This window comes from Desulforhopalus singaporensis, assembly GCF_900104445.1.
Taxonomy (GTDB): domain Bacteria; phylum Desulfobacterota; class Desulfobulbia; order Desulfobulbales; family Desulfocapsaceae; genus Desulforhopalus_A; species Desulforhopalus_A singaporensis.
In genome coordinates, this window is the sequence record NZ_FNJI01000013.1 from 57672 (window position 1) to 115054 (window position 57383).

The 57383-nt window shown below is 46.4% G+C and carries 50 protein-coding genes, 2 tRNA genes and 4 pseudogenes (1 of these 56 only partly in view); 38 read left to right on the top strand and 18 right to left on the bottom strand.

Annotated elements, in window-relative coordinates; all coding sequences use genetic code 11:
* The 6 genes from BLQ17_RS10585 to BLQ17_RS10610 all read left to right on the top strand — a co-directional run.
* Positions 1-595, top strand: partial view of an amino acid ABC transporter ATP-binding protein gene (locus BLQ17_RS10585; RefSeq protein WP_407919121.1) — the 3' portion only. 149 nt of this gene lie to the left of the window's left edge; the window shows 595 of its 744 coding nt (coding positions 150-744); the start codon falls outside the window, past its left edge; it ends in the stop codon at positions 593-595.
* A gap of 72 nt (positions 596-667) precedes the next feature.
* Positions 668-1729 carry a BMP family ABC transporter substrate-binding protein gene (locus BLQ17_RS10590; RefSeq protein WP_092222623.1) on the top strand — a complete coding sequence of 354 codons (1062 nt, stop codon included), beginning with the start codon at positions 668-670 and terminating at the stop codon, positions 1727-1729.
* A 60-nt stretch (positions 1730-1789) separates the two neighbouring features.
* Positions 1790-2857, top strand: coding sequence for an ABC transporter permease subunit (locus tag BLQ17_RS10595; protein WP_092222710.1), 1068 nt, complete (start codon positions 1790-1792; stop codon positions 2855-2857).
* Positions 2854-3774: an ABC transporter permease gene (locus BLQ17_RS10600; RefSeq protein WP_092222625.1), complete on the top strand. Its 921-nt coding sequence runs from the start codon at positions 2854-2856 to the stop codon at positions 3772-3774. The genes BLQ17_RS10595 and BLQ17_RS10600 overlap by 4 nt, the downstream gene beginning before the upstream one ends.
* A 55-nt stretch (positions 3775-3829) precedes the next feature.
* Positions 3830-4318, top strand: a complete 489-nt coding sequence (gene gpt, locus BLQ17_RS10605) for a xanthine phosphoribosyltransferase (protein WP_092222627.1) — start codon at positions 3830-3832, stop codon at positions 4316-4318.
* A gap of 14 nt (positions 4319-4332) precedes the next feature.
* A complete protein-coding gene (locus tag BLQ17_RS10610; protein ID WP_245695097.1) occupies positions 4333-5811 on the top strand; it encodes an ABC transporter ATP-binding protein in 1479 nt (492 codons plus the stop codon).
* Positions 5812-5844: 33 nt separating this feature from the next.
* Here the strand turns inward: BLQ17_RS10610 and BLQ17_RS10615 are convergent, their stop codons facing one another.
* From BLQ17_RS10615 to cimA, 4 genes are all read right to left on the bottom strand, one after another.
* Positions 5845-6075 (bottom strand): hypothetical protein, encoded by a 231-nt coding sequence (locus BLQ17_RS10615; protein WP_092222630.1) that lies wholly within the window; start codon positions 6073-6075, stop codon positions 5845-5847.
* A 237-nt stretch (positions 6076-6312) separates the two neighbouring features.
* Complete coding sequence (locus tag BLQ17_RS10620; RefSeq protein ID WP_092222632.1) at positions 6313-7290, bottom strand: malate dehydrogenase; 978 nt, start codon at positions 7288-7290, stop codon at positions 6313-6315.
* Between the two features lie 160 nt (positions 7291-7450).
* A complete protein-coding gene (locus BLQ17_RS10625; RefSeq protein WP_092222633.1) occupies positions 7451-11080 on the bottom strand; it encodes a hydantoinase B/oxoprolinase family protein in 3630 nt (1209 codons plus the stop codon).
* A 98-nt stretch (positions 11081-11178) separates the two neighbouring features.
* Positions 11179-12795, bottom strand: a complete 1617-nt coding sequence (gene cimA, locus BLQ17_RS10630) for a citramalate synthase (protein WP_092222635.1) — start codon at positions 12793-12795, stop codon at positions 11179-11181.
* A 623-nt stretch (positions 12796-13418) separates the two neighbouring features.
* Here cimA and BLQ17_RS10635 point away from each other — a divergent pair.
* The gene (locus tag BLQ17_RS10635) at positions 13419-14126 is read left to right on the top strand and encodes a FadR/GntR family transcriptional regulator (protein WP_245695098.1); all 708 of its coding nucleotides are present in this window, start codon (positions 13419-13421) and stop codon (positions 14124-14126) included.
* 94 nt (positions 14127-14220) lie between these two features.
* Here the strand turns inward: BLQ17_RS10635 and rocF are convergent, their stop codons facing one another.
* Entirely contained in the window at positions 14221-15114 is an 894-nt protein-coding gene (gene rocF / locus BLQ17_RS10640; protein ID WP_092222640.1) for an arginase, read from the bottom strand.
* 14 nt (positions 15115-15128) lie between these two features.
* Positions 15129-16217, bottom strand: a complete 1089-nt coding sequence (locus tag BLQ17_RS10645; RefSeq protein WP_092222712.1) for a putative NPN-dependent ornithine cyclodeaminase — start codon at positions 16215-16217, stop codon at positions 15129-15131.
* A 257-nt stretch (positions 16218-16474) separates the two neighbouring features.
* Here BLQ17_RS10645 and BLQ17_RS10650 point away from each other — a divergent pair, with 257 nt between their 5' ends.
* A complete protein-coding gene (locus tag BLQ17_RS10650) occupies positions 16475-18637 on the top strand; it encodes an alpha/beta fold hydrolase (RefSeq protein ID WP_092222642.1) in 2163 nt (720 codons plus the stop codon).
* A 151-nt stretch (positions 18638-18788) separates the two neighbouring features.
* A pseudogene (locus BLQ17_RS23690) lies at positions 18789-19172 on the top strand (alpha/beta hydrolase); the annotation flags it as partial.
* Positions 19173-19627: 455 nt separating this feature from the next.
* Here the strand turns inward: BLQ17_RS23690 and BLQ17_RS10660 are convergent.
* Entirely contained in the window at positions 19628-21424 is a 1797-nt protein-coding gene (locus tag BLQ17_RS10660; RefSeq protein WP_092222644.1) for an AMP-dependent synthetase/ligase, read from the bottom strand.
* Positions 21425-21695: 271 nt separating this feature from the next.
* On the opposite strand from BLQ17_RS10660, the gene BLQ17_RS10665 reads away from it, so the two are divergent.
* The 3 genes from BLQ17_RS10665 (at position 21696) to BLQ17_RS10675 (ending at position 23001) form a co-directional block, all read left to right on the top strand.
* Complete coding sequence (locus tag BLQ17_RS10665) at positions 21696-22538, top strand: hypothetical protein (RefSeq protein ID WP_092222646.1); 843 nt, start codon at positions 21696-21698, stop codon at positions 22536-22538.
* A 264-nt stretch (positions 22539-22802) separates the two neighbouring features.
* Positions 22803-22878 (top strand) — tRNA-Asn (locus BLQ17_RS10670).
* Between the two features lie 45 nt (positions 22879-22923).
* Positions 22924-23001 (top strand) — tRNA-Pro (locus BLQ17_RS10675).
* A gap of 89 nt (positions 23002-23090) precedes the next feature.
* Here the strand turns inward: BLQ17_RS10675 and BLQ17_RS10680 are convergent.
* The 5 genes from BLQ17_RS10680 to BLQ17_RS10700 all read right to left on the bottom strand — a co-directional run bounded on the left by BLQ17_RS10680 (position 23091) and on the right by BLQ17_RS10700 (position 27049).
* Complete coding sequence (locus BLQ17_RS10680; RefSeq protein ID WP_092222648.1) at positions 23091-24236, bottom strand: tyrosine-type recombinase/integrase; 1146 nt, start codon at positions 24234-24236, stop codon at positions 23091-23093.
* Positions 24236-24457 carry a helix-turn-helix domain-containing protein gene (locus tag BLQ17_RS10685; RefSeq protein ID WP_092222650.1) on the bottom strand — a complete coding sequence of 74 codons (222 nt, stop codon included), beginning with the start codon at positions 24455-24457 and terminating at the stop codon, positions 24236-24238. The genes BLQ17_RS10680 and BLQ17_RS10685 overlap by 1 nt, the downstream gene beginning before the upstream one ends.
* A 202-nt stretch (positions 24458-24659) precedes the next feature.
* Positions 24660-25118 carry a hypothetical protein gene (locus BLQ17_RS10690; protein WP_092222652.1) on the bottom strand — a complete coding sequence of 153 codons (459 nt, stop codon included), beginning with the start codon at positions 25116-25118 and terminating at the stop codon, positions 24660-24662.
* Positions 25119-25493: 375 nt separating this feature from the next.
* Positions 25494-26231, bottom strand: a complete 738-nt coding sequence (locus BLQ17_RS10695) for a hypothetical protein (protein WP_092222653.1) — start codon at positions 26229-26231, stop codon at positions 25494-25496.
* Positions 26228-27049 (bottom strand): metallophosphoesterase, encoded by an 822-nt coding sequence (locus BLQ17_RS10700; protein WP_176761177.1) that lies wholly within the window; start codon positions 27047-27049, stop codon positions 26228-26230. Before BLQ17_RS10700 ends, BLQ17_RS10695 begins: the two co-directional genes overlap by 4 nt.
* A 470-nt stretch (positions 27050-27519) precedes the next feature.
* On the opposite strand from BLQ17_RS10700, the gene BLQ17_RS10705 reads away from it, so the two are divergent.
* The 4 genes and pseudogenes from BLQ17_RS10705 (at position 27520) to BLQ17_RS10720 (ending at position 33236) form a co-directional block, all read left to right on the top strand.
* Positions 27520-29244 carry a hypothetical protein gene (locus tag BLQ17_RS10705; protein ID WP_092222657.1) on the top strand — a complete coding sequence of 575 codons (1725 nt, stop codon included), beginning with the start codon at positions 27520-27522 and terminating at the stop codon, positions 29242-29244.
* Positions 29245-29675: 431 nt separating this feature from the next.
* A pseudogene (locus BLQ17_RS10710) lies at positions 29676-30257 on the top strand (type I restriction-modification system subunit M N-terminal domain-containing protein); the annotation flags it as partial.
* A 419-nt stretch (positions 30258-30676) separates the two neighbouring features.
* Positions 30677-32386, top strand: a complete 1710-nt coding sequence (locus tag BLQ17_RS10715; RefSeq protein WP_092222659.1) for a retron Ec67 family RNA-directed DNA polymerase/endonuclease — start codon at positions 30677-30679, stop codon at positions 32384-32386.
* A gap of 28 nt (positions 32387-32414) precedes the next feature.
* A complete protein-coding gene (locus BLQ17_RS10720; RefSeq protein WP_176761178.1) occupies positions 32415-33236 on the top strand; it encodes a trypsin-like serine protease in 822 nt (273 codons plus the stop codon).
* A 212-nt stretch (positions 33237-33448) separates the two neighbouring features.
* Here the strand turns inward: BLQ17_RS10720 and BLQ17_RS10725 are convergent, their stop codons facing one another.
* From BLQ17_RS10725 to BLQ17_RS10735, 3 genes are read right to left on the bottom strand one after another with little or no spacing between them, the layout of a single operon-like run.
* Positions 33449-34297: an HNH endonuclease gene (locus tag BLQ17_RS10725; RefSeq protein ID WP_218121761.1), complete on the bottom strand. Its 849-nt coding sequence runs from the start codon at positions 34295-34297 to the stop codon at positions 33449-33451.
* 54 nt (positions 34298-34351) lie between these two features.
* Complete coding sequence (locus BLQ17_RS10730) at positions 34352-34603, bottom strand: hypothetical protein (RefSeq protein WP_092222662.1); 252 nt, start codon at positions 34601-34603, stop codon at positions 34352-34354.
* Positions 34600-35190 carry a hypothetical protein gene (locus BLQ17_RS10735; protein WP_092222664.1) on the bottom strand — a complete coding sequence of 197 codons (591 nt, stop codon included), beginning with the start codon at positions 35188-35190 and terminating at the stop codon, positions 34600-34602. Before BLQ17_RS10735 ends, BLQ17_RS10730 begins: the two co-directional genes overlap by 4 nt.
* Positions 35191-35446: 256 nt before the next feature.
* Here BLQ17_RS10735 and BLQ17_RS22865 point away from each other — a divergent pair, with 256 nt between their 5' ends.
* Entirely contained in the window at positions 35447-35977 is a 531-nt protein-coding gene (locus BLQ17_RS22865) for a hypothetical protein (RefSeq protein ID WP_218121762.1), read from the top strand.
* A 388-nt stretch (positions 35978-36365) separates the two neighbouring features.
* Here the strand turns inward: BLQ17_RS22865 and BLQ17_RS23515 are convergent, their stop codons facing one another.
* On the bottom strand, positions 36366-36686 hold the full coding sequence (locus BLQ17_RS23515; protein WP_342674182.1) for a transposase: 321 nt from the start codon (positions 36684-36686) through the stop codon (positions 36366-36368).
* Entirely contained in the window at positions 36602-36787 is a 186-nt protein-coding gene (locus BLQ17_RS23195; RefSeq protein WP_176761174.1) for a hypothetical protein, read from the bottom strand. Before BLQ17_RS23195 ends, BLQ17_RS23515 begins: the two co-directional genes overlap by 85 nt.
* On the opposite strand from BLQ17_RS23195, the pseudogene BLQ17_RS10750 reads away from it, so the two are divergent.
* The 13 genes and pseudogenes from BLQ17_RS10750 to BLQ17_RS10800 form a co-directional block, all read left to right on the top strand.
* A pseudogene (locus tag BLQ17_RS10750) lies at positions 36740-36925 on the top strand (transposase); the annotation flags it as partial. The gene BLQ17_RS23195 and the pseudogene BLQ17_RS10750 overlap by 48 nt on opposite strands.
* Positions 36926-37422: 497 nt before the next feature.
* On the top strand, positions 37423-38544 hold the full coding sequence (locus tag BLQ17_RS10755) for an NAD(P)/FAD-dependent oxidoreductase (protein WP_176761179.1): 1122 nt from the start codon (positions 37423-37425) through the stop codon (positions 38542-38544).
* Positions 38537-38848, top strand: coding sequence for a 2Fe-2S iron-sulfur cluster-binding protein (locus BLQ17_RS10760; protein WP_092222670.1), 312 nt, complete (start codon positions 38537-38539; stop codon positions 38846-38848). The genes BLQ17_RS10755 and BLQ17_RS10760 overlap by 8 nt, the downstream gene beginning before the upstream one ends.
* On the top strand, positions 38832-40259 hold the full coding sequence (locus BLQ17_RS10765) for an NAD(P)/FAD-dependent oxidoreductase (RefSeq protein WP_092222672.1): 1428 nt from the start codon (positions 38832-38834) through the stop codon (positions 40257-40259). Before BLQ17_RS10760 ends, BLQ17_RS10765 begins: the two co-directional genes overlap by 17 nt.
* A gap of 22 nt (positions 40260-40281) precedes the next feature.
* Positions 40282-40641 carry a RidA family protein gene (locus BLQ17_RS10770; protein WP_092222674.1) on the top strand — a complete coding sequence of 120 codons (360 nt, stop codon included), beginning with the start codon at positions 40282-40284 and terminating at the stop codon, positions 40639-40641.
* Positions 40642-40749: 108 nt separating this feature from the next.
* A complete protein-coding gene (locus tag BLQ17_RS10775; protein ID WP_092222676.1) occupies positions 40750-41250 on the top strand; it encodes a TRAP transporter small permease in 501 nt (166 codons plus the stop codon).
* A 2-nt stretch (positions 41251-41252) separates the two neighbouring features.
* Entirely contained in the window at positions 41253-42557 is a 1305-nt protein-coding gene (locus tag BLQ17_RS10780; RefSeq protein ID WP_218121763.1) for a TRAP transporter large permease, read from the top strand.
* A 103-nt stretch (positions 42558-42660) separates the two neighbouring features.
* Positions 42661-43659, top strand: a complete 999-nt coding sequence (gene dctP / locus BLQ17_RS10785; RefSeq protein WP_092222679.1) for a TRAP transporter substrate-binding protein DctP — start codon at positions 42661-42663, stop codon at positions 43657-43659.
* 572 nt (positions 43660-44231) lie between these two features.
* Positions 44232-44393 carry a hypothetical protein gene (locus BLQ17_RS23695; RefSeq protein WP_176761180.1) on the top strand — a complete coding sequence of 54 codons (162 nt, stop codon included), beginning with the start codon at positions 44232-44234 and terminating at the stop codon, positions 44391-44393.
* A 314-nt stretch (positions 44394-44707) separates the two neighbouring features.
* The gene (locus BLQ17_RS10790; RefSeq protein ID WP_407919122.1) at positions 44708-45058 is read left to right on the top strand and encodes a transposase; all 351 of its coding nucleotides are present in this window, start codon (positions 44708-44710) and stop codon (positions 45056-45058) included.
* 274 nt (positions 45059-45332) lie between these two features.
* On the top strand, positions 45333-46370 hold the full coding sequence (locus tag BLQ17_RS10795; protein ID WP_092222681.1) for an asparaginase: 1038 nt from the start codon (positions 45333-45335) through the stop codon (positions 46368-46370).
* Between the two features lie 45 nt (positions 46371-46415).
* Positions 46416-46562: a hypothetical protein gene (locus BLQ17_RS22590; protein WP_176761181.1), complete on the top strand. Its 147-nt coding sequence runs from the start codon at positions 46416-46418 to the stop codon at positions 46560-46562.
* A 42-nt stretch (positions 46563-46604) separates the two neighbouring features.
* A complete protein-coding gene (locus BLQ17_RS10800; RefSeq protein WP_092222682.1) occupies positions 46605-46961 on the top strand; it encodes a hypothetical protein in 357 nt (118 codons plus the stop codon).
* Between the two features lie 82 nt (positions 46962-47043).
* Here BLQ17_RS10800 and BLQ17_RS10805 read toward each other — a convergent pair.
* Positions 47044-48164, bottom strand: a pseudogene (locus tag BLQ17_RS10805) (IS3 family transposase).
* 217 nt (positions 48165-48381) lie between these two features.
* Here BLQ17_RS10805 and BLQ17_RS10810 point away from each other — a divergent pair.
* From BLQ17_RS10810 to BLQ17_RS10840, 8 genes are all read left to right on the top strand, one after another.
* Positions 48382-50325, top strand: coding sequence for a sigma-54-dependent Fis family transcriptional regulator (locus tag BLQ17_RS10810; protein ID WP_245695100.1), 1944 nt, complete (start codon positions 48382-48384; stop codon positions 50323-50325).
* A gap of 619 nt (positions 50326-50944) precedes the next feature.
* A complete protein-coding gene (locus tag BLQ17_RS10815) occupies positions 50945-51649 on the top strand; it encodes an ATP-binding cassette domain-containing protein (protein ID WP_245695108.1) in 705 nt (234 codons plus the stop codon).
* A gap of 4 nt (positions 51650-51653) precedes the next feature.
* A complete protein-coding gene (locus BLQ17_RS10820) occupies positions 51654-52610 on the top strand; it encodes an ABC transporter permease (protein ID WP_092222688.1) in 957 nt (318 codons plus the stop codon).
* Positions 52611-52653: 43 nt separating this feature from the next.
* Positions 52654-53406, top strand: coding sequence for an acyl-CoA dehydratase activase (locus tag BLQ17_RS10825; protein WP_092222690.1), 753 nt, complete (start codon positions 52654-52656; stop codon positions 53404-53406).
* 79 nt (positions 53407-53485) lie between these two features.
* Positions 53486-54625 (top strand): double-cubane-cluster-containing anaerobic reductase, encoded by a 1140-nt coding sequence (locus BLQ17_RS10830; RefSeq protein ID WP_092222692.1) that lies wholly within the window; start codon positions 53486-53488, stop codon positions 54623-54625.
* Between the two features lie 99 nt (positions 54626-54724).
* Positions 54725-55726, top strand: a complete 1002-nt coding sequence (locus tag BLQ17_RS10835; protein ID WP_092222694.1) for a sugar ABC transporter substrate-binding protein — start codon at positions 54725-54727, stop codon at positions 55724-55726.
* Positions 55727-55760: 34 nt separating this feature from the next.
* On the top strand, positions 55761-55937 hold the full coding sequence (locus BLQ17_RS22200; RefSeq protein WP_143005486.1) for a DNA-binding protein: 177 nt from the start codon (positions 55761-55763) through the stop codon (positions 55935-55937).
* A 99-nt stretch (positions 55938-56036) separates the two neighbouring features.
* Positions 56037-56831 carry an energy-coupling factor ABC transporter ATP-binding protein gene (locus BLQ17_RS10840; protein WP_176761182.1) on the top strand — a complete coding sequence of 265 codons (795 nt, stop codon included), beginning with the start codon at positions 56037-56039 and terminating at the stop codon, positions 56829-56831.
* The last annotated feature ends 552 nt before the right edge of the window (positions 56832-57383 follow it).

A 57383-nucleotide genomic window follows, 5' to 3' on the forward strand; every position in this document is an offset into this window, starting at 1 on the left:
CTTGCGCTGCATAAACGGCCTTGAGCAGTTCTCGGAGGGGCGCGTCATTATCGACGGGGTTGATCTCACAGATAAAAAAACCAATATAAACAAGGTTCGTGCCGAGGTGGGGATGGTGTTTCAGCAGTTCAACCTCTTTCCCCACAAGACGGTTCTCGAGAACCTCACCCTGGCCCAGTGCCGGGTGCGCAGGCGGTCGCAGAAGGTTGCCGAGGGAAAAGCCCATGGCCTGCTGCAAAAGGTAGGCATTCCGGATAAAGCAGGAGAGTATCCGTCGCGTCTTTCCGGGGGGCAGCAGCAGCGCGTAGCCATTGCCAGGGCTCTTGCCATGGATCCGAAGATTATGCTCTTTGACGAACCGACTTCAGCGCTTGACCCGGAGATGGTGGGCGAGGTCCTCGACGTCATGAAGCAGCTGGCGCGGGAAGGGATGACCATGGTTGTCGTGACCCATGAGATGGGTTTTGCCCGGGAGGTTGCCGACCGGGTTATTTTTATGGATGAGGGAAAAGTCGTCGAGGTGGGAACGCCCGAACACTTTTTCACCAATCCCAGGGAAGAAAGAGCAAAACTCTTCCTAAAACAGGTGTTGTAGTAAACTCGCAGTGGTGGGCGGATAGCCGGCCACTGCTTGACTTTTTTTTGTAATTGTCCAGGAGGATGGAGCATGAAGGTATTAAAGGCGCTTGTCGTTATGTTGGTGCTTGGCATGGCGATGGCAGCGTACGGTGCGGATAAACCGGTCAAGGTTGGTTTTGTGTATGTGTCGCCGATCGGTGATGCGGGATGGTCATACGCCCATGATTTGGGACGGCAGGCTGTGGCGGAGATGGACGGTGTCACCACATCATATGTGGAAGCCGTGGCCGAAGGTCCCGATTCCGAGCGAGTCATACTCAACATGGCCCGCAAGGGGTATGATCTGATTTTTGCAACCAGTTTCGGCTACATGGACCCGATGCTCAAGGTTGCAAAACAGTTTCCGAAAACCAGCTTCATGCACTGTTCCGGGTTCAAGAAGGCTGACAACATGGGCAACTATTTCGGCAGAATGTATCAGGCCAGGTATCTCTCGGGGATCGTTGCCGGAGCAATGACGAAAACCAATACCCTCGGCTATGTCGCGGCTTTTCCAATACCCGAGGTGATCCGTGGTATTAACGCTTTCACCCTGGGGGCGCAGTCGGTCAACCCCGACGTTACCGTGAGAGTGGTATGGACCAAGACCTGGTACGATCCGGCAACGGAGAAGGAGGCTGCCAAGTCGCTGCTTGATGTGGGCGCCGACGTTATCGCCCAGCACCAGGATTCGCCCGGCCCCCAGGAAGCCGCACAGGAAAAAGGTGTCTATTCGATCGGTTACAACTCCGATATGGCTTCTTTTGCCCCCAAGGCGCACCTGACCGCGCCGGTATGGAACTGGGCACCGTATTACGCCAAGGTCGTCGATTCGGTTCGCAAAGATAATTTCAAGGCTGAATCGGTATGGCCGGGACTCGCTGACGGAATTGTCGACCTGGCTCCCTTCGGGCCAATGGTTCCCGAAGAGCTTCAGGCAAAAGTCAACGGTGTCAAGGCCGACATAGCCGAAGGAAAGAAAAAAGTGTTTGCCGGTCCGATCAAGGATCAGAAGGGTACGCTCAAGTTAGCCGACAACACGGCTGCAACTGACAACGAGCTGCTCGGCATGACCTGGTTTGTAGAAGGTGTCGTCGGCACCACGGAGTAGTTCCGGGTAGCGGAAGATAGAAAATTTATCCCGGATTGACGGGTAACCGGATAAGATATGATGCTCCGGATGCGTATTGTGAAAAGGCAGGAACCCCTGGGTATGTGGGGTTCCTGCCTTGTTTTGATCTCGGCCCTGGTGTTGGCCGTGATGTTGAGCGGACTGCTGCTGTGGATTGGCGGGACATCTCCGGGAGGAGGCATTGCCGCCCTGTTCCAGGGTGCCTTCGGCAGCCGCTGGGCGCTTGAGGACAGCGTGGTTAAGGCTATCCCGATTTTTCTCTGCTCTCTCGGGGTGGCCGTGGCGTTTCGCCTGAAGGTCTGGAATATCGGGGCTGAGGGGCAGTTTGCGCTGGGGGCAGTCGGTGCTACCTGGGTTGCCCTCTCTTTCCCGGAATGGCCCAAACCGCTGCTTATACCGGCGATGATCGTCATGGCAATGGCCGGCGGCGGCCTGTGGGGATTTATTCCCGCCCTGCTGCGCCAGAAGCTGCGGACCAACGAGATCATCGTCACCCTGATGCTCAACTATATTGCAATTCTTGTCCTCGATTATCTCGTTTACGGAGCCTGGAAGGATCCGGCCAGTTTCGGTTTCCCCATGACCAGGGCTTTCTCCGATCAGGCGGTGGTGGGCAAGATCGGCTCCACCAACATAAACTGGGGACTGTTGCACTGCGTAGTGCTGGGCGCTGGTGTCTGGGCCTTTTTCCGCTTTACCCGGCTCGGTTTTGACCTCAAAGCAAGCGGCGACAACGTTAAGGCCGCAAAATATGCCGGCATGCCCTATGATTACCTGGTTATGCTGGTTATGATAATGAGCGGTGCGCTTGCCGGGTGGGCAGGGTTTCTGGAGGCGTCCGCCACTGTAAACAGGTTGCAGCCTTCGATCATGGTCGGTTACGGCTACACCGCCATTGTTGTGGCTTGGCTGGCCCGGCTCAATCCACTGTCGATCGGCATCGGCTCGATCCTGCTTGCCGGACTGCGCGTGGGGGTTGAAAATCTGCAACTTGACCTGCAGGTGCCGGCGGCATTCGGCGGCATTCTCGAGGGCTTGATTCTCCTGACCGTTCTCGCCGGCGGGTTGTTTACCCATTATCGAATCGAGCAGAGGAAGAACCCGTGAATTTTGAAATTACAGTTTTATTGCTTGCGGCAGCGGTACAGTCCGGAACGCCTATCCTGTATGCGACCCTGGGGGAGATTCTGACCGAAAAATCGGGGGTGCTCAATCTCGGGGTTGAGGGCGTCATGATTCTCGGAGCCCTTGTCGGCTTTTTGGCGTCGAAGGTTACCGGCAGCCCCTTGGCGGGACTTCTTGCCGCCGGCGCGGTCGGATGCGTGGCGGCGGCCGTTCATGGACTGGTGTGTCTTGTGTTCCAGGGCAATCAGGTGGTCTCGGGGTTGGCGCTGACAATTCTCGGTACGGGCGTTGCCAATTATATAGGCACCGGATATGTCGGACAGTTGGCTCCCGGGTTCGCCCCCTATCCGATGCCGGTGTTGTCGCAGCTCCCGGTTGTCGGCACCATATTTTTCAACCATGACCCCCTCGTTTACCTGAGTTATTTTATCCCGGTGGTGTTGTTTCTGTTTTTTTCCCGGACGCACCACGGCCTCAACATCAGGGCGGTGGGCGAGAACCCGGCCGCGGCGAGTGCCGCCGGCCTCAATGTTGCTGTATACAGATGGTTCGGGATTATCGGGGGAGGTTTTTTCATGGGACTTGGCGGAGCCTACCTCTCCCTTGCCTACACCCACCTCTGGACCACCAACCTTACCGCCGGCAGGGGATGGATTGCCGTAGCCCTTGTCATCTTCGCCTTCTGGAAACCGGGGCGTGCGGTCTTCGGAGCGTATCTTTTCGGTGGAATCATGGCTCTGCAGCTGCGCCTGCAGGCTTCGGGGACCCAGCTGCCGTCATCGATCCTGCTCATGCTGCCGTATGCGCTGACGATTGTTGTGCTTGTCTTGTCATCCTGGAAAAAAGGGACCAGCGACGAACCGGCGGCACTTGGGGTTAATGTTGAACCGGCGGATTAACCAGGGGGGATCGGCCATACCAATCATCAATTCACAAAAGCACAGGGAAACAACGATGTTAGCGAACTCCAAATACAGAAAAACGTATCCGATCAGCTGGGAACAGCTGCACCGCGATTCAAAGGCGCTGTCGTGGCGGCTGCTCGATATGGACTATTTCACAGGGATTATCGCCATTACCAGGGGAGGAATGGTTCCGGCGGCCATTATCGCCCGGGAACTCGATATTCACCTCATCGATACCATCTGTATTTCAAGCTACGACTGGAAGGATAAAAAAGGTGAGGCGGAAATCCTCAAAAGCGTCGACGGGGATGGTGAAGGTTATCTGCTGATCGACGACCTGGTCGATACCGGCCGGACCGCGCAGCTTGTTAAACAGATTGTCCCCAAGGCCCACTTTGCCACGGTCTATGCAAAGCCGGCAGGCAGGCCCCTGGTCGACACCTTTGTCACCGAGGTGAGCCAGGACACCTGGATCTTGTTTCCCTGGGATACCGAATCGCAGTTTGTAACGCCTCTTGCCGACCGGGGGAATATCTGAAAATGGGGTGTTCTTTGCCTCTCATACGTCTGGAGAATATCTCCAAGAGTTTTGGCAGGGTGCATGCCAACAGAGACGTCTCTTTAGAGATTGAAGAGGGGAAGATTCTGGCCCTTCTGGGGGAAAACGGTGCCGGGAAATCGACCCTTATGTCCATCCTTGCAGGGCAGCTCCAGCCCGACCGCGGCCACATATTCCACAAGGGGAAAAGGGTGGTTTTCAGCTCCACGGAAAAGGCGATCGAAGCCGGTATCGGCATGGTCTATCAGCATTTTAAGCTGGTGAACGCCCTGACTGTTGCGGAAAATGTTTACCTTGGCACCAGGGGCGGGTTCGGGCTCAACTGGAAAAAGATAAGAAAAAATGTCCGCGAGCTGGGGTTGCAGTACGGCATTGATATCGACCCGGGTGCCCGCATAGATGGGTTGTCGATGGGCGAGCGGCAGCAGGTCGAGATCCTTAAGCTGCTCCACAGGCAGTCGAATATCCTCATCTTTGATGAACCGACGGCGGTGCTCACCCCGCGGGAAGCCGACAACCTTTTTGCGGCGATGAAGCAGATGGTGGCCAGGGGCAAGGGAATCGTCTTTATCAGTCATAAGCTTGAAGAGGTCATGGCCATCGCCGATAATATAGCGATTCTCAGACGGGGACAGATCGTTGACCGGGTCCCGGCACAAGAAGTTACATCAACCGCGGAGCTTGCCGAAAGGATGGTGGGGCGCGAGGTTCTGCTCAAGGTTGACAAAAGTCCTGTCGAACCGAAACAGATTGTGCTCAAGGTGGATCGCCTGAGCGACGATCGGCTCAAAGACGTTGGTTTCGATTTGCGGCAGGGGGAGATTCTCGGGCTGGTCGGTGTAGCCGGAAACGGCCAGAAACAACTGGTGGAAACGATTTGCGGGCTTCGCCGGCCCAAGGGTGACAACATCAGGATCCTCGGCTTGGAGTGGGGCAGATTTTTTCGTAAACCCGACTGGGACAAAACACTTTCATACATCCCGGAGGACCGCCAGGGACTGGCGACCTGTCAAGGCCTTGACCTGCTGGACAATTTCCTGCTCACCACCAGGGGTGGGTTTACCAGGGGACCGTGGCTGCAGTACGACCAGGCGAGAGTCAAGGCGGAACATCTGCTGGAAAAATTCGATATCCGACCGCCGGACCTGACCGCCTGCGCCTGGCAGCTTTCCGGAGGCAATCTGCAGAAGCTGGTGCTCGCAAGGGAGTTCTATCGCAAACCGCGGCTCATCGTTGCCGAGCAGCCGACCCAGGGGCTTGACATCTCGGCGGCGGAAGACGTCTGGCGGTTGCTGCTCAAGGCGAGAGATGCGGCAGGAATACTTCTGGTCACCGGCGACCTGTCCGAGGCGCTTGCCCTCTCCGACAGGATAGGGGTAATGTTCGACGGCAGGCTGGTAGCTTGCTTTGCAGCGGATGACCAGAGCAAAGTCGCCGAAATACCGCAGCTGATGGCAGGACTGTCGGTCTGATCGGATTGGACGTCAAGGGGGCGCCTTTACCGGTCAGTGAATTTTTTCCGGCGGTGCGGCGGTCCGCTCTAGTATTTCCCCCTGGCCGTGGGACATGGCTATGAGATGGGTGACGAACTCATAGTCAAGATCAGCGCCGGTCGGGCCGCCGTAGGTTGCCAAAAACGTTTCGAGCAGGCTCCCTACCACTTCCCTGAAGGGACCCTCCACCATCAGGTTCTCGATGGTGTGTTCTCCCAGGTTGTGAACAGTAAAGCGTATCATCGTCTCAGCTCCCTGCAAGCCCCTGGCCCGCTTTGTGGTACAGGCGCAACAGTACGCTGCCGCCGAAGGGGTGGGACTGCATTGTTTGGCTTTATTGAATTATCATAGGCAGTGCGGCTAAAATTACAAGGACCGGTGGATCAATTTGGTTGGGCGGAGCGTGGTTGGTAAAAAAAAAATGCGTAATCCCCCACAGGGAGATTACGCATTTTTCCTGGCGTTGGCTGTGGCGGGGTTTTAGATGAGATCGATGACCGCCTCTTTTTCTCCCTTGAGTTCCTCTTCGGTGGCATTCATCATCTTCTGCTGAAATTCACCGATTTCAAGGCCGGTTACCTCCTTCCATTCACCGTTTTCACAGGTGATGGGCAGGGCGTAAATCAGATCTTCGTCGATACTGTAGCTGTTGCCCTTGGAGAAAACACCCATGCTCACCCATCGTCCGTCTGAGCCAAGCGCCCAGTCTCTCATGTGATCGATGGCCGCAGATGCGGCGGATGCTGCACTGGATGCTCCACGCGCCTTGATGATAGCCGCGCCCCGCTGCTGAACGGTGGGGATGAATTCATTGACGTACCAGTCGTTGTCAACCGCATCTTTTACCGGTGCACCGTCCACGGTTGCGTTGGCAATGTCGGGAAACTGGGTGGCCGAATGGTTGCCCCAGACGACCATCTTCTCAACCTTGGTCGAATGGCTGTCTGTTTTGGTGGCAATCTGGCTCATTGAGCGGTTGTGATCAAGACGCATCATCGCGGTGAAGTTGCGGGGATTCAGGTCCGGTGCGTTTTTCATGGCGATGAGGCAGTTGGTGTTTGCCGGGTTGCCAACCACAAGAACCTTGACGTCCTTGCTGGCGTTGTCATTCAAGGCCTTGCCCTGAACGGTGAAGATCGCTCCGTTTGCCTTGAGCAGGTCCGATCTTTCCATGCCGGGACCGCGGGGGCGTGAACCGACGAGCAATGCAAAGTCGGCATCCTTGAAGGCGACGTTCGGGTCGTCGCTGGTGATGATACCGTGAACCAGAGGAAAAGCGCAGTCGTTAAGTTCCATAACGACTCCTTGAAGTGCTTCCATCGCCGGTGGAATTTCAAGAAGCTGGAGGATAACCGGCTGGTCTTTCCCGAGCATATCTCCTGCTGCCACGCGAAAAATAAGGGAATAACTGATTTGGCCGGCTGCGCCGGTTATTGCAACACGTACTGGGGTTTTCATTTTGACCTCCGTTGGAAGTGTTTCAGATAAAATCGCAAAGACGTCATGGTGTTCTATTGACCAGAGCCAAGATAACATAATGTCTGGGAGGAATCCAGTGTATGGGACCCCAGCCAGTCCGATTTCTTATCAATAGTGTTGATGATAAGCCAAATTGTTTCTAACGTGTTGTGTTTTCGGGCTTTCCGTACCCTCCCCCGCCGGGTGTGGCGATGACGAAAATATCGCCTGCAGGGACAAAAACTTCATCGTTGCCCTTTACCGCGGTTGTGGAACCGTCTCTGTGCAGCACTATGTTTTCCCCTTTTTGTCCCGCCTCCCCTCCGGCCAGGCCATACGGCTCCGTTTCCCGGTGTGACGACAGGATAGTGGCGGTCATCGGCTCCAAAAACCGTATTTTCCTCACCACGCCGTCTCCGCCCCTGAACTTGCCGCCCCCGCCTGACCCGCGCCGGATGGCAAAGGATTCCACGCGAATGGGAAAACGCCACTCGACAACCTCAGGGTCGGTCATCCTGGTATTGGTCATATGGGAGTGAACGGCGCTGGTTCCGTGATGATCAGGGCCTGCGCCTGTTCCTCCGCAGATTGTTTCATAGTTCTGGTGAGTGGCGTTGCCGTAGACAAAATTGTTCATGGTCCCCTGGGAGGACGCCAGCACCCCGAGAGCGCCGTAGAGGGCGTCGGTGATAGCCTGTGATACTTCGGTATTGCCGGAAATAACCGCTGCCGGGAATTCCGGGCTGATCATCGATCGTTTTGGGATAATCAGTCTCAGCGGTACCATGCACCCCTGGTTGAGGGGAATGTTGTCGGCGACAAGGGTTCTGAAGACATACAGGACCGCCGCCTTGCATACCGCCGTGGGGGCGTTGTAGTTGCCGGGGTCCTGGGCGGAGGTGCCGCTGAAATCGATTGTCGCTTCACGCTTATTTTTATCAACGGCAATGGCCACGCGGATTTTTCTGCCACCGTCCATCGGGTAGGTGAAACTGCAGTCCTGCAGCACGTCCAGCACACGGCGCACCGATTCCTCGGCGTTGTCCTGGACGTGCTTCATATAGGCGTGAACCACTGCGATGCCGAAGTGATCGACCATCTTCAGCAGCTCCCGTGCGCCGGTTTTGTTGGCGGCAATCTGCGCGGTAAGGTCAGCTATGTTCTGTCTTATATTCCTGCACGGGTATTTTCCCGACTCAAGGAGTTCGATTGTTTGCTGTTCTCTCAGCACCCCCTCTTCAACCAGGAGGAAGTTGTCTATCAGCACGCCCTCTTCTTCAATGTGGCAACTGTCGGGCGGGGAAGAGCCGGGAGTCCTTCCTCCGATATCCGCGTGGTGTCCCCTTGACCCCACGTAGAACAGGATCTCTTTGCAATCTGCGGAAAATACTGGTGAGATAACGGTGACATCGGGCAGATGCGTGCCGCCGTTGTAGGGCGCGTTGAGCATGTAGACGTTGCCCGGACGCATACTGGTGCGGTTTTCCCTGATAACGGTTTTGATAGATTCTCCCATCGACCCGAGGTGGACAGGAATGTGGGGGGCGTTGGCCACGAGATTTCCTGCGGGATCGAAAAGAGCGCAGGAAAAATCGAGCCTTTCCTTAATGTTTACCGAATATGCGGTGTTAGCAAGAGTCGCCCCCATCTGTTCGGCGATGGACATGAACAGGTTGTTGAACACCTCGAGCATGACCGGGTCGGCCAGGGTGCCGATGGCGCGCTTCTTTGGTCGCTTTTCATATCTTTCGAGGATAAGGTGGCCGTGGCTGTTGACCATGGCCCGCCACCCTTTTTCGACAACTATGGTTCCGGTTGGCTCCGAGATTATCGCCGGACCGTTTATCAGACCGTTTTGCCCAAGGTTGCCGCGAAGATAGAGCGGGGCTTTTACAAAAGCGGAGTCGGAGAACATCGACACCGAGTCGATGGGGGCAGCATCGGCTGCAGCAGCCGGTAGAAAGAGCCGGTCGTCCGTCATGGTGTCGGTCCTGCCGGCCGCCTCCACCGACAGCGCCTCGACGACCATGTCGCGTTCCTTGGCGATAAAGCCGAATCGCTGCCCGTGGGCTCGTTCAAATTCCGCGATCATGGCCTCTTTATTGCCGCTGTCCACCAAGAGGGTCGAGTCGGTGCCTTCGTACCTGATGTGCACCCTGGTCGCTATGTCGATTTTGTCAGGAGCAATTCCCTGGGCCATAACCTGCTGTCTGACCTCTTCTTTCAGGGGAAGGGAGGCGGTCTCTATCTTGTCCGGGGCCTGGTCGTCAAGGACAAATTCGAGCTGGATGTCCCGAAGTGCTCCGATGTTGGCGAGCCCCATTCCGTAGGCGGACAGTACTCCGGCAAAAGGATGGATGAACACCCTTTTCATCCCCAGCGCGTCGGCCACCAGACAGGCGTGCTGGCCCCCGGCTCCGCCGAAACAGTTCAGGGTATACCCGGTAACGTCGTAACCGCGCTGTACCGAGATCTTCTTGATGGCGTTGGCCATATTTTCAACGGCGATTTTTAAAAAGCCTTCCGCGACCTGTTCCGGAAGAGGCGGCTCATCCTGGGCCGCCTGGCCGATGCGTTCGGCAAGATTTTTGAAACTATGCTGGACAACCTGGCGGTCAAGGGGCTGGTCGCCGCGGGGACCAAAGACCTTGGGGAAATATTCAGGCTGGATTTTTCCGAGCATCACGTTGCAGTCGGTGACTGTCAAAGGACCTCCCCGCCGGTAACACGCAGGCCCCGGGTTGGCTCCGGCGGATTCCGGGCCGACACGATACCTGGAGCCGTCGAAAGCCAGGATGGAGCCCCCCCCTGCGGCGACGGTATGGATATGCATCATGGGGGCCCTCATCCGCACCCCTGCGACCGTGGTCTCAAAACTTCTTTCATACTCCCCGGCGTAGTGGGCAACGTCGGTCGATGTTCCCCCCATATCGAAGCCGATGAGTCTTGTGTATCCGGCATCGGCGGCGGTTTTCGCCATTCCCACGACACCTCCGGCAGGACCCGAGAGAATCGCATCCTTGCCCTGGAAGAGGTTCGCGTCCGTCAGGCCGCCGTTGGACTGCATGAACATAAGTTGAGGGCCGGTCCGGTCCGACGAGCCGAGCTGTTTGGCAACGCGGTTGACGTATCTGCGCAGGATCGGGGAGAGATATGCATCGACAACAGTGGTGTCCCCACGGGAAACGAGTTTCATGAGGGGACTCACCCGGTGGCTGACGGAGATCTGGGTGAAGCCTGTTTCCTGTGCTATAGCCGCGGCCCTCTGTTCATGGCGGTTGTACCGGTATCCGTGCATGAAGGCGATGGCCACGGAACGGATACCCAGGTCGAAACTATGGCGCAACTCCCTGCGCACGGCTTCTTCGTCGAGTGTGGTTACCAGTTCGCCGTTTGCGCCGATGCGCTCCCTGACTTCGCTGACCCGTTCATAGAGCATCTCCGGCAGGACAATATGGCGGGCGAATAGATCGGGGCGGGTCTGGTAGCCGATTCGCAGACAATCGCCGAAACCTTCGGTTATAAGAAGGAGGGTGCGGTCTCCTTTTCGCTCGAGCAGGGCGTTGGTGGCGACCGTGGTGCCCATCTTGACCGAACCGATGATGTTTTTGGGTATCTCTTTTTCAGTGGAAAGACCCAGCAGCTCTTTTATACCTTGTACCGCGGCATCACTGTACTTCTCTGGGTTTTCCGAGAGCAGTTTGTGGGTTATGAGGCTGCCGTCCGGTTTTTGGGCAACTATATCGGTGAAGGTTCCGCCGCGATCTATCCAGATGTGCCATCTCGCCATCGCATATTCTCCGGGTGGTGCTGGGCTGTGGGGACTCTGGCATTCTCCTTAACCACGGTAGAGCCGGCGCATGGTCCGATCTGTTTCCCCGGTAATGGTTACAGCTCCTGCAGGTTATCCGCCTTGCGGATGTCCTCTTTCATCAGCTTGTAATTAATGGCGTCCACCAGGGCCTGCCAGCTTGCCTCGATAATATTCACCGATACGCCAACAGTTCCCCAGGAGCAGTACTGGTCCCAGCTTTCCACCAGCACCCGGACCCGGGCCTGGGTCCCATGTTCACCTGAGAGAACGCGGACCTTGTAGTCGCTGAGCACCATTTCCTCAAGGCAGGGATAATATTCGGTGAGTGCTTTGCGGATTGCCGCGTCAAGGGCGTTGACAGGACCATCCCCCATGGCTGCGGTGTGGACTTCGTTGCCGCCGATAAAAAGACGTATGGTCGCTTCAGTGAGGGGCGGCTTGTCCATCCGGTATTTATGGTTCATCACCCTGAAGCTTTCAAACTTGAAATAGTTGCGCTGCAGTCCCATGGCTTTTCGCATGAGCAGCTCAAAACTTGCCTCGGCACCCTCGTACTGGTAACCGCAATTTTCAAGTTCCTTGAGTTCGCTGATGATGGTGGCAAGAATCGGGTCGTCGGGATTGAGTTTTAGACCCCACTGCTTGGCCTTGTGCAAGATGTTGGAGCGGCCGCTCTGGTCGGAAATGAGAATTCTGCGGATGTTGCCGATCTTGTCCGGGGTGATGTGCTCGTAGGTTACGGGATTCTTCTTTACCGCGCTGACATGTATGCCCCCTTTGTGGGCAAAAGCGGATTCCCCGACATACGGCTGGTAACGGTTGTGGGGGAGATTGGCCAGCTCGTTGACCAGCCGGGAAGTCGAGTTGAGCTGTTCGATGTGCTTGCGGACCTCGCATTCCACCCCCAGCTTAAAAACCAGGGCGGGGATGATCGAGGTGAGGTTGGCGTTGCCGCACCGTTCGCCAAAGCCGTTTATGGTTCCCTGGATCTGTTTCACCTTGCCGACGGATACCGCAGTGATCGAGTTGGCCACCGCAGTTTCGGAGTCGTTATGGGAATGGATGCCAAGGGGAACGCTTTTGCCAAGGCCTGAAAGGAACTCGTTGACCTGGCTGATAATGGGGCCGATCTCGTGGGGCAGAGTGCCGCCGTTGGTGTCGCACAGGATCAGTGTTTCCGCTCCGCCGTCAACTGCTGCTTCCAGTGTTTTCAGGGCATATTCACGATTGTTCTTGAAGCCGTCGAAAAAATGTTCGGCGTCGTAGAACAGGTGCTCGACCCTGGGTTTTAAAAACGCCAGAGTGTCGCTGATAATCTGCAGATTGTCTTCAAGGGAGATAAAGAGCGCCTCGGTCACGTGAATATCCCAGCTTTTGCCAAAAATCGTGACGACCGGCGTCTTGGCGCTGAGCAGCGCAGCCAGGTTGGGGTCCTGGTCGGGGCTGTTCTTGATATGCCGGGTGGATCCGAAGGCTGCCAGTTTGGCGTGTTTGAGCTGTACGTTCTGCATCTTGTTGAAAAATTCAACGGAGATGGGGTTGGACCCGGGCCAGCCGCCTTCGATGAAATCGATGCCAAGGTTGTCGAGAGCGAGAGCGATGCGGACCTTGTCATCAACGGAGAGATTGAAATTTTCTGCCTGGGTTCCGTCACGAAGGGTGGTGTCGTAAAGTTCAACGTAATGCGCCATGATGTTCCTGTATAGCCCCGGTTAAAAGCGGATTTTGGTCTGAAAGTAATGGGTTATTGCTGGATCTCGGCAACAGAACAGGACGATGACCGGAGAAGCAGCCGTTTGGACTGAAATGCAACCCTCAATGATAAAGGACTTGGCGTTAAAAAGCAAAATTTAATGTAACTCTGGCGTAGGCAGGGGGTTTATCCTCATCCGCCTGTAACGATGTCAGGAAAACGGCCAAGCGACTGCGCTTTTTTCCTGTATTTCCGGCATTGGTAATACCATTTAAAAAGCAGCGCCGGACATTTTCCGGATCGGGAACGACTATTTCCCGTCCCGGGGGAGGTAATGACGGTGTAACTATGTTGTCTCAGCTTTATTTATCCTGGTCGGAAAAGTTAGGTGTCGCTATTCTGCCGCTTTTTTAGCGCTCTATAATAGGTGTAGGAAAAAACAGCGTCGCTGCGCTATACCTGGCTGACTATGTTTATGAAAAATTGTTATTACAGGATGTTGTGCCATTTGTTCGGGAAAATATATTGAACTGCTATGTTTTTTTTTGTACCATTTGTCCGGGCTCTCAACCGCGAAGGGGCAGAAAGCATAACGGGCAACTATTTCAGGGATGGATGAGTATGAACTTAAAACCGATAAAGCCGAAGCGGATTTCCGACCAGGTTTTTGAACAGATACGTGAGCTGATCTACCGGGGTGAGTTTAAGCCCGGTCAGCAGATTTTACCTGAAAGAGAGCTTGCCCAGTCCATGGCGGTGAGCAGGACCTCTGTAAGAAACGCTATCAACAAGCTGGTTATCATGGGGCTTTTGGAGCACAGGCAGGGGCAGGGGACTTTTGTCAGCTCCCCGGAAAATAGGGAGGGCAACCCCCTGGCCGCCGCGATGGCGACCGATGAGGCGACTTTTGATGATTTGCTTGAGGTGCGGTTGGGGTTGGAATGCAATGCAGCCTATCTGGCTGCGCAGAGAGCAACCGAATCCGACGTTGTCGCCATCAGAAAGAGCCTGGAGGAGATGGAAGAGGATCTGAGGTCTACCGACCAGATAGGGTCCGGTCCGGACACCGCTTTTCATATGGCTGTTACCTTCTCGACCAAGAATCCGGTACTGATTTACCTGATGCGAAATTTTTATGATTTTCTTTTCGTTGGCATCAAAAAGAACCTGGCCCGTATGTATCTGGATCGTAACGCTCTGGAAGAAGTCATCGAGCATCATCGCAAGATATTCAAGGCCATCGAGGAGCGTAAACCGAGAAAGGCTTACGAGGCGATGGAGACTCACATCAAGTTTGTACAGGACTATTTCCGGTCTAGAAACGGCTGAGCTGTCGTCACCTGTTTTTTTCTCTCCCTTGTCAGGCCTTGCCGGGGATGATGCGTGTGTGGAGAAATGAAGCTGTTTTTGGCGGCAGAAAAATTCATATTATTTTCTTGCCAAAAAGGGAGGAGACGAGGTTCACTGCCATCTGCGCCGTTCTGTTCTGGATATCGAGAATCGGGTTTATTTCCATAATATCGACGGAGTGCAGTTTTCCCGTATCGGCAAGCATTTCCATTACCAGCTGGCCTTCGCGGTAGGTGAGCCCTCCCTGGGAAGGGGTGCCTACGCCCGGTGCGTCGAGCGGGTCCATGACGTCGAGATCAAGGCTGACGTGCAGCTTGTCCAGGCTGCCCAGCTTGTCCAGTGTTCTCAGCACAACCTGGCGGATGCCGAATTCGTCCACATCCCTCATGGTGTATATTGTGACCCCGGAGTCTCTGATCAGCTTTTTTTCCTGGTCGTCGAGTTCGCGCTGTCCTATAAGGACCACGTTTTCAGGTTTTACCTTGGGTCCCTTACGGCCCACGTTTACCAGCTCTTCTGGTCCCAGGCCGAGCAGTACCGCCAGCGCCATGCCGTGAACATTCTGGCTGTCGGATGTCTCCGGGGTGTTGAAGTCGCCATGGGCGTCGATCCACAAGAGGCCCACTTCTGAGTTGTCGGTGACCCCGCCGACCGTTCCGACCGAGGAGGAGTGGTCTCCTCCGAGAAAGATCGGTATTTCTCCGGCCTCAATTGACTCTTTCCCCAGCTTGTAGGCGCTGCGGCAGCCTTCGCAGATAAGCGGCAACCTTTCTCGAAGGCTTGTTCCCGACAGTTCGTAGCGTCCCGGAATGGTAATGTTGCCGCTGTCGCGGCAGCTGTAGCCCAGGGCTGTAAGATTTGAAGCCAGGTCGGCATAACGCACGGCGCTGGGGCCCATGTCGACTCCACGGTGGCTCTGGCCAAGGTCCATCGGGACTCCGATGATGCGGACAGGTCTATTTTTCATTTGCGGTATCTGCTTTATTGTTTCAGGTGGTTCCAGAGATTGACTATGAAATCCTGAACGTTGGTGAGAATCGCCTGGGCCTGGGCGGAACCGCGATTTGCAAGTTTGTCCGCGCTGAACTCGGACATGTCGACAACGTAAAAATAGACCGGACGGACCGTGCCGTCGTCAAGTATCTTGTAGCCGGGGGTCATGTTGCCAAAAGCAATGGAGTGGAGCTGGGTGGCCATGGTTATTACCGTGGTCGCTTTTCTCGCGTGCTCGCGCATCATGTCTTGGGAGTGGTAGACGTTGCCCACCGTTTCCGGCAGCGGACCGTCGTCTCTTATCGATCCGGCCAGAACGTAGGGAATATTGTTTTTTTCGCAGGCGTACATGATCCCGTCACTGATATCGAGGGCTCTTATCGCCTTGCCGATGGAACCCGCCTTGCGAACCTCGTTGAGAATATCAAGGTGGTTGTAATGGCCCATCGGCTGCAGTGCCTGGGAATAGATATTCTGGCCTAGTCCGGTCTGGTAGACGGCGGCTTCGATATCGTGGGTGGCAAGTGCGTTGCCGGCCATCAGGGCGTGGCAGAAACCGTTTTCGATAAGCCCCTGCATGGCGGACCTGGAATCTTTATCAAAGGCCACCGCCGGGCCGAGCACCCAGACTATGTGGCCGTCGGCCCTGTCGTGTTTGAGGATTTCATAGAGGGAATCGTAAGAGTAGGAAAAAGGGGTCTCCCGCGTTCCCCGTGAGCGAAAGGCAAATTTGTCTTCGTTCTCCTCGCTCCGGGTGAACCCGCTGTTGTGAACGAGAATTCCCTCTTCGCCGTTTTCGGTGCGTCCGGTAACCACCATGTCCCCCTGCCTGAGGTTGCGCGCCTCGACAACGCTTATCTTTTGGTCCTTGACGACGAAGACCGCATCCATCCGGCTTTCCGGGGCCAGCACCCATTTGGCCTCGCCAATCTTAATATATTCAGGATGATTTGAGGTCGCATGGTAGCTTGCCGGGGCAATTCCGTCGGCAGGGGCTGGTGCAAGCAGCGCCGGGGGGCTTTTTCTCAGGTGCGAAAGAGTAAAATCGGGGGGAGTGTAAGTGACGGTAAGAGTCATATAATGCCTCAGTATGAAGGATTTTTTCATGTCGCCGCAATTGGTATAAGTATAGGCTTGTTCACCCAAAAATGCAACGTGCCAGGTCAGGGGCGGTTGTCCTTTGTTGTTGCGGGAAAAAACCGTACGCAAAAGGTATTGCAGGTTGTGGTGAAAGGGGAAATAGGTCACAATGGTTGAACCCGTCGATAATTAGTTTTACAATTCAATTTGTCGATATTTTTGGGAGTTTTCTTGAATCCGGCAGGAGACTGTAGATGAATCGATCCGCATACCTGACAACTAGTCTGGCGGTCAAGGTGCTTTCCAGCCTCTCGAAAGCCAATATCATTTTGCATGGCGAGAGCAATATACCCGATGGGCCAGTCATCTTTGTCATTAACCATTTCACCCGTATTGAGACGGTTCTGGTCCCCACTGTCATATTTAATCTGACCGACAAGCCGGTCTGGTCACTGGCATCGGCGGATCTGTTCAGAGGGGGGCTCGAGAAATTTTTTGACCTGGTGGGGGCCGTTGCCACCAATGCGCCGAACAGGGACGAACTGATTGTAGGCACTCTTCTGAGCGGTGAAGCGAACTGGATCATTTTTCCAGAAGGAAGCATGGTCAAGACCAAGCAGATTGTCCGCAGCGGTAAATATATGATCACCGACCCCACGGGGATGCACGCTCCCCACACCGGGGCGGCGGCCCTAGCCCTTCGGGCGGAACTCTACCGTACCTGTCTTACCCGCAAATTTGGCGAATCGTCGCACCGGGAACAGGTTATGCCGGCATGGCTGGAAAAAGAGGGCCTTGCCAACATCTCTTTTGAAGAGACCAGGCTGGTCCCGGTGAATATAACCTACTATCCTATCCGGACCGCTGAAAATATAGCTTCAAATCTTGCCGCGAAGGTGGTCAGGGATATCCCGGATAGCATGATTGAAGAGATTATGACGGAGGGGACGATGCTGCTCTCCGGAGTTGATCTCGATATCAGGTTCGGCAAACCGATCGGGGTTGGGGAGTATCTTGAAGAAGAATGGGTGGCGGAACATCTGTCCCAGGGCGGGCTCGAGGGATTCGGTGTCTCCGATGCTCTGAAGGCGAAGATGATGAACAAGGCTCAGATCGTAATGCAGCGCTATATGAAAGAGATCTATGCCATGACCACGGTTAATCATGACCATCTCTTCGCCTCGGTGCTGCGGATGTACCACTTTATGCAGATATCGGAGACCAGCTTCAGGCGCCGGGTATTCTATGCTGCGGCCAAGATCAGCCGGGGCGCCGATGGCCTTGGTCAACTGTGCCTGCACAAGTCTCTCCAGGAGAATCAGGCTCACCTGATGACCGATGACAGGTATAAAAAATATGAAAATTTCCTGGAACTGTGCCGTGAAAAAAAGGTGGTGGAGAAACATGGAGCGATCCTTGTCCGGGACAGGAGGAAGTTGTCCGCACCCCTTAGCGTACACAGAGGGCGTGTGGATAACCCCATTGAGGTAATGGCAAACGAAGTGGAGCCGCTTGGGCGCCTTCAATCCTTTCTGCGCTCGGTTGCCTGGATGCCGGAAATTGTGTTGAAATGTGCCCTTGCAAAAATGTTGTTCCGGCAGGACGGAAGACAATATAAAACAGATTGTCAGGAGTACGTAAGCGGTGGCGCCGAAAGCAGGCAGTGTTCGGGAAAGCCGTTTCTTTTACCAGGTTACCGCCTGCAGACGGGAGTGTTGCTGGTGCACAGTTATCTGTCGGTACCCGAGGAAGTAAGGGGGTTGGCCCGGTATCTGCAAAACAGGGGATGCTGGGTCTATGCCGTGAGACTTCCGGGCCATGGAACGACAGAAAATGACCTTGCCTCGCGCAAGTTCAGGGAATGGAGCGAGGCGATCGAAAACGGCTACCTGCTGCTCAGCACTATCTGCAGGAGGGTGGTTGTTGGCGGTGTTGCGGTAGGTGGCAGCCTGAGCCTGGACCTGGCTGCACGGGTGAGGGAAGTGGCGGGGGTTTTCGCCATATGCCCCCCCTATTCCCTCGGTGATTACTCAACCATGTTCATGCCGGGGCAGGAGTTGTGGAGCCGTGTTCTCAGCAGGTTGAAACGGGAGGAAAAAGAAGAGACGTTTATCGATTTCCCCCATGGCGATACCCGGGTGAACTACCCCCGTAATCCGGTGAAAGGCATAAGGGAGGTCGGCAAGTTTCTCGAGTCTATCGAAAAGAGTTATGCGCTCATCGATCAGCCTGCCTTGATCATCCAGGCCGACAACAATCCGGTTGTGGCGCCGAAGGGATCAAGGCGGCTCTGGGAACAGATCGGTTCCGAAGACAAGGAGTTTTGTCTTCTGAGCTCGGACAGGCATGTGCTGGTAAACGAGGCGAATAAAGAGAAAGTGTTCCGCAGGATAGCCGCCTTTATCAAGGAACTCTGACTGTTATTGCAAACAGCTCAGGTAAATTTACACTGTTTTGCCAATGAAAATAGAGGATATAAAGACACAGGGAGAGGTGTGGACAGAGTATTACGACGCCTTTGGTTATTTTTCACCAGACAATGTCAGGCCTCTGTGTGAGCCTCGCAGGATGGTGCATGGCAGAGGAAGCGATAAAGCCGTGATCCTTGTTCACGGACTCACCGATGCTCCTTACGCCATGATGGCTGTTGGAGATCATTTTCACCGCGCTCTCGGCTACGATGTCTATCTGCCCCTGCTTCACTGCCACGGTCTGCAAGATCCCGCAGGGATGGAAGAGGTCTTGCTTGCCGAGTGGAAGAACAATATCTCTTTTGCGCTTGAGACGGCTGGTCGTTCTGCCTGCAGGGTTGCGATTGGCGGATTGTCCACCGGCGGAGCGCTGGCGTTTCATTTCGCTGCCGTCGACCCCAGGGTGACGGGGGAGCTTTACCTGTTTTCCGGGGCGTTCGGTTTGTACGGCGGACCGGCAAATATGTTCAGCGACCTGGTGGAGCAGCTGGTCATGTTGCCGTCCGTCGATCGGTTGTCGAATTCCGCATCCCTGGTTGGCCAGAACCCTTACCGGTACAGCAGGATACCTATCGTTGCTGTGCGGCAACTGGTCAGGCTGATGAGGGAAAACGACGAACTGATCGCCGGATTCCTAAAACAGCGGGCTTTCGGCAAAAGGATTTTTTCCGCCTGGACGGCGGCGGATACCGTCTTGAACATCAAGAAAATCGAACAGCTGGCGAAAATTGTTCCCGACGATATGTACTGCTCGTTCGTGATAGATAAAAAAGAAAAAGTCAAACATGCGGGAGTGGTGTTGTCCCGGCCTGTTTATCCGTTGGGCGGCGGCGACGGGGATTCGCCCCTGGAACTTCCCAATCCCCGTTTTGGTGAAATGATGGCGGTGGTAAGCCGCTTTGAAAAAAATGAACCGTGCAATCAGGTGCAAACATCTCAGGTTTGATACATTGTCGCTATTTCCCGCTCCATCCGCTTTTCCACCACTTTTCTCTTAACTTTCAGTGTCGGGGTGAGCAGTCCGTCTTCCACCGTCCACGGTGAGAGACTGAGGTTTACGTCCTTGATAAACGCATATCCCGGGAAGTTGACCAGCAGTTTTTCAATGCGATTTAAAATGATTTTTTTGGTTTCTGGCGTCTTGAGGGACTCCTCCGCAGGGGAGAGTCCGGATTTGTTTGCCAGCTCCTCCCACAGGTGCCGGTTGAGAACGCAGAGCAGCGTAAGATAGGGTCGCCCTTCACCCACGACCATGGTCGTCTCAAACAGAGGATCGATGCTGATTGCCAGCTCCATATCGGTCGGGGCCACCTTCTCTCCGTTGCTGAGCACCAGTATTTCTTTCAGTCTTCCGGTAATGCGGATATGTCCGTTGGAGAGTTCGGCCTTGTCGCCGGTATACAGCCAGCCGTTTTCATCGATGGCAGCCGCTGTCGCCTGTTCATTGTTCCAGTATCCGAGCATGACACAGGTCCCTTTTACCAGAAGCTCGTTGTTTTCGCCGATTTTCACGCCTACCCCGGGAAGTGGACGTCCGACTCCGTCGGGGCGATTGTCGTCCTGCCTGTTGACACTGACGATGGGGCTGGTTTCGGTCAGGCCATACCCCTGGTAAAGAGGGAGTCCCAACCCTATGAAGAATCTGGAGATGTTTTCCGACAAAGGCGCGCCGCCGGTAATTACGACCCGGAGCCTGTTGCCCAGCCTTGCTCGTACCTTGCTGCCAACCAGCAGGTCGAGAAGCGGTTTTGCCAGAAGTATGGAAGACCAGCTGCCCCGCCCCTGACTGAGCAGGAATGATTTCCAGCCGCACTCCACGGCGGTGTGGAAAAGTTTCTGTTTTATGTCTGGCTCGCTGGCAATTTTAGTCTGGATTCCCGAATATATTTTTTCAAAAATACGAGGAACGGCAACGAGCACCGTGGGCTTTACAGTGGCCAGGTCTTCTGCCAGGTCTACAATGGAGCGGCAGTATGCCACGCTGCTGCCGGCCATCATCGGCAGATAGTATCCCGCGGTGCGTTCCAGCATGTGGGACAGAGGGAGAAAAGAGAGAAAACGATCCGACGGCAAAATATCCATGCACTGGAGTCCGTTGTAGCAATTTTCCAGGATATTGGTGTGGCTGAGCATGACTCCCTTGGGGGGGCCGGTTGTACCGGAGGTGTAGACGATGGTTGCAATTTTTTCGATTTCAGGGGTGAATTTTGGGAGGATCTGGCTGTCGGGAGGAAGCCATGTTGATGCGCAGGCAAGCTGCGGCTTGTTTTTCTGGTATCTGCAGTCATCCAGGGTGATTATTCGTTGAAGACTGGGAACTTGTTCAAGTTCCGACGCAAGATGGCTATAGTAGGAGTCGCCTGGGCACAGTAATATTTTTGTGGAGGTGTCGCGCAGTATATAGCCTATATTTTCCGGACGGTCATTTACATAGAGCGGGACGACCGATAAACCGAGCGATAGAGCCGCCTGTTCGTAGGCCACCCAGTGAGGAGAGTTCGCAAGCATCACACCAACCCGGTCTTTCGGCTGGAGATTCTCGTGTTGCAGCGCGAATCGCCACCTGGCAACCATATGCTGCATTTTGGCCCAGGTTATGTCGATCCATTGCTGAACATTTTTGTCGTAGTAGGTGTACGCTGTTTTTTCTGGCGATCGGGCAACTCGTTCAAGAAAGAGTCCGGGCAGGGTGCTGCAGGACTCCGGAGAAATGTAGTCGACAACTTCTTTCATAACCGCACCTCCTGTAACGGCCTGTAAAAACAGTATGGCCGGGTGCCACCAGGTTGGATCTGTTCAGTCAGGCTCTTGTTGATGCCGCATAAAAGTTTTCTACTTAATAATACGATGACTCTCCCATACTATGCAACCATATTGTTTCATGGTGAAATTTTATAGATATATTAGTTTGTTATTTGGTCAATGGTGCGGTAAGTTGGTATTGACCGGATGTTTACACGTTTACTATTATTTTGACAGCTGTTGTGATTGAAAGGGGGAGAAAATGTTGCGATTGATGATTGTTTCGCTGCTGGTTGCTGTTTTTGGTGTTGCCGAGGGTTTTGCCGGGGAATCGCTGCCGTGGGAGAAAAAGCTGCCATACAAGGAGCTGACTGTAGTGTATAAAATCAGTGGGCTTGAAAATGGCAAGGAAACTCTTTACCTTCGTGACTATGGAAGGCAACGTGCGACCTACCGGGAAACAGTGACCAAAATGATGGGAACGACGGTAAAAGACAGGACCATAGAGTTTGTAACACCGGACTATATTTATACGTATGACCTGCAGGCCCATGAAGGTGTTCAAGGTGTCAATCCTCAGAAATATATGGTTGAAGAATATGAAAAACTGTCACCTGCCGACAAGGATAAAGTGCTCAGCAATGCAGAAAAGGCAGGTGTCGCCGCCGGAACTATGGTTGGAGCCAAGGTTGAAGAGAATGCTCTGGTAATCCTCGGATATGATTGCGACAAGGTCACCGTTATGGGGGGCAGTGTCAGCTATATAATGCACGGAACTGATATCGTGTTGAAGTCGGAAGTCGCCATGATGGGAATGAAAATGGTATCAGAAGCCGTATCGCTGGAGGAAAAGGTCACCGATGCTAGTGTGTTCAATCATCCGCCGGGGATAACCGCCGTGGCTGACCCTGATGCGGAACAGGTGGGCCGGTCGATGGCCATTCAGTCCATTGAAGTGCTGAAGGATCCAGAAAAAATGACCATGTTCCAGGAAAAAACCGGCGAGGAAGGGGCTGTCAAAAAACAGATGCAGGACGCACAAAAGCAGATCATGGAGCAGGCGGGTGAGATGCTCAAGGGAATCCAGAACATGTTTGGAGAATGATAAAATTCAGCGTGGAGTCAAAAAAACGGCCACGGGAAACTTTGTGTTGAGCGGCCTGATGGTGAAAGTGTAAATATTCCGGATGCCTGTGTGGCAGCCTTGGGTCTCGGTGGAATAATCGGCAGGGTGAAAATAAAAAAGATCGGTTTTTTCAAATAAAATATATTGACACCTCTTTCTGTGCGGTATATATTGCCCGCCTACGCTGATTCGAGGCAGGTGCTGGTCGTCTACATCGAGTCTTGGTAGCTGAAATACTCATAATCCTCGGTAGCTCAGTCGGTAGAGCAGGTGGCTGTTAACCACCCTGTCGGCGGTTCGAGTCCGTCCCGGGGAGCCAGATAAAAAAGGCTCGGTTATATAATCGAGCCTTTTTCAGTAGAATCGGGGCGTAGCGCAGCCTGGTTAGCGCGCCTGCCTTGGGAGCAGGAGGTCGTAGGTTCGAATCCTACCGCCCCGACCATTTCGATAGTAAAATTAAGCACTTACAATTGTCTTCGTAAGTGCTTTTTTCGTTGTTTTGCTCAAATTCTCCTTTTGTCTACCCTATGTCTACCCCACAAGGTACTCAGTACATGTAGAAGCATGTGCTGCATAGTAATCGGATAACTGATTTTGTTTCCTCAACTTATGATCCATCGACAAGTGGGAGTAACGATCTGTCATAGCAATATCGCTATGTCCGATCATTTCTTTTACTTCTTTAATACCTACACCTGAGAGAATCAGGTTTGAACAAAAGGTATGTCTTAGGTCATGATAGTGGAAATTCTCTATGCCAGCAATTTTAAGAGCAGACCACCATGCCCTGTTGAAGCACTTGATAGGTGAACCATTAAGATGACTGAAAACAAAATCTGAATCACCAGCACTAATTCGTTTTCGTTTTCTCATTTGTTCCTGATGCTTCTTCCAGTGTAAAAGAGCGTCCTTTGTATTTGGCATTAAGAAATCAGTTCTTTCCATCATGTTTTTTGTTCGGAAAAGTCTAATTTTACCATCATTTTCAAAGTCGAAATCAACCTTTGACCACTTTAACGACAGTACTTCTTGCTTCGATGCACCGTGTTCAGCACCAAGCCAGATCAATGCTGGTAGATAATGCTTTGCTTTGGTCTTTTTGGCAGCATCGACTAATGCAAATAATTCATTGGGAAGAAGAAAACGATTGCGCTCATGTTCCTTTTCGCTGAGTTTATTTATACCTATTGCTGGATCATCCATAACAACGTTGAGTTCTATGCCTTTCTTAAAAACTTGCTTTATTGCAAAGAGTCTCTTGTTGGAAGATACATTGCTCAATTCAGAAGCAACTTTTGCCCTGTAGGATTTGATGTGTTCTTCCTTGATTTCGTTAAGAAGGATTTTTCCAAATTCTACTTTAACTGGACGCAATCCGTCCGTATATGTTGAAATAGTTTTTTCAGCAAGTTCACCTGTTTGGAACTTTTCTTTCCACTCTATTTCAAGGATATCAGCGACTTCTTTAAAAGTCATCATGTGAACTTTATTACGACTTTTATCCGGTAATTTCCCAGAATCAAGTAAAGCACGAAGATCGTTTGCTGCCTGTTGGGCATCCTTCTGTCGTTGAAAAGTTTTATAGTACTTCTTTTTACCGGTCGAAGGGTCTTTGAAATACACTTGATACCGCATTCCTTTCTCTCTGTTACGTTTCACAATATTAACTGTTGCCATTATGAAGTCCTCCGTGAAACGTATTCTGGAGATTCTTGATTGTCAAAGAACGTTAAGACGTCTTCTTTTTTGAATAGACGCCTAGAGCCAATCAGGTGACTCTTTAATTCACCAGACTTTGCATATCTGGTGACAGTACTTCTGTGAATCCTTAAAAAAGCAGCAACGTCTGCTATTGTAAGTATTTCATTTATTATAAGGTTTTGTTTTATTTTTTCCATTTTGCATCCTTTCTGCCACCGGGCATTGGGGCAGTCAGAAATGCGTTTAGGTTCCCAAGTTATTATTGAACATCACATTTAATCTATTCTATCTATAACGTTACTGATTACTTAATAACCACACGCATTAATTTGTTATATTGAGTAGCCGCACTTACTCTACATTTAAAAAGACAAGTGCAGTTATATCAACGATTCATTGCTATGCTGCCAAATCTAGGTCTTCATGTGTCAAATTAAGACTTAAGATCATACGAAAATTATGACCTAGAACATGTCGCTCATCTTTTGTCAGAATTTTACTTGCCAATTCAATCAACTCATATAACAAAATCATTTCATCGTTGATTTCAGAATGTAGTAATTTATCCCCACATTCATTCCAATCACATCTGTCAACAAAATGCATTGGGTTGATTAATGAACAAGCAGCGGTTACTGCAATTCTATCAATCAGATTATTAAATTCACTTCGACTCATTCCACCCTTTTCGACACGAATTTTGCCAGCGATTTTATAACAGACACTGAATAATGTCCTCTTGTATTCGGTACATTTAGAACATTCACATGTTGTAAAACCAGCCGACTTTAACTCTTCACAAAAGTTTGTGTACAAATCATTACTGATCCTTCTTGGATCAAATTTTAAATATTTCATGATATTTTCCTTTTTAAAGGTTTTAAATTTGATCCCTTGCAAGGGGTTAGTATTTACCGGTATGGGGATAACGATAGAATGTTTCAGGAGACAAGTCAACAGGGTAAATGTAATAATTTTCTTGTGATTACAGTAAATTATAATAAGAATCCTGATCTTTTTAGTATAATTTTAAGGTGCTGATATCCCTCATTTTTAATAATCAGAAATAGTATTATCCTTCTACTATCAACATTACATATAGTATATATCAATATTACTGCTGTTTCATTGTAGGTAGATTTAACGTTTAGAAGATTTATCCAACTGATTTTGCGAATAATAAAGATTCAGATTATTTTTAGTCCAACCAGCACAGACCATATCAATTTCTGATTAACCCTGATGCAACTGGTGATTGACGTAATACAACCGGTAAAGCATGGGTGTATCAACGTTGTTAATCACAACCACATCTTCCATATATTTCACTAACATATTGAAATTGTCGATTGTGAGTCCACTTAACCATTTTGCATACTCTGGCAGTGTAGGTTTGTCCTTTGGTTTTATGGTAAATTTATCCCGATTAGGGATCTTGTCATAAGTTAGATCATACAACCATAGTAGTCTTTGGTTGTACTCATGGGGTTCAAGTGGTGATCTCCCTTGTACTTTATCCTTCAGAATTGCTCCAACCTCATCAATGTAAAAACGTTGCAACTGATCAAAAGTATAGTGTGTGTATATTTCCTTCATCAATGATCTTGCCTTGAAATAATAAAGAATATTGTCGTGGGAAATGCAGGGAACGAAACCGAAAATCACTTGCCCCATGAAATTGCTGGTAGTGGTTGTGAAATATTTCAAGTATCCAATTCTATGACTTAGTGATGACTGAGGGTTTAGTTTTAATAGAAAGTATTCTACATTGTTGATTATTTGCTGATTGATTTCAGGATCATCGTAAAACAATGATAATTTGATATCTTTCAACTGTTTACCAATGCTCATAACTGAAACAAGGTATGCGTCAGAATCGGGTGTTGGACGGTGAAGTATGCTGAAATGCCCTTGTGATCCTATGTTTAGATCTAAACAAACTCCATATTGTATAGTTTTGGTTTTCGTCATGATGCCACCCCACCAAACTCTACAATTTCAATATCATCGGCAGTTTCAATTTTTGGTTTGGTCAAGTCCACGATAGCAATGTGCATTCCACAATAATCGTTGTAATAACGGTTTGTTTGCATCGTGATACAACGATTGGTGTACATTAGTAATGGTGCAGAGGGGTTGTGACCTTTGATCAACAGGGAGGATTTAAACGCTTTCATTGACTGGTCAAAATGATGCTTCAGTCTGACAGGTCTATATACCCTACTAACACCTTCATTATTTTCATAATAATCTGCCCAAATACTATCTATCCATTCACTATCATTAAGATCAAAGGTTGTGAAATCTGAACGTAGTGGCAATGTTCCATGACAACAGGCAATGCCACGACTTGTTGTTGCTACCACTGGTATTGAACTTAGAACATCACTGTAAAAATGATAATAATCAGAATTAAGTTTATTCCAGAATTCAGAATGAAATGGAACATACCGTTTGGGGGTTAAATCGTGATTGCCAGCAAGCAAAAAAATCTTATCTGGATACTGGTGTTTTAATAGTAGTAGTTGATCAATTACAGCAGAAGGATGGTTGTTCCAACTTGACGGTTCCCGGTCAACATAATCACCGAGAAATAATAATATAAATTCAGAAGATTCGAAAAAGTACTTGTTCAAGAGATAGTGCAGTGTACGTCCATCCCCATGCAGGTCACCAACCACAACTAGTTTACCAGTAGTATTGGTTATCTGAAGATGTCGTCCTTCATTTTGAAAGGTCTTTATCAGGTGTGCTTTTTGTTTGTATAAGTCCCTAGTGTCAATCTCCAATATGTTTACCTTTAATAGTTGAAGTTCCAATTTATTATTATAACAAAAGTTGATTGAAATATCAACGTTGTAGAGCATTTTATTGATAGAATAACTGACCAGTACACGTGTTCTAAAATAGATCTCAATTCTGATCTTTGTCAATGGGATTGTCTGTAAAGCAATAGTATTGATCAGTGATGGGTGATGCAGTACTGAAAAATCAGATCATTCACAAAAAATTAGAGGTTTTGTTGGAAAACCAAGGACAAGATGAACTTAAAAAAAGCCGGAAAAATCACCTTTTTCCAGTACCACAAATACATACCACAGTAAAAAATCAAAAGAAATAAAACTGTTTAAAATCATGTTATTACGCTCTATCACTCACGATAATCCCCTTTATTCAACCTGAGTACGTCATTTCTCTGGATATATGTAACTTTATAAACGTCAGCAAAGTCTGACATATCTTAAAGGAACATATAATCATGCGTAAATACACATTAAAAACTAACAACATAAGTCAAAAACAAATCAAAAAAGCAATTTCATTAAATGCACTCGTTGTGAAGTTTACCGACAAAACTGGCCGGGACTACTATAACCGTCAGATGGTGATAATCAGAAATAAGGTTATTAACGAAATTATGAGAGTGTACCGTGAAAATAATGACCAATTGGAGTCACTGCGTGAACAACGTAAGAATCAAGATGAAGATAACAACATAACCTACATTGTAAGATGCATTGAACTAGGTAAGATGATAGACAAAAAATTCATAAATCATAAACCAATCAGTGACCATGTAGACCATATTATTCCTGTACTATTGAAATCATACAAGTCAAATAGATTGCTGTGGGTTATTCGTGACAAAACATATTATTACAAGAAAAATATATCAAGATACTATCATTTTATATTCGATATTCGTGTCCTATGTGTCTGCTTAGATGCACTTCAACGATTAGGATATATTGATAAAATAAAACACAAAGCGGGGACTAAAAGACACAAAGGTTATTGCACTAGGTACATTCTTACCGGATTGAAAGGGGTTTTTGAAAATATTCAATCTAAATATTCTTTCAAGGACGAGAATCACAAGGAAATTGTAATACTTAAAGATGAAGTAGAAAGATGGTTTTGTGAAAAAGATAAGAATGGAAACGTCAACAGATATAAGAAAACCTATAAGAAGTTGATTGGTTACGAAGACAATGACTTTACCAACCGGTTAAGATCAGATCTTCAATGCTTAAACAACTTTTACTCAAAAAGAAGAATCGAAGTACATGCCAAAAATATCATGCTCCCTGTTTCTTTTATAATTAAGTTATTAGAAAGTATTATTAGTAGTAGAATTGAGATTAAGAAATTAGAATTAGAAGATAGAGAATGGGGAAGTGATGAGAATTATATTAATATAGTGAGAGAGGAAATTGATAATAAATTTATAATAAGTAGTAATAATTTATTGGATAATAAGTATATATCTATACTAAGTAAAGAAATAGCACATAATAAGAATTTAGATCTTTCTGAAGTTGGAGAAAAATATTTCTTCGTTAAAGAAATTTATTTTGAAATACTGAGCAAATCTCTTCGTGCCATTTTTAACCGAGGTTCATTTGAGAATGGTGGTAGAACATATGGAATGGAATGGATCTCATTACCGAAGGTGTTGCGTAAACACATCTACATTGATGGTAAACCTACTATTGGACTAGATTTTAAGGGATTACACATATTTCTGGCATACCATATGATGGGGAAAGAATGCCCACATTCAGATCCATACGAGATTGATGGGTACAGTCGTGATGAAGTGAAATTATCATCGTTGATTGCTATAAATGCACCGAATCCGAAGAGTGCTATTCATGGAACAATTAACAAAATCAAGAAGGTTCTTAATCTTGATATTGATGAAGATTATGCTGAACAATTGATAAACAAGATGAGGGAACATCATCGGTTAATAGAAGAATTTTGGTGTAATGACAGTGGTGTCTCATTTCAAAATGTAGATTCTAGCGTTATGCGCCATGCCTTGCTTGCTTTGATGGATCAAGGGATCTGTGGACTAGGGATTCACGATGAAATAATCGTAACACGTGATAATGCCTATAAGACGATGAAACAAATGATCACTTCATATCGTCTTGAAAGTCGAACAAATGGATTTGAACCAACTGTAACTGTAGGTTAATCCGACCATTATCTATAAGTGTTGTTCCATTGGAAACCACAACCAGTGGGACAACACCTGTATCTAATTAAAAACAAGAAGGATTTAATATTTACCAACAGTACCAGCATGATTCACATCTATATTTTTGACTCATTAGCTCCACTTTGCCTATCCAATCATAAATATCCCATAGTGCAAGGGCTGCTGTCTTATCTTCGTCAGTTATTTCAACTGTTGTACCACATTGTAAACACGCAGGGCAACAAGGTAACTCATTGTATTCCCATTGGTCTGATGACTGGTAATCCATCCGCAACTACCTCTTTTCTGCATTACATAGGTAATCCTTCTAACATTCTGCGGAATGTGGTATATGCTTACAATAGTATATCATAATCAAGTATTTACACATAGAATTAACCATATCAGTTACCGGAAATACCACACACATGTTCGAACAGACATTTAAAAATATTGATGATGTGCTTTGGAAGGAAGCAGGTTGTTCATCTGAATTGGATTATACAGAGCAAACATCTTGGATGCTATTTCTTAAATATATTGATGATTTAGAAAAAGAAAGGGCAATAGAAGCAGAACTACTTGGTAAAGATTATGAGTTCATAATAGAGAATAATTACCAGTGGTCACAATGGGCAGCACCTAAACGTGCAGACGGTAGTTTTGACCATGACACTGCTCTTACAGGTGATGACCTGATTGAATACGTTGATCGTGAACTTTTTCCTTACCTGAATGGGTTCAAGCAACGTGCATCCTCACCGGACACCATTGAATATAAGATTGGAGAGATCTTTGGTGAGATCAAGAACAAGTTCCAAAGTGGGTATTCCTTACGTGATGCACTTGAACTGGTTGACCAACTGCACTTCAACTCACAAAAAGAAAAGCATGAGTTGTCCCATTTATATGAAACAAAAATAAAAAATATGGGAAATGCTGGTCGCAATGGTGGTGAATATTACACGCCACGACCGCTTATTCGTGCCATGGTGAACGTTATCAAACCAACGTTTGACATAATAATACAAATTCAGAACTTTGTCAAAATCCGCTAAAGAGTAACTTGTACACTTGCCAGAGTAGGCCTAATGGCAGTTTATTTGACCCAAATTGGGTGGTGATTGTGATTCAGGGCCTGAGGTTCGGAATCTTACAATTGGATGGTTGCCAGCATAAGCACAAATATCACATTGCGGTAGTCAAACAAGCGAGTTGGGTATCAATTTTGCCACAACTGCTTAACGACTTGACGTTTGATAATAATTATAGTCAGTTGACGTGGTGACTTATAGGTAGATTTGTTATTGTGTTTCGCAATTATATGAAAACAAAGGTAGGTAGACTTGCCTCCCTGATCCTTCGCTTATCCTGTGAGATCCTGATCTCGCATAAGAGTTCCTATAAGTCACATTTTTTTTAACAAGTTATGAGCAATCTTGAAAGACTACAGTTAGCAACGACCCTGAGCGACCTTGCCGATATTCTTGGTTATAAACCAAGCGCACTTTCTTATATAGTCTATAAGATACCATCTACTTCAAAATACACTACATTCGATATCCCCAAAAAAAGTGGTGGTACACGTCTGATCAATGCTCCTGATGAAAGATTAAAAAGATTACAAAAGAGTCTTGCTAAACTGTTGATGAAGTGTGAGATAGAAATTAATGATAAGTTAAATCATAAAAATAATATATCACATGGATTTAAAAAGAAATTTTCTATCATCACAAATGCTATTCCTCACAAATCAAAAAGGCATGTATTTAATGTAGATCTAAAAGACTTCTTCCCTTCGATCAACTTCGGTCGTGTACGAGGTTTTTTTATAAAAAATAAGCATTTCCAACTGTGCGATAAGATAGCAACTATTATTGCGCAGATTGCTTGTCATGACAACAGTTTACCTCAAGGAAGTCCTTGTTCACCGGTAATATCAAATTTAGTTGGGCATTTATTAGATATTAGAATGGTCAATCTCGCAAAAAGAGCGAAGGTTACATACACTCGTTATGCTGACGACCTTACTTTTTCGACTAATAAGAAGGAGTTTCCATGCTTAATTGCTTACAAGAAGAGTGGATCTGATTCAGAATGGTTGCCAAGTAAAAAGTTGACCAAGGAAATTGATAAAGTCGGGTTTACTCTAAATAGTGATAAAATTTCGATGCAGTACAAGACATCAAGGCAGATAGCTACAGGCCTAGTCGTAAATAAGAAAGTTAATGTTAAAAGGGAATATTATAAGAAAACAAGAGCAATGTGTCATTCCTTGTTCAGAAATGATGAGTACTATTTTGAAACATTAGATCCTGCAACAAAGACGATTGTTAAATCACCCGGAAATTTTAAACAACTTGAAGGATATTTGAGTTTTACTTATCAAGTTAGATCGTCAAACAAATTGCGAAAAGACAAACAAAATCAAAAGAAAAATTTTATCGGAAACATTAAAAAATTTAACGGGACATCAAATACAGCAAAAATTTATAGAGATTTTCTATTTTACAAGCACTGCTTTGCATTAGAAAAACCATTAATCATTTGTGAGGGAAAAACAGACAGGATTTATCTACAATGCGCATTAAAAAAATTAGCATCTGCTTATCCTACCCTTATAGATACTACACCAGCAGTCTCTTATTTGATAACATTTCTTAATAAAACAAAAAATTTTCTCAATGTATGCAATCTGGCTGATGGGACTTCCGGCTTGGAAGGCATCATGGACAGGTATGAAAAACAAATGGGTTATTACCATGGTACTGGTCAAAAACACCCTGTAATTATACTTGTTGATGACGACAAAGGTGCTAAAGAAATAAAAAAGAAAATCATCAAAAAAAATGGTAAAGTTGAACCATATCAAAAGTATACTGATAATTTATATGTCGTTTTTATTCCAAGAGTTTCTTCAAAAAACACAGCAATTGAAGACCTGTTTGATCCAAGTGTTTTAGCAACTGTTATTGACGGGAAAACTTTTAATAAAGAAAACGACATTGACCGTGATAAAGAATATTCCAAGCAGGTCTTTGCCCATAAAGTCGTTAAGGCAAATCAAGATAGCATTAACTTTGATAATTTTAGAGGGGTTTTTGATTTATTCTTAGACGTTATTTCTGACTATGCATGAGAATTCTATTAATCCAATTTTATGCGAAATGAATTTAATAAAAACGGTAAATGAATTAGTTAGAGAGCGTATGGATGAGTGTGCTGATGTTGGTGCTGATAAATTCATTAATTCGGTCAGACCAATATATGGCAGTGATGAAAGAGAAAACCCTTATCATATTGGGTCTTGTGTTCTTATCCAAGTTAATGATCAAAAAATAATTGTTACAGCAGCGCATGTTGCTGATAATCTGAATATTTCAAAATTATATATAGGTGCAAAATCTAAGTTGGTGGAGTTAGGGAATGAATTCAAAAGCACAGTTAAACCCTATGGGAAAAGGGGTGATGACCATTATGATATTTCCTTTTTAAAGATTTCTGATTCCTTACAAAGGGATCTGGATGAACTTAGTTTTGTTAACGAACATGAAATGTGCCTAAGATTGGATTATACTAAAGGTAGGCAATTCCTTGCTCTTGGTTACCCACGGTCAAAAAATAAAAAATATTTTGCTCAAGATCGTTTAATTAAATCTCATTTATATAAATATTCTTCCGTTGTGAAGAATGACAATAAGTTGTGCAAACGTTTAGGGGTATCTGGAGACCAACATTTATTTCTTGACTTTAATTCAAAAAAATCAAGAGACTACAATGGAAATATTGTTAACTCATTGAATCCTCAAGGAATCAGTGGTGGAGCAATGTTAGATATGGGAAGATTGGCGAATCCAAATCAATACAAGACTGATGCCCAATGTATTGGTCGATTGGCAGGAATCTTTATTGAACATAAATCTGAATTTAAAGTAATGGTTGCTGTAAGAATTAACTGCATAATTGATATGATAAATAAATATATGTAAGTAAATCTATTCAACCTTCATCATTTGAATCATGTTCTAACGATAAAAATATTTATCTAATTGATGCAAGAAATTATAATAAACCATGTGCATTAAATACCTAGATGTATTCTGATGGAAAGAGTCTTCCTTTTTAAGACCGCACGTGAAATATTGATAATGTAATCATCATACATTTGTAAATATGTCGTTTCATTAAGGTGTTAAATTTGTCACAACAATTTGTTGATTATTGCAATGTATCGCTGTGCTAACTGACCTATCTCTTCATGGGCCATGTTCAGAATTTCCGTGATAGTATCTGAGTTCTCATTGTCTGAAAGTGGAGAATAGCTTTTTTGCTCCATGTATTCCTGTATTTTGGCAAGTTCTTCCGGTTGATTAACAAGAAAATTTCTATAGTTTGCATGGTGTTTCTTGTTATTACATTCTTTACAACTAGGAACCAAATTACCTAATCGGTGTTCACCAAGATCGAGTTTGTTGATAGGAATAGCGTGTTCCATTACCAAATTCTCATTCTCCATGCCACAATATGCACATTTGTTGTCAAAATAGTTCTTTGTTTCATTCCAATCTGATTCTGAGAAGGATTCGTTACCTAAATTGCTCAGAATATTCCTAATAAATAAATTCTGAGAATTTCCTATAGCATTTCCTCTGTATCGGGCATTCTTCAGTAAATTGTTGGTAGATTTAATATGTACTTTGTTTTGGTTGCTTCGTCTTATGACATGGTTGGAAGTTTTTTGTTTAGGACTAGGTGATGTAATGCTGCCATGTGATGAATCATACTTATAAAACCTAACATATGTGGCAATGGCGTTACGTATAGTCCCATTACCTCCAAAACCGAATTTTGCGAATCTTCCTGTTGTCGAATAATCATCTGAGATATCAGTCAGCAATCCTAGATCATCAACTTCATAAATATTGATTTCCCTGCTGGAACTATGTGAGTAATGGTTCGAGACCCCGTTTATGGCATTCATATATGAATATGCAGTTTTCTTGGTTTTACCTTCAACTTGCTGCATCCAATTATAGAATTTTTCTCTCATAATAAAGTCTCTTTGAAATTGATCTATGATTACTTTTTTGCGAATGCTAATACCTTAGTGCTGCTTATAGACGGTGATTATATTTTCATTGTTTAGAATGATGGTGCCACCCTTGGCCCGTTCTAATGTTTTTATTACTTTCTTCAATTCAGTTATTGCATCTGCGCACTCCTTGTTGCCGAAAAACAACTTCTCTACACCACCAGAAGCATATGAGACACGTCCATGTCTCATTACTACCTCAAGTGCTTCAAGGGGCAACGACCTTTGCTGTGACCTTTCTGTTGCATGTTTCGTCATTTTCATTTCTGTTCACCTTCTGCATTTTCTTTAATGCCCGTAAGTAAACCCTTTCTCCAGATTTCTATTACCTTTTGATACCTAATATCGGCAGCAGTTAAAAAATTTCCTTCAAATCTAGGATCGGGAATACCTGTGTCTTCAATCTCTACACCTTCGTGAGTAGGGGGGGTACCAATCCATTCGTCCCAATCATCACTTGAACCAAATCCTTTTAGAAACTTAAATCTTTCGTGTACTGTCCCCCAGTACTTCAACATCTCAGCATGATTTGATAAATTATCGGAAGTTATAACTTTCGATTTGACGAGTAGTTTGAGTATATCTTCAGGGAATTGCCTAGGGAGATTATTGACCATTATTTTAATTTTATCCTGTTCTTCGGGAGATAAATTATCGTAATACTCCCTCCCGTATCCAACTCCATCTTCCCAGATCAATGCACGCCTTTCAGCATTTTCAAGTTCGTTCTCTATGGCATCTTGGCATACTTTTGAAATGCTAAAATCTTTGTTGAAACCTTGTCTGTCCTTTAGGTTTTGAATTTTTTCTTGCCAACCATCAGGTATGCTTATGTTGATCCGTTCAACCATGGTTCTGGTTCTCCTGTTGAAAATGTTATCATGCGCCTTATTGCGATTCATCGTGACTCGGTGTTGATATGGTTCTAAAATATGCTGCAGTGTGTATAAAGTCAAGTAAAAAAATGTAGTGCGCATATAGTTGATGAAATGAAAAGTTTATTACAGTGCCTACAAGACCGGTCTAAATAATTTGACAACGTCTGATTTTTATGTAATCATACCTGTATTAATGCGATGGTTTTGATAATTCTATGAAGGAGGGGATATGGATTACAATGCAGGTAAATTTTCAGATTTAGCACAACTTCAGTTAGGGAAGGATCTATGGGAATTTCTTAATGAAAGCGAGAACGTAGTAAGAATGGAACTTGCTACTGAGTTTGGAAAAACCGCAGCAGAATCTGTTTCGAAACCTTTATTAGAGCGATTCGGCAATGACGTTAAGGTTGACAGGGTTAAACAGATGATTGGTCATATGATCAGGCAAATTATGGAAAACCGAGGGTATGAAATGAGAACTCAGAACGTCAAGGTAGACATAAAACGTTTATTCACAAAGGCATCTAAGTACAAAGACGGTTCGACCAAGACTACTAAGATTGGATACATAAATAAGAATAATCAGAAAAATCTAGGTACAACAGGTGTTGAAGGAACTGATCATGGGCAAAAAGCATATAAGATGAAATGCCTCAATCGAAAATGTGGTCATGAATATGGTGCGAATGGTACTGATATATGGTTGAGAAAATGTCCTAAATGTCAAGGTGGACAACCGGGTATACCGTTTGATTAAGACCAAGATCGGATGTGATCTTGTCTACCCTATGTCTACCCTTTTGTGCCGACACCGTGCGTAACCTATTGATTTTATGCACCCGATTCACACTATGCGCATTTGTAGTTGAAATCAAGAGTCCCCAGAATACTTTGTTAAATTAATTAGTTATGATGTTGAAAATATCAATAGATTCTTAACTTGGGAGCAGGAGGTCGTAGGTTCGAATCCTACCGCCCCGACCACAATATCAAGCACTTACAGCTTTTGCTGTAGGTGCTTTTTTTGTTTGGGTGCAAATTGGGTGCAGTGGGTGCTCAAAAATCCTTGTATAGGGGGGTCTCCACCAAAGAAAGGGGATGTGCTTTATAGGCCCCATGTAGCTTGATCAAATTTCTATCCTTTTTTATCCGCACAGCACTCTAACCCGTAATCGGTAATTTTCAAAGTTTCTGAACCCGTAAGCTCTTCGTTGGATAAGCTTCATCTTTCGATGGAAGCCTTCTAGAATTCCATTGCTTCTATAGAAACGAAACATTCGAACCACAGGGTTCAGCCAGTTCATCAGGGTCTTTCCAAGCGTTTGCATCGGTCGAAAAGGACTGGCCCGAAGCATCTCAATTCTTTCTAACAGATCATGAATCAGTTTTTTGCATGCCGGGGGATTCTTGCCTTTGTTTCTGAATAGATCAGCCAGGTCCTGAGAAAACAGCCATAAACTTTTGATGGCTGGTTGTTTTTCAAGGTAGTGCTCAAGTTTTTCTCTTTTAGCTGGGGTTGACCATCAATAGGTTCAAAGAACAAATCCTCAACTATTTTAAGCATCATATAACCAATGCGGCGGTAGAGGGGATCAACAACAAAATCAAGACGCTTAAACGGCAAGCTTACGGCTTTCGAGACATGGAATATTTCAAACTACGACTCTATCATTTGCATCGGACCAGGTACTCGTTTGCCGGATGAACCCCTTTTAATAGGTACCTCCTAATTGAGCTATTGTGCCAGAAAGCTCTACTTTTCATCTGTCTCTTTTTTATAGAAAGCTTACGGATGTGTAGCGTTTTGCTACATGTGCCATATTGGTACTCGCCTTGTTCGGCTCAATTTTAAAGGGTTTTTTACATGAACCTGATGAATGTGTCCTAAAATAGAACACATTCATCAGATTCTGTTGCCAGGAAAATGCTCTCCTTTTTCGCACAATAAAGCTCTGTTTAATTTTTATCTAATTCTTTAATAATGTTATTTGCTTAAATATCATTATGTTAACTGCAAAACAAATTATCCTTTCTCTAAAACATAAACTCTCACTCTTCAAAATCTTAATTTTTTTTACTGGCATGCTTTTCGCAATGTGAGTGCGCAGATCTAGTAAGAATTAGAAATCAACTCACAATTCATATGGGTCTTTATAATCAAGCAATCCGATCTAATCAGATACTATCCTGAGGAGGGTTTCAGTGGCGACAGCTGATGTAATTATTATCGGTGGTGGAATTAGTGGCGCAACAACAGCGTTAGGGCTAGTCGAAGAAGGCGCCGGTAAAGTACTTGTATTTGACGAACAGCTCACTTCACAGCGGCCATCCAGAGGCAATTTTGGCCTGACTTGGTTTCTATGTAAAGGTTCTAATAATCCTGTTTACGCAAAATGGGCTCGCATGGCAATTCAACAATGGCCTGATTTTGCAAGAAAACTAGAACAAGAAACCGGATACGATCTGGAGTTGGAATGGACCGGTGGAGCTATTCATGCGTTTGGAGAGGAGCAGTATGCTGCTCATGAAAAGTCAATAAAGACACTAAGAGAGGTCTGTGGAAAAAGTGGTCTTGATTATCCAGCGAGAATGCTTTCAAGGCAGGTGTTTGCCGAAATGGTCCCGGATATTGAAGTTGGTGAAGATGTTACAGGGGTCATGTACTCAGCAGAGCAGGGTCATGTCAACCCTCTAAAATTATTAGGCGCTGTCCGCTGTGCCTTCCAAAAAAAAGGCGGAAAATATTATGGTAACCATAGTGTCACATCTATCTTACCGCAAAAGGATGGCACCATATCGGTTAAGACCAGCAAAGGTCTCTATAATTGCGGCAAGTTGGTAATTGCTGCAGGTCATGGTTCACAACGACTCCTAACACCATTGGGACAAAAGCTTCATATATATGCCGAACGCGGTCAGCTCATGGTAAGTGAGCGGTATAAGCGAATATTGAAGATCCCGTTACTTTGTGCTCGTCAAACCACGGACGGAACATTTCTGATTGGATTTTCAACCGAAAATACAGCCCATGATAATAGTGTTACGCTGTCAACCATGAAAAATTTGGCATGCAATGCCGTTCGCATTTTCCCAATATTGAAAAAACTCAACTGGGTCCGTTCATGGGGTGCCCTCAGAATTATGACTCCAGATGGAGCTCCGATTTACAGCAGGATTCCAGAGCATGAGAATATCACAATAATGGCAATGCATAGTGCGGTATCGCTGGCTCCACTGAAAACAAGCGCTATAGCGCCGTGGGTACTTGGAATAAATGAAGCTTCTCAAATAGCACATTTTAGCAATGAGCGATTCAATGTTTAAGCAACAAGAAGATTTGACAAAAGAAAAACTAATAACTGTAGTCCTGGATGGTAAAGAGAAAGCCCTACCTAGTGGGGGAAGTGTCGCTTCAGGTCTACTGGCAATAGGTGAAATCATTTCACGCATTTCACCATCATCTCATAAACCATGCTCCCCACACTGCCTCATGGGAGTTTGCTGCGAATGTTTGATGGAGATAAATGGCGTTCAGCGACAGGCATGTCTCGTGGAAGTTCAAGAAGGTCTGATTATCAATCGACGGCTAAAGGAACAAGAAGGAGAAGGGAATGGGCCGCTATTATGATGTAATAGTCGTTGGTGCCGGACCTGCTGGTCTAACGGCAAGTAGACTTCTTGCAGAAATGGGAATTCGAGTACTGACTCTTGATGAACAACATAGAGTGGGTGGCCAGATTTACCGAAGAGTCCAAACTGCATCCAACTCAACTTTGAGTTCTATGGGAGATGAGTATCGTAGAGGGCTTGAACTTGCGGATCATTTTCACAAAAGTGGTGCTGAGTATGAAAATGGTGCTACCGTCTGGAACGTTGAGAGAGATGGGCGTGTCACTTATTCGCGCAATGGAATTTCACAGGAAATACAAGCTGGCTATATCATAATTGCGACTGGCGCCATGGAGCGCCCCTTCCCTTTGCCGGGTTGGAATTTACCAGGTGTAATGGGTGCAGGTGCCGCAAACAACCTTGCGAAAGAAGCGGGGTTATTGCCTTCAGGCAATGTTGTCCTTGCAGGAAGTGGCCCGATTTTGCTTCTTGAGGCAAGTGTATTGGCTAAAAAGGGTGTTCAGATTGCCGCCATTCTTGAAACTACCAGTAAAATTCCCTCTGGGAAAACACTGCAGCATGTGATTCCGGCCTTACGTCGTACCGACTTTCTCTTCAAGGGCTTGAAAATGCTTCGTGATATAAAAAATTCCGGAATTCCACACTATAAGGGAGTTAGCGAGCTTTCCGCTATTGGAAAAACCAAGGTAGAGGCAGTGGAAGCAGTTGTAAATGGTAAAAAACAAACTTTTCCTGCAGATTTATTCCTTCTCCATTTTGGGGTTATTCCGAACTCACATATTTTCAGACTTATCGGCTGTACTATGAGGTGGAACAGTGAACAGCGCTACTGGTTTCCATCCTGTGATCGCTGGGGAAGAACCAGTTTTGAGAAAATATTTGCAGCAGGTGATGGTGCGGGTGTAAGAGGTGCACTGGCGGCAGAATACCGTGGAAAGATCGCCGCTTTAGAAGTTGCAAGATGTCTCGGATTTATCCCTAAGTACGAGCGAGACACCTTGGCAGAACCTATTTTTGAGGCAATTAATTATGACTCACTGCCTAGACCCTTTATCGATGCAATGTATAGTCCAAAAATTGATGGCAAATTTTTCAAAGATGAAACCACCCTATGTCGCTGTGAGAATGTTAGCGTTGGTGATGTTCGCAAGGCCGTCAAAGAAGGAGTTTGTGAAGTCAACGAAGTAAAAATTGTCACTCGTTGTGGTATGGGACCTTGCCAAGGCCGTATGTGTGGGCCAGCCCTAGCTGAAATTGTAGCAGCAGAATTGGACAGCACTCCTGAGATGGTAGGGTTTTTAAGTATCAGGCCGCCTCTAAAAGCAATTCCATTTAGTGAAATTGCTAAAATGAATCTCAATACCTCATCTCAAGAAGAGGCCGACTTGTTTAAGAACATGAAAAAGTAATAATCGAAACTAGGAGCAACTTATGACTGAAATCAGTAGAAAAGAAACATCCAGTCGCATGAGTAAAATTGTTTGCCACAACAACATCGTATACTTATGTGGACAGGTTGGTGAAGCTAGTCAGGAAACTGTTGTTCTGCAGACAGAAAGTATGCTTGCTAAAGTTGAAGGCTTATTACAACTCGCAGGCAGTGATAAAAAACATATTCTTTCGGCTACGGTATATTTGCGCGATATGAAGGATTTCACTGCCATGAACAGCGTTTGGGACAAATGGGTTCCTGAAGGTTACGCACCTGCGAGAGCATGTGTCGAAGCACGAATTGCACACCCCGATCTCCTTGTCGAGATCTCTGTAATTGCAGCCAAACGACAAGAGTAATTGACGTCAATTCAATGGATGTTGGTGCATAAAAATTTATGAGTTACCGACATATAAAGCAACTAACTGGCATAACATTGAAACCATATCTGGAGAATGGAGTTTGCAATGGAGCGATTCTTTAAATATTCACTGACAATATTGATCAGTATGTTGGCAGCAGGAGAATTTTTTCAGGTCATCATGCGTTACATCTTGGAAATACCTGTCATGGGCCTAGAAGAGATTCTAGTATACCCGACGCTATGGCTCTATTTCCTCGGAAGTGTCAACGCTTCAAGGGAAGATACCCAAATAAAAGCCAATGTCCTTGATGTTTTTATTAATAGCGACAGGGCGAAGCTGATTGTTCGTGTTTTTGCCGATTTGATGGGTGTAATAGTCTCTTTTTGGTTTACCTACTGGTCTTGGGATTACTTTCGTTATGCTCTGAAGGTCTGGAAAGAAAGCCCAACTCTCTATATACCCACCTTTTACGCGGAATGTTCGTTTTTCATAGGTCTTCTATTGATGACTACGTTCGCGCTGATTTACTTAATAAGAAATATTGGAAAATTATTAGAATTCGAGAAAATCGAGAAATTTGAGCAAGTTGAGCAAGGAGCGTAACGATGGACATTGTAACCATTTCACTCATTTCTCTGGGAATACTTGTTGTATTACTCAGCTTCGGCGTACCACTACCATACTGTTTCGGTGGAGCTCTCATGTTTATGTGTAGTTTTGGTGGCGGCACAATGAAAGGGACAATGGCTTGGGGGTTCTCTCAGCTTGCCAATCCAGTGCTTCTCTGTATTCCTCTTTTTGTTTTTGCTGGAGCCATCATGAGCGAAAGTGGCATCGCTAATAGCCTGCTCCGGTTTGTTAATGTCTTTGTAGGCAGATTTCGTGGTGGCTTAGGTGTTGTAGCTACGCTTAGCTGTGCCATCATAGGAGCAATTTCAGGAAGTGGCCTGACTGGTGTCGCTGCCACAGGCCCCCTGCTCATACCTGAGATGGAAGGAAAAGGGTACCCTCGTGGTTATGCTACAGCTCTGGTGGCAAATTCATCTATACTTGGCCTTCTCATACCACCCAGTGTAACTATGATCCTCTATGGCTGGGTCACAGATACCTCTATTCTGGCCTGTTTTCTGGCAACTCTTGGTCCGGGTTTATTGATTACTGCACTCTTTTGTATCGTTAATCTGGTAATAGCTAGAAAGTTCCCATTGATTCTCGATCCACCAAAGACCGTCAAGGAAACGGCAAAAGAAGGAGTTAAGCATACCTCCCGTGCTCTACCAGCGATGATTATGCCTGTAATTATTCTTGGTGGAATTTATGGCGGTATTATGACTCCAACAGAGGCAGCTGCCGTAGCTGTTGTATATGGGATTCCTGTTGGTTTTCTAATTTATAAGGGATTGACAATGGATGCATTTCTCAATGCGGCCAAAAACTCTGCAACAGCAGTAGGCTCAATCATGGTGATGATCATCTTCAGTCTGATGCTCAGCCAGATATTTGTTATGGAAGATGTGCCCCAGGCTTTAGTGGAAGGAATTTTTGCTATAACTACCAATAAAGTATTGCTGCTTATAATTATTAACTTCCTTCTGTTTTTTGTCGGTATGATTGTTAATGATTCAACGTCAATTATTCTCATGGGTCCGCTCCTTCTCCCTTTGATGAATGCAATAGGAATCAGTCCCGTTCAATTTGCCGCCATTATGGGTGTCAATACAGCTATGGGGGGAGTAACCCCTCCCTATGCTTCTATTCTTTACTTTGGCATGCGAATAGGTAATGCAGAATTTCGTGACGTCATAAAACCAGCTATGATTCTTATAGGAGTTGGGTATATTCCTGTGGTTTTTCTAACGTCTTTTTGGCCGAATTTATCTCTCTATTTTCCAAGTCTTTTTGGTTATTAACATCGACTTGTCAAATAGGGCCATTGAGGAAATTGAATCTCTATAAAAGATGGAAATATCAGTTTCTAAACACTCAATCAATTAACACGAGGGGATGTAAAAAATGAAAACACGTCATATGATCAGGTTTGCTATTCTTTGTAGCTTTTTAGTATTGTTGACGGGAGTTGTGCAGGCAAAAACTTTGAAAGTTTCCCATGTACGTCCACAGGACACTGCTATCGATAAAGATCTTCGGTGGTTTGCTGAAAAGCTGGAAGAGATGAGTGGGGGTAATCTAAAAGCCAAAATTTATCCGTCCAGCTCTTTAGGTGACTTTACCGTTGTACAGGAACGAATCAGTTTAGGTGCAATCGATATGGCCTGTCAACCAGCAGCATCAGCAGCCGACAAACGTTTTCAGTTAGCCTATTTCCCCTACATGCTGAAAAATTGGGTACAAGCGAAGAAAAACTATGGAGTGGATGGGCCGTTGCGTAAGGTTGTGGCTGATCTTTATGCTGAACAGAATATCCAGCTACTTGCAGTTTATCCAGTTTATTTTGGAGGGATTGCCTTAAATCGAGAACCGGCTTCACCTGGTGACCCAAATGCAGCCAAAGGAATCAAGCTTCGAGTACCACCTTTGAAAACCTTTCAACTTTTAGCTGATAACACCGGCTACTTGGGAACCCCAATTCCTTTTTCTGATGCCTTCACCGCAGTTCAAACCGGAGTTGTTGACGGTGTAATTGGCTCTGGCGCCGAAGGTTATTATGCTTCTTTTAAAGATGTAACAAAATATTACATCCCTTCAAACACCCATTTTGAAGTATGGTTCCTCATTGTCAACAAGGAATACTTTGATGGTTTGGGAGATGATCTGAAAAAGCAATTCTCAGATACGGCCAGTCAGTTTGAAGATCATCGCTGGACAACCGCGGAAAAAGATCAGGCTGCCAACGAAAAACGACTGGCGGATTATGGAGCAAAAATCGTTCCAATCACCGATGAGCAGATTGCTACAATTGAAGAAAAAATTCATAAAACAGTATGGCCTGCAGTTCTTGAAGATGTTGGCAAGGAATGGGGACAGAGCATACTTGGCAGCATTGTAAAGTAAAATATAGATACCTATCCCCAGCAGATTAATTGCGGGGATAGGTTAAGATATAAAACCACATAAATTAAAATTAATCTCTTCGCATAGTTAATTGATTCTATGCAATTTTATATGCAAAGATCTTCTCGATTTTTGGATCCGTCGTAGTGGTCGTGGACTAGCCACGCGTTCTAGCTTACCAGTTTATTTTTATTGTTGTTTTCGCCTTAAATAGGTGAGGTTTTTGCAACCTTCTTGACTGTAAGAGCCCACTTAAATTACTAAATGAAATGTCTAGTAACATATATGTGGTAAAGGAATAAATTTTCTTTAAAATCGACTCAGTGGATAATCATCTCACTAAATTCTGTAAATATGAAAATGCTAGAAATGAATGTTAGTTGATGGAAATTTACATCAAAACTTTTTATCTGTTTTGCGGCTACAATTTTGGTCTCAATTGTAACCATTTCCACCTTTTTTTTAAAAGAGTCAGTTTAGGGTATGCATTTCGTTGGGAAAAGCACCCTGATAGGCAGTCATACAGCCGTCTAAAATGCATTTGAAATGTACCGCCGGAAAAAGAAGGAGAATTGGCTAGCGATCTCACCACTCTTGAAAGCATTATAAAACCCAAAAACGACCCTGTGTTACTTCTAGATGATGAGAAACGTTTAACCAAGGAACCCTTGTCGATCAAAAGGGCTTACGAACAAAGTCCGGCGGCTGTGCAGCAATGGCTGGATGAAACCTAACCTGATATTAAGAATCCGGCTCAGGCAGAAGGTGCTGAGATTTATTTGGGAGACAAAAGCGGAGTAAGGAATGACTGTCAACACAGTCGAGGCTATGCGCCGAAAGGAAAGACACCTGTTGTCGATATAAATTCCAAGCGCTTTTCCCTATTATCAATCCGGCGGGCTTTTTTATCAGCCACAACACACACTAACTGTCTGATTTTAAATGATTTTAAAGTTACAAATTTAACCTAAATGCCCACCGGATTAATAACATGATCTCAGCAATCAACAATCGTGGTCTTGTTCGTTTCATGATCTACAAGGAGACAATGACGATACGAGTCTTGTTGAACTTCATGAAACGATTGATCAAGGATGCAGATCGTAAGGTGTATTGGATTCTCGACAATCTTCGAGTATACCACGCTAATCTGGTTACAGCCTGGTTGGAAAAACAAAAGCATGAAATTGAGGTGTTTTATCTGCCAGCATACTCACCTGAACTCAATCCTGATGAGTATCTGAATTGCGATGTCAAGGCAGGAATAAAGAAATCCATTCCTGCGCGAGGCGAGAAACTCTTTGAAGGGAAAGTACTTGGCCATATGAAAATGCTGCAGCAGAAACCTACAATGGTTGCAAAATATTGTAAGCATCAGAAGATTGCTTATATCGCATAAACCTATTTGCCCACCGTGTTATTAATCCGGTGGGCAAATACGTCTAATCCGGATGCCGCTTTCGGGTTCGCATCTGACTATCTGGCTGTTTTTACCTCAATCAATTTGACGCCTAACTAAAATATACGAAAAGTTTAAGTCTAAATGCCCGCCGGATTAATAATGTATTTATTGCGAGCCTTTCTAATGTTAAACAAGAAGTAGTTATGGGGGGAGGACACCAATAAGCGTCCTTTTCTTTTCCATCGAAAATGCAGCAACCTAGGAAAAATAAGTGATAAATATACTGATTCTTGCAACTGGGGGTACAATTGTCTGCTCCGACCACGGTCAGGGGCTGCGGCCGCACTACACGGTTGAAGACCTGTTAAAACGCATGCAGCCCGACCTTTTGGAGCGAAACGTGGTGGGCAAGAGTGTCATGAATATAGACAGCTCCAACATGACCCCCGACGCCTGGCTGACCATAGCCCGTCAGATCGTCGAGGCTAGTGAAGACTATGACGGATTTGTCATAACCCACGGAACCGACACCATGGCGTATTCCAGTGCCGCCCTCACCTATCTGCTGCAGGGGGTGGACAAGCCGGTTGTCCTGACGGGAGCCCAGTATTCAATGGCCGACAGCAAGACCGATGCTCTTCAAAATCTGCATGACGCCCTGCTCCTGGCAGGGGAAAATATCTCAGGGGTTTTCATCGTTTTTGATGGAAAGGTAATCAACGGTACCCGTGCAATCAAAACCAAGACCCGCAGCTACGACGCCTTTGAGTCCGTCAACTATCCCCTGGTTGCCTGGATCAAGCACAACAGGATTAAGTACACAGAATCGGTCAGGAGGGTCTTTGCAAAGAATCAGCTATCGGAGGAAAAAAGGTCTAACCTGAAAAATCTAGTCTCCGGTCTGGAGGAAAACATCCTGGTGCTGAAACTGTTTCCCGGCCTGCACCCAAAGATATTCGATTTTATTCGAGATAACTACAAAGGCGTGATCATCGAGAGCTACGGTACGGGTGGCATCTCCACGGAAATACTGGATCTGGCTGGCCGGGTCGATAAACTTGTCGAAGACGGGATTATCGTGGCAATAACAACTCAATGCCTCAAAGAAGGAGTAGATCTGCAGGTCTACGAAGTGGGCCGCAAACTTCCACTTGAAAAAATAATCTACGCCAGAGACATGAATACCGACGCCCTGGTTCCTAAACTGATGTGGGCCATGGGCAAAACAGAGGTGTTTGCGGAGATTAAAAATCTGGTAGAAACCCCGGTGAGAGACGATTTGATCATAGCCGGCAACAACCACGACTGAGCTACATTCTGAAAATGTTCGAGCGATAAAAAAAGGAACAAAATAATGTTCGTTAAAAAAAATATTATAAAACAAGCTGCCAGGACAACGGGAACCAATGAAGAGGATCTCGCCATTTTCCTTGCCGAAAGCAAACAGCGTACCTATGAGCCCAATGAGTGGCTTTTTCATGAATCGACACCTCGGCAGTGAGCTGGAATTGTTCTAGAAGGTGATATAGAGCTGTTGCGAGGGATGCCCGGCTCTTCGCTCCACGTGGGCACCATGGTTACCGGTGCCCTCATCAGTGAAGGAGCCTTTCTCGACGGCAACTCCCACAGCAGTGGTGCTTTTACCAGCAACGGGGCTGTAGTCTGGCAGATTTCCAGCGGGAAAAACGAATCATTCCGAACAAACAAAACCGAACTTTTTTACTGCATCGTCTCCAGGATTGCAGTGGGGATCAATCGCCGATTGCGATTGCTTATTAAGCAGATGTATGACCTAAAAAAAGATGCGGTGGTACTCGGTGGTTTTGTCTCGAACATGACTCTTTCGGCACCCAGGAAATTCCCGACAATGTCTACTCCGGTGTGCAGACCCAGAGTTTAATTTTGAGAAAATAGAATCTTTTGAATTCGCTATGACAATTTTTTTGTTTGAAATTAAGTTGACTATAGCGAAATTGTGATCCTCATCCGTTTTCCGGACCAGTCAAAGTTTGAATTTTCTGATGTTCTTGCCGGAACTCCTGTGGCGTTAAATTTCCTAGCGATGAATGTGGCCTGAATTCATTGTATTCTTTCTGTCAGACCTCTATTTTCTTTTTAGCATTGCTGAGTGAAAGAAACCAGTTGGTATTCTGGCATTCATCGAGAAAACTCCCATTGAACGATTCTATCAACGCGTCACCAGTAGGTTGACCAAGACGACTGTAATCAAGCGCAACGCCTTGTTCATATGCCCATTTGTCCAATTCTTTCGAGATGAATTCAGGGCCGTTGTCGACAAATATACGCTTCGGACAGCGCCCTCCAAAGAGGCGCTGTCGTTCAAGCACAGTCACGACATCCAGACCTTTAATGGATAGATCGGCGAAAATATCCAGACATTCCATAGAATTATCGACTATAGTTAGCGCCCTGATGCGGCGGCCATTGAACAGATTGTCGGAGACGAAATCCATCGAACAGAAGTAGTGAAAATTGCGCGCGGATGGGCGTATTGCACGATGAGCCGCCGCTACGCCACCCGGGCTCGACGCTTCTTACTCAGATGCAATCCTTCTTCACAATAAACCCGATATACACGCTTGTGGTTGACGTGCCACCCTTCACGTCTGAGCAGCGTGTGGATTCTCTGGTAACCATAGCAGATTCGGACTGTAGCTATCTCACAAATGCGCTGTTTCAAGACTCGGTCATTTTTCACAGACTTATATAAGTAGACTGAACGGGACAGGCCAACTAATGAACAACCTCCATTTCCCGACACAGTAGCGAAGATTAAGGACATCAACAAGTTCTCTTTTCTTGAATGGTTTCAGAACTTTTTTGAGAGCACGTGCTGGAGCATCTGTTTATCAAGGCTGAGATCAGCAACAAGCTTTTCTCAGCTGCCGATTTTCTTTCTCAAAATGTTTCAGACGTCTCAGCTCACAGGGGCCGAGCCCGCCATATTTTTTCTTCCAGTTATAAAAGGTAGCCTAGGTGATTCCCATCTTCCGGCATACCTCCTCGACTTTGGTCCCCGTCTCTGCCTGCTTGAGTGCAAAGCAAAGGTGATTTGCTCTTCTGTAAATTTCAATCTTTTCATGGCTCATTACCTCCCTGGGCTTTGGAGCAGTTTGCCTGAAAATCTCAAATTTTGATATGGCCAGCTTTCAGGGAGGATGTCAGTTGTCCTTGTTAACACGTTGAAATGTAATCGATTTCATCTTGTCGCAACTCGAAATGAGCAATGGAGAAAGTTGTGTAATTACTTCCAAGGTCTATTAAAATGTTGTATCATTATTGGACATGTTTTTTTGTGTGTGGCAAGTTTCCTCAGTTTTCAGTTTAATGGTTCTGATATGAAGTATCAAACAGCACGAGATGTAATACCAAGTAGCGAAAGGATGCAGCGGGAAATAATTGCCTCACACAAGCGTTCACAGCAATATGGAATAAACCGTGAAAAACGAGATAAGAACCAAGTTAGATTATCTCCGGCTGAGTTCGATGCTAAGGTGGAAAAAAATAAGGAAATTCTTACGGTTGTTATTCCCAGTATATCTGATTTTTATGAATTACTCTCCCCAGAGGAATTCATGGTTGCTTATGTAAGTGGTGACGGATATATCCTCCATGTTGCTGGTAGTGAAAAGGTAAAGTCAGCGTTTGCAAAAAGGCAAGGCTTACCAGGATATCGCTGGAAAGAAGAAGATGTTGGCGCGACCGCAATAAGTATTTGCCTCAAAAGAAAAATTCCTATTCAACTCAACGCTCAAGACTATTATTGTCGGCAGGCACATGGTTCCTGCAGCTGTGCAGCGCCAGTTTTCGGAAAACAGGACAATCTTGATGGAGTCCTAGTTGTAGTGGGATTAAATAGTGTGTTCCATCCTAACACTCTTGTTATGATTACCATGGCTGCGCGTTCCATTGAAAAGCATATGCGTTTGCTCAGGAGGAACCATGAAAAATTACTCTACACAGGTTTTCTTGATAGCGTAATTGAATCTGCAGAAACTGGTATTCTCACTCTCGATAGAGAAATGCGAATTTTGAAGATAAACAAAAAAGGCAACCAAATTCTAAAACAACGTGGTCTTGATGGAAAACAAAATTCGATAATTGAAAGTTTGAGTCTTAACTTGGAAGACATTCAACTAAACCCAAAAAATTGGAAGGAACGCGAAGTCAGTCTTCAAATAGACAAGCAAGATGTCCATTTGTATTATTCCGCTCGGCCTGTAGTTTCCGAAAAAAATGAATTGCTTGGGGCAGTATTGTTTTTCAATGAATTCAAAGATATTAAAAAACTTGCAAACAAAGTTTCAGGTACAAAAGCAATTTTTACATTTGATCTTTTAGTTGGCAGCTCTAAGTCATTTAGAAAATCAATAGATCTGGCTATTCGTGCTTCACAGTCCTCATCCACAGTACTATTGCTTGGAGAAACAGGCACTGGTAAAGAACTTTTTGCACAAGCAATCCATAATGGTAGTAAGCGCCGAGAACAAGCATTCATACCTATAAACTGTGGCGCAATACCTAGCGAACTTCTGGAGAGTGAACTCTTTGGCTATGTTGGTGGAGCCTTTACTGGTGCCTCGAAAAATGGCAGACCAGGTAAGTTTGAATTAGCAGATGGTGGCACAATTCTTCTGGACGAAATCGGGGATATGCAGCACGACATGCAAGTTAAACTACTTCGTGTCTTGCAGACAGGTGAGGTACAGCGCATTGGTGCCAACAAGGTTAGTAGAATTGATGCTAGAATAATAGCAGCTACACATGTTGATTTGCAAAAGGCAATTAAACACAATCGCTTCCGTACGGATCTATTTTATAGACTAAATATTATCGAAATAACTCTTCCACCACTTCGCGAGAGAGGTCCGGAGGATATCGAAGCTCTTGCTCTGCACTTTATTAAACGTTTTAGTCCTGGAACTTCGCTTTCTTCCGATGCGCTTGAAAAACTGGTAAATTACAGCTGGCCTGGAAATGTACGGGAACTTGAGAATACAATAGAGAGAGGTTTACATCTTTGTGATAGTGGGAAGCTGCAGGCTACCCATATTGACCTCCAGGTTAAATCCACTGTTCCAAACAAAGGAACTTCAGGAACTCTGCGCGAAATGGAACAAGAATTAATTAATACAACAATCAATGCGTGCCATGGAAATATGGCCCAATCAGCCAAGATCTTGGGGGTTTCACGTACAACTCTGTATCGAAAGGTTAAGGAATTTGGGATTGAGACGGTTTAACTGCTAGCATCAATAATATATGTTTACAGATAATTTCAGTTAGAACTGAATAAAATCAATTTCTTGTCAACAAAAACACGAGTCATTTTTTATGCCCGAGATAACACAACATGGAACAAAAAAGGAAAAAATGATTTTTAAGTAATGAAAATATATGTATATCAATATGTTATTCTGTGTACAGAACGGATTCCGGATTTTGACCACTGGTCGTCAACTTCTGTCAATATAGTTGTCGCATTATCCTGATTTTTATTTAATAGAAGGAGCCACAAAAAGGCATACCAAAATTATTTGGTATGCCTTTTTTCTTTACGGGAACTTTTTCATCCCCTTCTTTGAGGTAGAGCCAATAATCTTGGTCGTTCTATCGGAAATATCTATGGATTTGCTGGGATATATCTATAAACAGTATTTGTAATTGTCAGATATTTAAATAATATTCGTTTTTTCTGTTAGAAAAACAATATCCCTGGGACAGTTGCGTTGATTGGCTTCGTTATGTTCGGGAAAACACCATTTACATGATGTCTATTCGCGTCACTCAATGTCCACTCACATCATAATCAGGGCGACCTCCTTACATAAGTCATTTGGAGCAGTACAGGCTTTGCATGACGTGAGCCTGTCAATTAAAAGGGGGGAGGTGGTGGCTCTTATTGGTGATAATGGTGCCGGTAAATCAACCATCAGTAAAATACTCTCAGGGGTGTTACGCCCCGATTCCGGTTCCCTGCAGATAAATGGAGATGAGGTCAACCTCCGGCACTACTCGGTGCATAAGGCACGTTCACTTGGCATAGAGACGGTCTATCAGGATCATTGTCTGGGAGAAAAACAACCGTTATGGCGAAATATCTTTGTCGGTCGCCATATACGGAATGGTCTTGGTTTCATTGATGTCGCCAAAGAGAAAAAAATGACTCTGCACCTGTTGCAACAAAGCCTCGGCTTGCGTGGTGTCGGGGTATCTGCCGATGCCCTGGTCAGTACCCTGTCGGGGGGAGAACGCCAAGGGCTGGCAATTGGCCGGGCAATGCTCTTTAACTCGAATCTTACGATTCTTGATGAGCCGACCACCGCCCTGGCGGTGAAAGAGGTCGGCAGGGTCTTGAAGTTTGTCAGGTCAATCCCAGAGAACGGTAAATCCGCATTGTTTATTTCCCATAACCTGCATCACGTCCATGAAGTTGCCGACCGTTTCCTCTTTGTCGATAGAGGTACAATTGTCCATCAGAGCCTGCAGGAAAAGACAAGTGTCGCCGAGCTCTTTGAAAGACTTGAAGAGTATTCCGCAAACTCTGCAATCAGAGGCGATAAATAACTGTATGAAGACGTTATACCGATACCGCTTCCAGTGCGGCATTCTCTCGCTTTTGGTAGGGCTCCTTGGCCTGTTTATCCACCTCAGCCCGCAGACCTTCCTGCATAGCCGCATCTATATAGCGTTTATGTCCACTATCCCTTTTGCCGCACTTCTGGCGCTGGGGCTCACCTTGCTTATCGTTGCAGGAGAGCTTGATTTGTCTTTTCCGGCGATCATGGCAGTTTCCGGCTTCTGTTTCTCCTCGATCTCGCAGGCTACGGCAAGCCCTGTGCTTGGTCTTTTCGGTGCTTTGGCTACAGGGTCTCTTGCCGGTTTATGTAACGGCTTGATCGTCGTGAAGATTGGAGTTCCCGCCATCATTGCAACAATAGGAACGCAATTTTTCTGGCGGGGCACCGCAACCCTTCTCGCCGATGGTCTTGCCGTTAACTTAACAGAACTGCGGGAGACGGCGTTGCACCATATACTGGTTGGCCGGCTCTTTGACTGCTTACCCATGCAGAGTCTCTGGTGTCTGGTGATTGCTCTGTTTTTTTGGATGATCCTCAACAGGCACATATGGGGAGACGATATTCGCTTTATCGGCGATGACATAACCACCGCGACAATGATGGGAGTGAAGACGGATAATGTCCGCATCGGGCTTTTTATCACGATGGGGCTGATGAGCGCCCTGGCATCGGTCATGGTCTGTCTGGAAATGGCCAGCTGGTGGCCCACCCAGGGCGAAGGGTATCTACTCATTGTCTTTGCTGCGATATTTCTAGGCGGGACGTCGGTTTTTGGTGGGCAGGGAACCATTTTCGGCACGATAACAGGATCGATCATCATAGGAATACTGGAGGCCGGGATCATCAGTGGCGGTCTGTCCGGGTACTGGACACGGCTTGCACATGGCCTGGTGATAGTGGTTTCCGTCTCTGTCTATGCGGTGGCTTTGAAAACTCGACGAACCTGAGAGCCTTCAACTTTTCGATTTATAAAAGGAATGACAAAATAATATGCGATACGCAGGAATAGATATCGGCTCACGCACAATTGAGTTGGTGGTGATTGATGAAGCGGGGCAAATAGTTGGTAGCCGGCAGGCGGATAGCGGTTTCAATCCCATGGTCAGAGCTAAAGAAATGACCCGCGAACTTACCTACGACTCCATTATGGCAACCGGTTATGGGCGCAACCTCTTTGAAATCTCTTTTGATGCACCAACCGTAACTGAAATCAAAGCTCATGCCGTCGGCGCCCGGGTCCTTTTTCCTGGGGGAACCACCGTCCTTGATATTGGTGGTCAGGACAGTAAAGCCATATCGGTTCTCGGCAATGGCAGGGTGAAAAAATTTGAAATGAATGACCGGTGTGCTGCGGGAACCGGGAAGTTTATGGAGATCATGGCGAGGTCTCTCGGGTTTGAGATTGATACCTTTGGAGATGAAGCGCTTCAGTTCAAGAATGAGCTGACTATTTCCAGCATGTGTACCGTTTTTGCCGAATCAGAGGTTACGTCTCTGATCGCTCAGGGCTGCAGTCCGCAAGATATTGCCATGGCTCTGCACAAAAGTGTCATAGGTCGGGTTGTGCAAATGCTCAAACGGGTTTTAGGGGACGGTGATATCGTCTTCACCGGAGGAGTTGCGCTTAACCGGTGTATGCAGCAACTCCTGGCGGATAAACTGGATCGCAAGGTGCTCGTCCCCGATGATCCGCAGCTGGTCGGCGCTCTGGGAGCCGCGTTTCTTGCCAGGGACGCCGGGTAAAGAATGGTTAAGAATAAGGGGTGGCACATCTGATTGGCTGTGTTGAAAAAGTTGTGACCGAAAAGTGTAAGGATATGGAATGAAATCAGCAATTATGAACAATCTGCAACAGATATCGGAACAGAACCTTGTGGATATTGAGCAGGCCAGGGAGAATGGACAAACAGCTGTCGGCTTTTATTGCCTCTACTCACCGATGGAGATCGCTGTTGCCGGGGGAGCCATACCGCTTCCCCTCTGTGGAACGCGCAACGACCCCGTTGCAGCTGCGGAAGAGACGTTACCCCGCAATCTCTGTCCCCTCATAAAAAGCAGCTACGGCTTTGCAGTAAGCGACACCTGCGCCTATTTTCGTGCCTCGGACATCATCATCGGCGACACGACATGTGATGGCAAAAAGAAAATGTTTGAGTTGCTCTCCAGACAGAAAACAACTCATGTGCTGCAGCTACCACAGAACCAGGACGCCGAACTGTCCATGTCGCTCTGGCGCAGTGAGCTGGAACGTTTCAAGAAAATCATTGAAGATGCAACCAAGGTCGCGATTGATGATACCCGTCTCCGTTCCGCCATTTCCCTGATGAACAGAGAACGTCAGGCTCGGAAGACTCTTATGGATGTGAATAAGGCAATACCTGCTCCTCTCAAGGGTACCCAGATGCTGGAGGTACTTTTCAAGGTCGGATTCCTTGCAGATAAAAAAATGGGTATCTCGTTTATGGAAGAGGTTACGGCCAAGGCTCGGGAAGGTGCTTTTCTTCCCGATACGTCAGCGCCCGGCAAAGCAAAACGTATCTTATTGACCGGTGTTCCGGTCGGCCTGGGCAGTGACAAGGTCGTCAAGATCATCGAGCAGCTCGGTGCTGACGTTGTGGCCTTTGAAAACTGTTCAGGATACAAACAGGCCTTTACTGTGGATGAGAGCAAGCCCCCGATGGAGGCACTGGCGGAGCAATACCTTGCCACTCCCTGCTCGGTCATGAGCCCCAACCTCGGACGTTTTGCGCTCTTGGCGGAGATGATCCGAGACTTTCATGTGGATGGTGTTATCGACCTTACCTGGCAGGCATGTCACACCTACAACGTGGAAGCGTTTCTGGTGGATGAATTCGTCCAGGAATCTTCTGGTCTGCCGACACTGCATCTTGAAACCGATTATGCAGAAAGTGACTCCGAACAGTTGAGGGTGCGCATCGAGGCCTATCTTGAAATGCTTTAGGTTGTAATCGGATGACCTCAGAAATAGTGGTATCGAACACTTATTTAAAATGAGAACAGTACGCTACGTATAAACCTTACAATACTATCTGGAGAAGACATGGGAAAGAAATCAGCTAAAATTTTCGCAGTTATGGCAATATGGTTGGTTATGATCACAACGAATGCGCTGGCAGGAGATAAGCTCCCGCAACTCGGTCAGGGTATTACCATCTGGTTTGATACGGGTGGCCCGGTCGGCGGCCCTTATAACACAATCGTACAAAATGGCGCCATGCAGGCCGCAAGTGACTTAGGTGCGGAGGTTAAATATCTTTATTCGGACTGGAATCCGGAAAAAGTTGTAGAGAATTTCAAGAAATCAATGGCCGCATCACCAGATGGTATTGTGTTGATGGGGTTGCCCGGTGATGACCCGCTGGCCCCTTTTATCGATGAAGCTTTCAATAAAGGTATAACCGTAACCTGTGTAGACACAGGTCTTCCTGCGACACTGCAGAAATACAAGTCCAAAGGTTTTGGATTCATCGGTACAGATTACGACCAAATGGGCACCAGCTTGGCAGAAGAGTCTTTAAGACGCGCTGGTCTGAAGAAAGGAGATCGGGCGATGATTTGGGGGCTGAAGCGTCTTGAAGATAGGGGACGGAGAGCACGGGCCATGATCCGGACCCTGAAAGAGGCCGGTATCGTAGTCGACTATATTGAGATCAGCCCGGAAGTCGACAAGGATTCAGCCATGGGAACTCCCATTGTCACCGGCTACCTCTCAAGTCACCCCGACTGCAAGATGATGTTGATAGACCACGGTGCCCTCACCTCCCAAACGGAAAATTTCCTCAGAACTGCAGGCATCAAACCGGATGAGATCTTTGTGGGAGGTTTTTCCCTCTCTCCTGCCACCGCCACAGCCATTGAAAATGGTTATGTCGATCTGGTTTCAGAGATGCAGCCTTATCTGCTCGGGTATTTGTCCGTTGCCCAGATCGTATTTACCCGAAAATACGGATTTACCGGTCTCGAGCTCGATACCGGGGGCGGTTTGGTACATAAAGACAACATTGGCCTGGTCGCGCCGCTGGCAAATAAAGGGATTCGATAGTCGGCGCTATCACGGCCTGTCCAGAGGAAAGATCATGCTTAAACCTCTTGCGCTGAGATTACAACCCGGCCAGGACCTGAAAGTTGAACTCGACACCCTGGTGCAGATCCGCAACATAGAAGCTGCCTGTATCATCACCCGAGCAGGTTTTGACCAGCAGAAAAATTCAAGAGGCGGGTCTCGCCTGGATGCCATATACCAAGAGCGCTGAATTGGCAAGCAAAGTCGGACTTTGGACAAAGGGAAGGTCGTTGCCGTCTACTTTTGCAGCAACTGTTTCCGGTTTTTCACTTCCTAAGCGGTGACGATTGTGGATATACGCCTTGAGAATGTAGTGTTTCGATATAGTGAAGAAGTGACAGCACTGAGCAATATTTCTCTTATTATCCACCAGGGTGAACGTATTGCGTTGATCGGACCCAACGGCTCAGGCAAAACGAGTCTTGCCAAACATCTGAACGGGCTTTTACGACCATCGGGAGGCAGGGGCCGGATCGGCGGCCAGCAAACAGAGAAGTTGAACGTGGCTGCATTGTCACGAAAGGTCGCCTTGTCTTTCCAGAACCCCGATGATCAAATCTCAAAACGCCGGGTATGGGACGAGGTTGCCTTTGGTCCTGAAAATCTGCACTACGCAAAGGATCGAGTCCACAGTCTTGTGGAAAAGTCCCTCTCGCTCTTTGCCCTTGGACCGCTGGCCAGTTCCAACCCCTATGACCTTGGTTACAGTGAACGTAAACGGGTTACACTGGCCTCGATTGTTGCAATGGATACTCCTGTTGTTGTCTTCGACGAACCAACGGCAGGGATGGATGCGAGGGAATTGGGTCTGTTAAAAGCAGTTCTTGATCAGCTCAAGAAAGAGCAGAAGACCGTTATCATAATCAGCCATGACATGGATTTTGTCGCAGAACAGATTGGTCGGGTAGTATGTTTGAACAATGGAAGAATCCTGTTTGATGGCCCCTCCAGTACTGCTTTTCGCAACAAAGACTTGTTGGAATCATGCAGCCTACGCCAACCGCAGATTGCTCGGTTAAGCTCCTTTTTTGAGCTCGATGAACTGGCTTTGACTCCTGAGACGTTTGTGCGGGCTCTTAAGTAGGCAACAAAAAGCAACAACATGAATCAGGGGAATAAATGAGACTCTGCTTCACCTGTTTTATTGTCAATAAGGACTTTGGTAACACCCTTTTAAAAATGGTGTATAAAAATAGAATGAAATAAATGTTTGTGAAATGTAACGGCGAACCTGGATTGCTTAAAATACAAGGGTTGTATCCCAACCAAAAAGAATGACGATGCAACGGAATGTGTCAATGAAAATGAGACACCTTTGTTGGTAATTTAGACTACCTTCTTTGTGTTGATACGAGTAGCATGTTGGCCATAACAGTCAAGGCCAAGCCCTTCGGGTAACTCCGCTGCGCTCCGTTAACCTTGAATGCCATGACCAACATACTGAACCTATGTTTGTTATTGAGAAAACAAAAATTCATTTTGTTTTTTCATTAGTTGCCTGCAATTTCGGAGGATTAATCCAGGCCGCGTTCGGTACGGCTAGCGGCTGTGGGATTTTGCCTTTAAACCGTTGCGGATGCTTTTTGAAAGCCGTTGCCAATACAGCGGCCCGCTGTCGTAATATCTTCTGATCCTC

Bases quoted from the DNA above. Each gene is read 5' to 3' on its own strand.
- BLQ17_RS10595 (WP_092222710.1), top strand. From the start codon at position 1,790: ATGCTCCGGATGCGTATTGTGAAAAGGCAGGAACCCCTGGGTATGTGG.
- BLQ17_RS10690 (WP_092222652.1), bottom strand. From the start codon at position 25,118: ATGAAATATTTAAAATTTGATCCAAGAAGGATCAGTAATGATTTGTAC.
- cimA (WP_092222635.1), bottom strand. From the start codon at position 12,795: ATGGCGCATTACGTTGAACTTTACGACACCACCCTTCGTGACGGAACC.
- BLQ17_RS22590 (WP_176761181.1), top strand. From the start codon at position 46,416: ATGTTCGTTAAAAAAAATATTATAAAACAAGCTGCCAGGACAACGGGA.
- BLQ17_RS23195 (WP_176761174.1), bottom strand. From the start codon at position 36,787: ATGATGCTTAAAATAGTTGAGGATTTGTTCTTTGAACCTATTGATGGT.
- BLQ17_RS22865 (WP_218121762.1), top strand. From the start codon at position 35,447: ATGGATTACAATGCAGGTAAATTTTCAGATTTAGCACAACTTCAGTTA.
- BLQ17_RS10835 (WP_092222694.1), top strand. From the start codon at position 54,725: ATGGGAAAGAAATCAGCTAAAATTTTCGCAGTTATGGCAATATGGTTG.
- BLQ17_RS10665 (WP_092222646.1), top strand. From the start codon at position 21,696: ATGTTGCGATTGATGATTGTTTCGCTGCTGGTTGCTGTTTTTGGTGTT.
- BLQ17_RS22200 (WP_143005486.1), top strand. From the start codon at position 55,761: ATGCTTAAACCTCTTGCGCTGAGATTACAACCCGGCCAGGACCTGAAA.
- BLQ17_RS10685 (WP_092222650.1), bottom strand. From the start codon at position 24,457: ATGGAAAAAATAAAACAAAACCTTATAATAAATGAAATACTTACAATA.
- BLQ17_RS10660 (WP_092222644.1), bottom strand. From the start codon at position 21,424: ATGAAAGAAGTTGTCGACTACATTTCTCCGGAGTCCTGCAGCACCCTG.
- BLQ17_RS10720 (WP_176761178.1), top strand. From the start codon at position 32,415: ATGAATTTAATAAAAACGGTAAATGAATTAGTTAGAGAGCGTATGGAT.
- BLQ17_RS10615 (WP_092222630.1), bottom strand. From the start codon at position 6,075: ATGATACGCTTTACTGTTCACAACCTGGGAGAACACACCATCGAGAAC.
- BLQ17_RS10650 (WP_092222642.1), top strand. From the start codon at position 16,475: ATGAATCGATCCGCATACCTGACAACTAGTCTGGCGGTCAAGGTGCTT.
- BLQ17_RS10790 (WP_407919122.1), top strand. From the start codon at position 44,708: ATGACGATACGAGTCTTGTTGAACTTCATGAAACGATTGATCAAGGAT.
- BLQ17_RS10625 (WP_092222633.1), bottom strand. From the start codon at position 11,080: ATGGCGAGATGGCACATCTGGATAGATCGCGGCGGAACCTTCACCGAT.
- BLQ17_RS10590 (WP_092222623.1), top strand. From the start codon at position 668: ATGAAGGTATTAAAGGCGCTTGTCGTTATGTTGGTGCTTGGCATGGCG.
- gpt (WP_092222627.1), top strand. From the start codon at position 3,830: ATGTTAGCGAACTCCAAATACAGAAAAACGTATCCGATCAGCTGGGAA.
- BLQ17_RS10705 (WP_092222657.1), top strand. From the start codon at position 27,520: ATGCGTAAATACACATTAAAAACTAACAACATAAGTCAAAAACAAATC.
- BLQ17_RS10830 (WP_092222692.1), top strand. From the start codon at position 53,486: ATGAAATCAGCAATTATGAACAATCTGCAACAGATATCGGAACAGAAC.
- BLQ17_RS10765 (WP_092222672.1), top strand. From the start codon at position 38,832: ATGGGCCGCTATTATGATGTAATAGTCGTTGGTGCCGGACCTGCTGGT.
- BLQ17_RS10825 (WP_092222690.1), top strand. From the start codon at position 52,654: ATGCGATACGCAGGAATAGATATCGGCTCACGCACAATTGAGTTGGTG.
- BLQ17_RS10730 (WP_092222662.1), bottom strand. From the start codon at position 34,603: ATGAAAATGACGAAACATGCAACAGAAAGGTCACAGCAAAGGTCGTTG.
- BLQ17_RS10635 (WP_245695098.1), top strand. From the start codon at position 13,419: ATGAACTTAAAACCGATAAAGCCGAAGCGGATTTCCGACCAGGTTTTT.
- BLQ17_RS10695 (WP_092222653.1), bottom strand. From the start codon at position 26,231: ATGACGAAAACCAAAACTATACAATATGGAGTTTGTTTAGATCTAAAC.
- BLQ17_RS10735 (WP_092222664.1), bottom strand. From the start codon at position 35,190: ATGGTTGAACGGATCAACATAAGCATACCTGATGGTTGGCAAGAAAAA.
- BLQ17_RS10775 (WP_092222676.1), top strand. From the start codon at position 40,750: ATGGAGCGATTCTTTAAATATTCACTGACAATATTGATCAGTATGTTG.
- BLQ17_RS10800 (WP_092222682.1), top strand. From the start codon at position 46,605: ATGCCCGGCTCTTCGCTCCACGTGGGCACCATGGTTACCGGTGCCCTC.
- BLQ17_RS10620 (WP_092222632.1), bottom strand. From the start codon at position 7,290: ATGAAAACCCCAGTACGTGTTGCAATAACCGGCGCAGCCGGCCAAATC.
- dctP (WP_092222679.1), top strand. From the start codon at position 42,661: ATGAAAACACGTCATATGATCAGGTTTGCTATTCTTTGTAGCTTTTTA.
- BLQ17_RS10725 (WP_218121761.1), bottom strand. From the start codon at position 34,297: ATGAGAGAAAAATTCTATAATTGGATGCAGCAAGTTGAAGGTAAAACC.
- BLQ17_RS10645 (WP_092222712.1), bottom strand. From the start codon at position 16,217: ATGACTCTTACCGTCACTTACACTCCCCCCGATTTTACTCTTTCGCAC.
- BLQ17_RS10715 (WP_092222659.1), top strand. From the start codon at position 30,677: ATGAGCAATCTTGAAAGACTACAGTTAGCAACGACCCTGAGCGACCTT.
- rocF (WP_092222640.1), bottom strand. From the start codon at position 15,114: ATGAAAAATAGACCTGTCCGCATCATCGGAGTCCCGATGGACCTTGGC.
- BLQ17_RS10760 (WP_092222670.1), top strand. From the start codon at position 38,537: ATGTTTAAGCAACAAGAAGATTTGACAAAAGAAAAACTAATAACTGTA.
- BLQ17_RS10780 (WP_218121763.1), top strand. From the start codon at position 41,253: ATGGACATTGTAACCATTTCACTCATTTCTCTGGGAATACTTGTTGTA.
- BLQ17_RS10770 (WP_092222674.1), top strand. From the start codon at position 40,282: ATGACTGAAATCAGTAGAAAAGAAACATCCAGTCGCATGAGTAAAATT.
- BLQ17_RS10680 (WP_092222648.1), bottom strand. From the start codon at position 24,236: ATGGCAACAGTTAATATTGTGAAACGTAACAGAGAGAAAGGAATGCGG.
- BLQ17_RS10820 (WP_092222688.1), top strand. From the start codon at position 51,654: ATGAAGACGTTATACCGATACCGCTTCCAGTGCGGCATTCTCTCGCTT.